The sequence below is a fragment of the Streptomyces clavifer genome, assembly GCF_036345975.1.
Taxonomy (GTDB): Bacteria; Actinomycetota; Actinomycetes; order Streptomycetales; family Streptomycetaceae; genus Streptomyces; species Streptomyces clavifer.
On the sequence record NZ_CP107793.1, the window covers coordinates 4,862,310 to 4,918,938 of the forward strand.

A 56,629-nucleotide genomic window follows, 5' to 3' on the forward strand; every position below is an offset into this window, starting at 1 on the left:
TCCGACACGGAGACGAAGGCGGACGCGGAGGGTGGGGCCGGGGCCGAGAAGGCGGACGGGACGCCCGAGGGCAAGCAGAAGGAGCAGACGGCGAAGGAGAAGGAGGAGAAGGCATCCAAGGAGGAGAAGTCCGATAAGGACGACAAGGCCGACAAGGACGACAAGGCGTCCCGCGAGGAGGGGCTGTACATCGTCGGCGACGAGAAGCCGGGCGACCGCCTCGCCCCCCGCGCGGGCGACGGCGACGCCAGGGTCGCCGCCCAGGACAAGCAGCCCGGTGGTGCCGCCGGCGCCTACGCCCCCGCGGGCACCGCGGCCCCGGCGCCCGCCTCGCTCAAGGGCCGCCTCGGCAAGGACGGCAAGCCGCTCACCCTGCGCTTCGTCCTGCCGTCGGGGCCCGGGTCGCAGTCGCTGCGCAGCGTCGGTGACAAGATCGTCGAGATGCTGGATGCGATCGGGGTGGGCACGGTGATCACCAAGGTCGCCGACGACAGCTACTTCAAGGACCACGTCGCCTCCGGCGACTACGACCTGGCGCTGTACTCCTGGCCCGCCACCGCCTATCCGGCGACCGACGGCCGTCCGATCTTCGCCAAGCCGGAGCCCGCCACCGACGGGTCGCTGCTCGTCGAGCAGAACTACACACGGGTCGGTTCCGACCACATCGACCAGCTCTTCGACCGTGCCGTCTCCGAGCTCGACGCGAACGCCTCCAGGGACCTGCTGAAGCAGGCCGACGCCCGGATCTGGGCCGCCGCCGGATCGATTCCGCTGTATCAGAGGCCACAGTTGGTCGCCGTCGACAAGAAGCTCGCCAACGTCGGTGCCTTCGGCTTCGCCGCACCCCGCTACGAGGACATCGGATTCACCGGAGGCCAGGCGGCGGGTTCCCCCGCGGATCCCAAGAAGTAGCAGGTCAGGAGTACAGGCAAAGCTCAGGATCAGCTCAATTCCCTTGCCCGCCGGTACCCCCGGCGGGCAGGCTCGTTCCTGCCCCGACCCGGGCTGCTCCCCCCACCCCACACCCCCACCGCCGGGTCTTCCGGCCGCCGGACGATGGCGTAATACCTGCTGAATTTCGGCTGAACAGTGGCTGGAGACCGGTCTCGCGGATCGGGCCGGGAAGCCTCGGGCGCGCAGGGCCCGTACCATTGGACTAGCCGTGGCGTGTCCGCCCGGCGGGGCGTACGAGTGCTTGAGACCGAGTGAGACGCCTGATCCCACGATCCGAGAGAAGCGCAAGCCACCCATGCCCACGCGCCACGACATCCGTAACGTAGCCATTGTCGCCCACGTCGACCACGGCAAGACCACGCTGGTCGACGCCATGCTCAAGCAGGCGGGCGCCTTCGCGGCCCACGCCGCGGAGAACCTCGACGAACGCATGATGGACTCGAACGACCTGGAGCGTGAGAAGGGCATCACGATCCTGGCCAAGAACACGGCCGTGAAGTACCACCCGAAGGATGGCGGCGACGTCATCACCATCAACATCATCGACACCCCCGGCCACGCCGACTTCGGCGGTGAGGTCGAGCGCGGCCTGTCGATGGTGGACGCGGTCGTCCTCCTCGTGGATGCCTCCGAGGGGCCCCTCCCCCAGACCCGTTTCGTGCTCCGCAAGGCGCTCACGGCCCGGCTGCCGGTCATCCTCTGCATCAACAAGACGGACCGCCCGGACTCCCGGATCGCCGAGGTCATCGACGAGACGTACGACCTCTTCCTGGACCTGGACGCCGACGAGGACCAGATCGAGTTCCCGATCGTCTACGCCTGCGCCCGTGACGGCATCGCCTCGCTGACCAAGCCCGAGGACGGCACCGTCCCCCCGGACAGCGACAGCCTGGAGCCGTTCTTCAGCACGATCCTCTCCGCGGTCCCGGCCCCGGAGTACGACGAGGACGCCCCCCTCCAGGCGCACGTCACCAACCTGGACGCCGACAACTTCCTCGGCCGTATCGCACTGTGCCGCGTCGAGCAGGGTGAGCTCCGCAAGGGCCAGACGGTCACCTGGATCAAGCGTGACGGCACGATGTCCAACGTGCGCATCACCGAGCTGCTGATGACCGAGGCGCTCACCCGCAAGCCCGCCGAGAAGGCGGGCCCGGGCGACATCTGCGCCATCGCCGGTATCCCGGACATCATGATCGGTGAGACCCTGGCCGACACCGAGAACCCGATCGCGCTTCCGCTGATCACGGTCGACGAGCCGGCCATCTCGATGACCATCGGTGCGAACACCTCGCCGCTCGTCGGCAAGGGCGGCAAGGGCCACAAGGTCACGGCCCGCCAGATCAAGGACCGTCTGGACCGCGAGCTGGTCGGTAACGTCTCGCTCCGCGTCCTGGAGACCGAGCGCCCCGACGCCTGGGAGGTCCAGGGCCGCGGTGAGCTCGCGCTCGCGATCCTCATCGAGACCATGCGCCGCGAGGGCTTCGAGCTCACCGTCGGCAAGCCGCAGGTGGTCACCAAGCAGGTCGACGGCAAGACGCACGAGCCGATCGAGCGCATGACCATCGACTCGCCCGAGGAGCACCTCGGCGCCATCACGCAGCTCATGGCGACCCGTAAGGGCCGCATGGAGACGATGACGAACCACGGTTCGGGCTGGGTCCGCATGGAGTGGATCGTCCCGTCGCGAGGCCTCATCGGCTTCCGTACGGAGTTCCTGACCCAGACCCGTGGCACGGGCATCGCGCACTCCCTGTTCGAGGGCCACGAGCCCTGGTTCGGCGAGCTGCGCACCCGTCACAACGGCTCGCTCGTGGCCGACCGCGCGGGCGTCGTGACGCCGTTCGCCATGGTCAACCTCCAGGAGCGCGGTGTCATCTTCACCGAGGCCACCACGGAGGTCTACGAGGGCATGATCATCGGTGAGAACTCGCGCGCCGACGACATGGACGTGAACATCACCAAGGAGAAGAAGCTCACCAACATGCGTGCGGCTTCCGCCGACACCACGGAGAACGTGGTGCCGGCCCGCAAGCTCTCGCTGGAGCAGTCCCTCGAGTTCTGCCGCGACGACGAGTGCATCGAGGTGACCCCGGAGACGGTCCGTATCCGCAAGGTCGTCCTGGACCAGAAGCAGCGCGGCCGTTCGGCCTCGCGCGCGAAGAACAACTGACGCCGTGGGGGACCCGGGCCCCAGGCCCGGGTTGACCTCGATGCGCCGGATCACGGCCCGTCGACCGCTCGTTGAGGCGGTCGGCGGGCCGTCGGCGCGCCCGGACGCATGCCCGCTGCGAATCTTCCTTTCTCAGGCCGCCGCCGCCCGATAGGTTGACCGCGTACGGCCGAAACGGCCGACGGGCACCTCACTGACCCGGGGTGCCCTCACGGGGACCTGGAGTTCATATGCGCATGAGACTCGTCGCGATGATGACCGTCTCGGGAGTCGCCGCGTCACTGCTGACGGCGTCCGCCGCGCAGGCGGCACCGATCGTCTGCGAGCCCGGCTACAAGCACGGGGCGTGGACGAGCGTCAAGCGGGGCTGGAAGATCACGCACGCCAAGGGGTACGTCGTGCCCACGGGCGGCACCCTGTCGCGGACCGTGTCCGTGACCAAGCGGGCCGTCGTCACGTCGAGCAGGGAGATCACGGCGGGAGTCGGCTACTCGGCCGCCTGGGTCGTCTCCAGCCTCGACGTCAACGTCAGTGGCACCCTCGCCAAGGCGGGCGAGAAGACGAAGGAGAAGACGGAGAGCGTCACGCTGAACCTGAACAAGTCGGGCACGTACGTGGCGTTCAGCGGGGCCTACACGGCCCAGGGCTACTACAAGGCCAAGACCTGCAACAGCAAGGGGACGGGCTTCACCAAGGTGGGCTACGGCAAGGCACGCAGCTGGAGCAAGACCGCGGAGGGCGCCATCAAGTGCTCCCAGTCGACCAAGGCCGGCTCGGTCCAGCGCGCCGCCAAGGCGTGGTGCCCGTAACCGCCGGGACGGTGAAGTGAACCGCGGCCCGGACCCCCTCGAGAGGAGGGGGTCCGGGCCGTCGGCGCGTGCGCGGCGGACGGTCGTGCGCTTCCCCCCGGCACCGGCTCGGACCGAAGGGTCGTGCGTACCATCGACAGGCGGCCCCGACCCCTCGGAAAGTGTGGAGATCCGGGCTCTCCGTCAAGCGTTTTTCCTGACCGACCTGTCCGGATATCGAGCCTCGCTCTCCGGAACATGTGTTAACGGTCCGTTTCGCGGGTGTCTGTCTGGGATCACTTTGTCCGGATTTCGGGCAACCAGGGGTTCCTGATGTTGTCAAACCGAGACCCTTTAAGTGTGGTTTACAGCCCGGTCGTACTTAATAGTTGCCCTATTGAGCTCGGGTCAATGGGTCATGCACTGTGGAGTGCCGACTCACGAGCACACGGGGTACCGCGCTTTCCGTCGTCAGGGGTGTCGACGGATGAGGTACCGACATTCGTTACGTGGACTCACGAGGAGGAACCCATGTGCGGTGCTCTGAGCACCAGTGGGGGCGCGCCGTCCTGGACGGCGCATCAGGCCGGTTTCGTTCATAGCGATGCACCTGGTCCTGTCGCCGGCAACGGCTGACGATTCCCAGACCCGTCAAACCGCTCAACTCGCGTTCCCGGGAGTGAAACCCACTTCTGTTGGCGCTCCCTGCCGCCCTGAGGCGATCTCCGTCAGGCGTCGGCATGTCACCGGTCCCCTCCCGGGGTGACGGCTGGCATCAGGGGACCGTCACACAGCAGGCATGACGCAATGAGTGCAGCCGACTCACCGCCGCAGCCTGCCGGGGCGCCGGTACCCGACATTTGTGAATGGACACACCATGACCAGTCCAATCGAGGCCGAGGACGCCACGGCCTCTGTCGCCTTGGACGAGAAGACCGCGACGAAGACCACCGCTGCGGACAGCGCCGAGACACCTGTCGGCCGCTCTCCCGGGCAGCTGATGTGGATGCGGTTCAAGCGTGACCGCACGGGCGTGGTCTCCGCCATCGTGGTGCTCTTCTTCTTCGCCGTCGCCGCGCTCGCACCGGTGATCTCGAGCCTCTACGGCAAGGACCCGTACACGCTCTACGCGCAGGAGCCGGACTATCCGTTCCTGCTGGACGACTTCGCCATGCCTTCGGGTTCCTTCGGCGGCGTCTCCTCGGAGTTCTGGTTCGGTGTCGAGCCGAACCTGGGCCGGGACGTGTTCACCATGCTGCTCTACGGCATGCGGACCTCGCTGTTCATGGCCCTGGTCCTGACGTTCTTCAGCGTCCTCACGGGCGTGATCGTCGGCATGGTGGGCGGCTACTTCGGCGGGAAGGTCGACTACTGGCTCGGCCGGGTCACCGACTTCTTCCTCTCCTTCCCGAGCCAGCTCTTCTTCATCGCCTTCATGCCCATCGTGACCGCGCTGTTCGTCTCCCCGACGGATGAGACGCCGACCTATCTGCGGGCCGTCGCGATCCTGCTGGTGATGTGGTTCCTCGGCTGGATGGGCATGGCCCGTCTGGTGCGCAGCTCGGTGCTCTCCCTGCGCGAGCGGGAGTTCGTGGAGGCCGCCAAGGTCTCGGGCGCCTCGCGGTGGCGGATCGTCCGCAAGGAGATCCTGCCGAACATCGTGACGCCGATCCTGGTGCAGGGCACGTACACCCTGCCCAGCTCCATCCTGAGCATCGCGTTCCTCTCCTTCGTCGGTGTCGGCTTCGTCGAGCCGACGCCCGACTGGGGCCGGATGTTCGCCATCGGCGCCGAGATCTACGAGCAGGACCCGGCCTTCATGTTCTTCCCGGGCATCGCCATGGTGGTTTTCGTTCTCTGCTTCAACCTCCTTGGTGACTCAGTCCGGGACGCGTTCGACCCCAAGACCGGACGCTGACGTCCATGGGTGGGGGTGGCTGCCGCCCCCCGCACCGGGCAACCGGACGGTCAGGCAGCACTTCTCTGGATAACAACCGACAGGTAGGTGCACAGAGCATCATGAATCCCATTCGATCGCGTTCCGCACGCGCCATAGTCATCGCGGCCGCTGCCGGCTCGCTGGCGCTCACAGGCTGCTCGTCCAACGACAGCGGCAAGGACGCCAAGGACCAGTCCAAGTCCAAGCAGGACGCCGCGTCCCAGTCGAAGCCTGTCGTGTACGGCGACGCCGGTGCCTCGACCGGCCCGGCGGCCGAGGTCCCGGGCGCCAAGCCCGGCGGCACCATCAACATCTACACGCAGTCCGACCTGTCCCACATGGACCCGGGTCAGATCTACGTCAGCGACGCGGGTCAGTTCGCCAACCTGGTCCACCGCAAGCTGACGAACTACCAGGAGGACGACAAGGGCAACCTGACGGTCGTCGGTGACATCGCCACCGACGCCGGCAAGTCCTCCAACGACGGCAAGACCTGGACGTACACGCTGAAGGACGGCATCAAGGACGAGGATGGCAACGCCATCACCTCGGCCGACGTCCGTCACACCATCGAGCGTCAGTACTCGAAGGTCATCTTCGACGGCCCGTCCTTCGTCCAGACCTGGCTCTCGGGCTCCGACTACCGTAAGGCGCTGCCGGACGGCCCGTACAAGGGCAAGCACCTGCCCGACAGCGTGCTCTCCACGCCGGACGCCAAGACGGTCGTCTTCAACTTCGACAAGCCGCGTCCGGACCTGCCGCAGGCACTGTCCATGGCCGGTTACGCCATCGTGCCCGAGAAGGCGGACACGAAGGAGAAGTACGACAAGGCTCCCAAGTCCCTCGGCCCGTACAAGATCGCCGAGCACAAGCCCGGCAAGTCCCTGAAGCTGGTCAAGAACACCAACTGGGACGCGAAGACGGACGCCGTCCGCCACCAGTACGTGGACGGTTACGACTTCACCACCACGATCGACCAGCCCAGCCAGACCAAGCGTCTGATCGCCGACCAGGGCGAAGCGAAGAACGCCATGCAGTTCACGGACTCCGTGGACCCGGCCCAGACGTCGACCGTGATCGGTGACGCGGCGGTCAACAAGCGCACGATCAAGGGTTACCAGCCCTACGTGTGGCAGATGAGCTTCAACCTGGACCGCCTCAAGGACAAGAAGGTCCGTGACGCGATCACCTACGCGATCCCGAACCAGTCCATGATCCAGGCTGACGGTGGCAAGTACGGCGGCGAGCTGGCCGGCGGTCTGTTCGCGCCGACCCTGCCGGGCTTCGACGCGACGTACGACCCGTTCGGCAAGCTGAAGAAGCCCAACGGTGACCCGGCGAAGGCCAAGGCGCTGCTGAAGGAGGCGGGTGTCGCCGAGGGCACGAAGCTCACCTACGCCTACTCCAACACCCCGCGTGGCCAGAAGCAGATGGTCATCATCAAGGACGCGCTGGCCAAGATCGGCTTCGATGTCCAGGCCAAGGAGATCGACCGCGCGACCTTCTACGAGCAGATCGGCAAGATCGACAACGGCTTCGACCTGTACATGACCGGTTGGGGCCAGGACTGGGCTTCCCAGTCCACGGTCGTCACCCCGGTCTACGACGGCACCCTGGTCGCCGACGGTCAGCCGAACTACTCCCACATCAACGACCCCCAGGTCAACAAGCTGATCGAGGAGGCCCTGGTCCTGGAGCCGGAGGCCGCGGCCAAGAAGTGGGAAGAGGCGCACAAGCGCATCGTCGAGGAGATCAACCCGGCTGCTCCGGTCTACTACTCGAAGCAGCTCCAGCTCTTCGGTTCGAACATCGGTGGCGCTCGCTACAGCACCAACTCGAGCTACATCGACATCAACCGTCTGTACCTGATCCAGCCGTAACCCTGATCAACGGCTGATCCACGGGGGTGCGCGCCAGGCGGAGCGCACCCCCGTGGACCCCCCACCCTTACAACCCGCCGCTTCCGAAGAGAGCAGCCTCCCGCGATGCTTCAGTTCCTCGTCCGCAGGTTGATCGGCGCAGTCGTCATCATGTTCCTGATCGGCGCCTTCACGTTCTTCCTGTTCTACACAGTCCCCCAGGACTTCGCCCAGCTCTCCTGCGGCAAGAACTGCTCGCCGGAGAACATCGCGGTCATCCGCGAGAACCTCGGCCTCGACAAGCCCATCACCACGCAGTTCTGGGAGTTCATGCGCGGTATCGTCGCCGGCCGTGACTTCGCCGTCGGCCACTGCTCGGCTCCTTGCCTCGGACAGTCCTTCGACACGGGCGACTTCGTGTGGGACTCGATCATGGACCGCTTCCCGCTGACGCTGTCGCTGACCGTCGGTTCCCTGGTGATCTTCCTCGTGATCGGCCTCGGCTCGGGCATGCTCGCCGCCTGGAAGCGCGGCACCGTCGTGGACAAGGCTGTCAGCGGCGCGTCGATGGTTCTCAGTTCTTTCCAGATCTACTTCCTCGGCCCGATCGTCCTCGGCATCTTCGTCTACAGCACGGGCTGGATGGACAATCCGAAGTACGTCCCCTTCCTCGAAAGCCCGATCGACTGGGCCGTCGCCCTGCTCATCCCGTGGGCCGTCATGGCGACGATCTTCACCGCCCAGTACACTCGAATGTCGCGCTCCACGATGATCGAGCAGCTCCAGGAAGAGCACGTCCGCACCGCACGCGCGAAGGGCATGCCCCAGAGGTACGTCTTCTTCCGCTACGCCTGGCGTGGCTCGCTCGCCCCCATCGTGACCATCCTCGGCATGGACCTCAGCGGGCTGCTCGCCGGTGGTGTCGTCACCGAGTTCACCTTCGACCTCGCGGGCATCGGGCGTCTCGCCGTCGATTCCTCGATGTCCAAGGACCTTCCGGTGACCATGGGCGTGATGCTGTTCGGAGCCTTCTTCATCCTGCTCCTGAACATCGTCGTGGACCTCGCTTACGCCTACATCGACCCGCGCGTGCGCCTCGCCTAGGAGAACGACCGTGACCACACTGACCAAGACCGAAGACACTCCGGCCCCGACCGGGCCCGAGGCCTTCCTCTCGGTACGCGACCTGCGGGTGCGGTTCTCCACCGAGGACGGCATCGTCAACGCGGTCGACGGACTCTCCTTCGACGTCGAGCGTGGCAAGACGCTCGGCATCGTGGGTGAGTCGGGCTCCGGGAAGTCCGTGACCAACCTGGCTGTTCTGGGTCTGCACAACCCCCAGAGCTCCAAGGTCGAGGGCGACATCATCCTCGACGGCCAGAACCTGACCGCGACCTCCGAGAAGCAGATGGAGAAGATCCGCGGGAACAAGGCCGCGATGATCTTCCAGGACGCCCTGACCGCGCTCTCGCCGTACTACACGGTGGGCCGCCAGCTCAGCGAGCCGTTCCGCAAGCACACCGGCGCCTCCCGCAAGGAGGCGAAGGCACGGGCCGTCGAGATGCTGACCAAGGTCGGCATTCCGCAGGCCAACATGCGCTTCGACGACTACCCGCACCAGTTCTCCGGCGGTATGCGTCAGCGCGTGATGATCGCCATGGCGCTGATGTGCGACCCCGAACTGCTGATCGCCGACGAGCCGACCACCGCGCTCGACGTGACCGTGCAGGCCCAGATCCTGGACCTGCTCAAGGACCTCCAGCAGGAGTTCGGGTCGGCGATCATCTTCATCACCCACGACCTGGGAGTCATCGCCAACATGGCGGACGACCTCCTGGTGATGTACGCCGGACGGGCGGTGGAGCGCGGCAGCGTGCGCGAGGTGCTCCGGGCTCCCGAGCACCCCTACACCTGGGGACTCCTCAGCTCGATGCCGCGCCTGGGGGGCGACATCAACGAGGCGCTCCTGCCGATCCCCGGCTCCCCGCCGAGTCTCCTCAACCCGCCCTCGGGCTGCGCCTTCCACCCGCGTTGTGCCTTCACCGACAAGGTGAGCGGCTCGCTGTGCAGTGGCGAGCGACCGTCGCTGGGCGACGGGCGGGCCTCGGCCTGCCACCTCACGCCGGAGCAGAAGCAGACCATCTTCATCGATCACATCAAGCCCCGGCTGGGCTAGGGAGACGCAGAGACAATGAGTGAGAACGTCACTCTGCCTGAACAGCAGGGTTCCACGGATGCGGTTCGTGAACGACGCGAGCTGCTGTCCGTCGAGGGCATGGCCATGCACTTCCCGATCTACGGAGGCTTCCCCTTCAAGCGCAAGGTCGGCGCCGTCAAGGCCGTCGACGGGATCGACCTGAAGGTCTACGAGGGCGAGAGCCTGGGTCTCGTCGGGGAGTCCGGCTGCGGAAAGTCGACCACCGGCCGGATGATGACCCGGCTGCTGGAGCCCACCGGCGGAAAGATCGTCTACGACGGCAAGGACATCACCCACGCCGGTCGCAAGCAGCTGGCGCCCATCAGGTCCGAGATCCAGATGATCTTCCAGGACCCGTACTCGTCGCTGAACCCGCGGCAGACCGTCGGCACCATCATCAAGAGCCCGATGGAGGTCAACGGCATCAAGCCCGCCGGGGGCCGGGAGAACCGGGTGCGGGAGCTGCTGGAACTCGTGGGTCTCAACCCCGAGCACTACAACCGCTTCCCGCACGAGTTCTCCGGCGGCCAGCGCCAGCGCATCGGCGTGGCCCGTGCCCTGGCGCTCCAGCCGAAGCTGATCATCGCCGACGAGCCGGTCTCGGCCCTCGACGTGTCGATCCAGGCCCAGGTGGTGAACCTGCTGCAGAAGGTGCAGAAGGAGATGGGCATCGCCTTCGTGTTCATCGCGCACGACCTGGCGATCGTGCGGCACTTCTCCGAGCGCGTGGCCGTGATGTACCTGGGCAAGATCGTGGAGGTCGCGGACCGCGACTCCCTCTACAACCGGCCCCGGCACCCCTACACCCACGCCCTGCTCTCGGCCGTTCCGGAGGCGAACCCCGACGGCGAGAACAGGGAGCGCATCCGGCTCGAGGGGGACGTGCCCTCGCCGATCTCGCCCCCGTCCGGTTGCCGGTTCCGTACCCGCTGCTGGAAGGCGCAGGACAAGTGCGCCACGGAGGAGCCGCCGCTCGTGCAGATCTCCGGCAGCAGGGAAGGCCACCTGACGGCCTGCCACTTCCCGGAGGACCCCACGATCGAGAAGCGTGGCGAGGACATCATCCTCGACCCGGCACTGGCACAGCTGGAGGACAGGGCGGTCGAGAAGTAGAGCAGCCGGGCTCCGGTGGAGCCCGGCCGTCGCGTGACCGCGAGACCGCGGCCTTCGCGCTGAACGTGTTTTCCCTCATGGGGACGCACGCTCAGGGCGAAGGCCGCTTCTTCGTGCCCGGCCCACCGAGCGGCCGTCAGTCCCGCCGCATGCGTTCAAAGGCGGTCGGACTCGGCCGGTGGGGGAGGAAGTCCCTGATCAGGTGTGCGCACTCCAGCGGGCTCGCCCGGCTGGTGTCGCACTCGACGTCGTAGACGCCGTGGGCGTGGACACGGTCGAACTGGCGGGCGGCCAGTCCCTCCGGGCGGTCGCCCCGTGCCCGCTCGCGGCGTTCCAGCTCCGGCAGGGGGCAGTGCACTCCGACGAGCACGACGTCCCGTGGAGCGAACAGGTCCCGGCAGTCGTGAAGCCGCCACGGCTCGCTCAGGACGTGATCCACGACGACGTTGTTGCCCGCCGCGGCCATGCCGGCCACGGCGCGGTGGAACCCCCTCCAGGTCTTCCCGAGGGTGACGTGGAGCTGGTCCGGGGTGAGCTCCGGCCGGGACCGCATGGCGTGGAACGCGTCCACGGACATGTGGAACCACGGTGCGTCCAGGACTGCCAGGAGCTCCCCGGCGAGGCTGGACTTGCCCGAGCTCGAGGTGCCGTTCAAGAAGACGATCAATCCGCCGGCGGCTTCTCCGGACTCCGGTGCGCTCGCCGAGCCCGGGCCGGGGAACGGCGGAGCCGGTATGTGCTGCCCCGTCATGGGTGCCCTCCGGACCGCTCGTCGACAGCAGGGGAGCCTACCGTCCGCCGCCTGCCACGTGCGGCGGAAGTAAACATGCGAGTGAGGTGCAAATGGGGTGATATAAGGCATTGAGTCACTCAACGGACCCCTAGGAGGCACTCCATGCGCGGAGCCACACACGCCAGGTGGGCCGCATGCGCGGTCGCCGTCGCCCTGGCGGCGACGGCCTGCGGCGGCGGGGACAGCGGCGGTGGCAGCGGTGGCGCCGACGGGATCGTGAGCTCTTCCTGGGGTGACCCGCAGAACCCGCTGGAGCCCGCCAACACCAACGAGGTGCAGGGCGGCAAGGTCCTCGACATGGTCTTCCGCGGGCTCGTGCGCTACGACTCCAAGACCGGTGAGGCGAAGAACGAGATCGCCGAGAAGATCGAGTCGCAGGACTCGCAGAACTTCACCATCACCATCAAGGACAACTGGACCTTCAGCAACGGCGAGAAGGTCACCGCGAAGTCGTTCGTGGACGCCTGGAACTACGGCGCGGCGCTGAAGAACAACCAGAAGAACGCCTACTTCTTCGCCTACATCGACGGTTACGACCAGACCCACCCCGAGACCGGCAAGGCCACCGCCGACACCCTCTCGGGCCTCGAGGTGGTCAACGACACGACCTTCAAGGTCAAGCTGTCGCAGAAGTTCTCGCTCTGGCCCGACACCCTCGGCTACGCGGCCTTCGTGCCGCTGCCCAAGACCTTCTACTCCGACCACGAGGCGTGGCTCGCCAAGCCCGTCGGCAACGGCCCGTACACCATCGACGAGTACGCCAAGGGCTCCTCGATGAACCTGCGCAGGTGGGACGACTACCCCGGCCCGGACAAGGCGCAGAACGGCGGGATCGACCTCAAGGTCTACACCGACAACAACACGGCCTACACCGACCTGACGGCGGGCAACCTCGACCTCGTCGACGACGTGCCCGCCTCCCAGCTCAAGAACGTCGCGGGGGACCTGGGCGACCGGTACATCAACACCCCGGCCGGCATCATCCAGACGCTCGCCTTCCCGTTCTTCGTGAAGGCGTGGGACACCCCCGACGCGGTCAAGGTCCGCCAGGGCCTGTCGATGGCGATCAACCGTCAGCAGATCACCGACCAGATCTTCCAGAAGACCCGCACCCCGGCATCCGACTGGACCTCCCCGGTCCTCGGTGCGGAGGGCGGCTTCAAGAAGGGCCTCTGCGGCTCCCCGTGCGAGTACGACAAGGCGCAGGCGAAGAAGCTGATCGACGAGGGCGGCGGCATCCCCGGCGGCCAGCTCAAGATCTCGTACAACGCGGACACCGGCTCCCACAAGGAGTGGGTCGACGCCGTCTGCAACAGCATCAACAGCGTCATGGGCAACAACAAGGCGTGCGTCGGAAGCCCCGTCGGAACCTTCGCCGACTTCCGCAACCAGGTCTCCACCCAGAAGCTGACCGGTGCCTGGCGTGCGGGCTGGCAGATGGACTACCCGCTCATCCAGAACTTCCTGCAGCCGCTGTACTACACCAACGCCCCGTCCAACGACGGCAAGTGGAGCAACGAGGAGTTCGACGCGCTGGTCAACAAGGCCAACGCCGAGACCGACAAGGCCACGGCCGTCAGCACCTTCCAGGACGCGGAGAAGGTCCTCGCCGAGCAGATGCCCGTCATCCCGCTCTGGTACCAGAACGGCAGCGCCGGCTACTCGGACCGGGTCGAGAACGTCGCGCTGAACGTGTTCAGCGTCCCGGTGTACGACCAGATCAAGGTCAAGTGACCCGCTGAGGCCGGGTGGCCGGTGCGGCGTGCCCGCACCGGCCACCTGGCTTTCCGGTCCCCGGACGGGGACCGCGCCGTCCGCCCGTTCGCCCCAACCCCCGGAGCCCCTCATGGGACGTTATGTGATCCGGCGGCTGCTGCAGATGATCCCCGTCTTCTTCGGCACCACGCTGCTGATCTTCCTCATGGTGAACGTGATGGGCGACCCCATCGCGGGCCTCTGCGGCGACCGCCAGTGCGACCCCGCGACCGCCGCCCAGCTGCGCACCGAATTCGGCCTCGACAAGCCCGTCTGGCAGCAGTACCTGACCTACATGGGCAACGTCTTCACCGGCGACTTCGGCACCGCGTTCAACGGGCAGAAGGTCACCGAGCTGATGGCCACCGCCTTCCCCATCACCATCCGGCTCACCCTCATCGCGATCGTGTTCGAGGTCGTCATCGGCATCACCCTCGGCGTCGTGACCGGCCTGCGCCGCGGCCGGCCCGTCGACACCGGCGTGCTCATCCTGACCCTCGTCGTGATCTCCGTACCGACGTTCGTCACCGGCCTGCTGCTCCAGCTCCTCCTCGGCGTGGAGTGGGGCATCATCAAGCCGTCCGTCTCCCCCCAGGCGCCGGTCGACGAGCTCATCGTCCCCGGACTCGTGCTGGCCTCCGTGTCGCTGGCCTACGTCACCCGGCTCACCCGGACCTCGATCGCGGAGAACGCCCGCGCCGACTACGTCCGTACCGCCGTGGCCAAAGGGCTCCCCAGGCGCCGGGTGGTCGTACGGCACCTGCTGCGCAACTCCCTCATCCCGGTCGTCACCTTCATCGGTACGGACGTGGGCGCCCTGATGGGCGGGGCCATCGTCACCGAGCGCATCTTCAACATCCACGGAGTCGGCTACCAGCTCTACCAGGGCATCCTGCGCCAGAACACCCAGACCGTCGTCGGGTTCGTCACCGTCCTGGTGCTGGTCTTCCTGGCGGCCAACCTGATCGTCGACCTCCTCTACGCCGTACTCGACCCGAGGATCCGCTATGCCTGAGCAGCAGCCGTGGGACGACGCGAGCGGGAGCGGGGCGATCTCGGGGGCCGGCGCGGGCGGGGCGATGGACCTCGCGATGGACGAGGGCACCACGCTGGAGAAGACACCCGGCGGTCCCGAGGGGACCGGGCCGGCCGGCAAGCCGCGCAGCCTGTGGTCCGACGCCTGGCGCGACCTGCGCCGCAACCCGGTCTTCATCATCTCGGGGCTGGTCATCCTGTTCCTGGTGATCATCTCGATCTGGCCGCAGCTGATCACCGACCTCGACCCGCTCGACTGCGACCTGGCCAAGGCCCAGGAGGGCTCCCAGCCCGGCCATCCCTTCGGCTTCGACGGACAGGGGTGCGACGTCTACACCCGTACCGTCTACGGGGCGCGCACCTCGGTCACGGTCGGCGTCTGCTCCACCCTCGGCGTCTCCCTGCTGGGCGGCGTACTCGGCGGCCTGGCCGGCTTCTTCGGGGGGACGTGGGACGCGATCCTCTCCCGCGTCACGGACGTCTTCTTCGGCATCCCGGTGGTCCTCGGCGGTCTGGTCTTCCTGTCGGTGGTCACCAGCTCCACCGTCTGGCCGGTGATCGGTTTCATCGTGCTGCTGGGCTGGCCCCAGATCGCCCGCATCGCCCGCGGATCCGTCATCACCGCCAAACAGAACGACTACGTCCAGGCCGCCCGGGCGCTGGGCGCCTCCAACGGCCGGATGATGCTCCGGCACATCGCGCCCAACGCCGTCGCCCCCGTCATCGTCGTCGCGACCATCGCCCTCGGCACGTACATCTCGCTGGAGGCGACCCTGTCGTACCTGGGCGTGGGACTGAAGCCGCCGACCGTCTCCTGGGGCATCGACATCTCCGCCGCCTCCCAGTACGTCCGCAACGCCCCGCATATGCTGCTGTGGCCCGCAGGTGCGCTGGCTGTCACGGTGCTCGCCTTCATCATGCTCGGCGACGCGGTGCGCGACGCCCTCGACCCCAAACTGCGCTGAGGAGCCCGCTGCCATGTTGCTCGAAGTGCGCGATCTGCACGTGGAGTTCCACACCCGGGACGGGGTGGCCAAGGCCGTCAACGGGGTCAACTACTCGGTGGCCGAGGGCGAGACGCTCGCCGTCCTCGGCGAGTCGGGTTCGGGCAAGTCGGTCACCGCCCAGGCGATCATGGGCATCCTCGACATGCCGCCCGGAAGGATCAGCGGGGGCCAGGTCCTCTTCAAGGACCGCGACCTGCTGACGCTCAAGAACGAGGAGCGGCGAAAGATCCGCGGCCAGGAGATGGCCATGATCTTCCAGGACGCGCTCTCCTCGCTGAACCCGGTGCTGAGCGTGGGGCAGCAGCTGGGCGAGATGTTCGTCGTCCATCGCGGGATGTCCCGCAAGGACGCGAAGACCCGCTCCATCGAGCTGATGGACCGGGTGCGCATCCCCGCGGCCAAGGAGCGGGTCGGGAACTTCCCGCACCAGTTCTCCGGCGGCATGCGCCAGCGCATCATGATCGCCATGGCGATGGCGCTGGAGCCCTCGCTGATCATCGCCGACGAACCGACCACCGCCCTCGACGTGACGGTCCAGGCCCAGGTCATGGAGTTGCTCGCGGAACTGCAGCGCGAGCTCGACATGGGCCTGATCCTGATCACGCACGACCTCGGCGTGGTGGCCGACGTCGCCGACAAGATCGCCGTGATGTACGCGGGCCGGATCGTCGAGACCTCACCCGTCCACGACATCTACCGGGCCCCCGCCCACCCGTACACCAAGGGCCTCCTCCGGTCGATCCCGCGCCTGGACCAGAAGGGCCAGGACCTCTACGCGATCAAGGGGCTGCCGCCCAACCTGCTGCACATCCCGCCCGGCTGCGCCTTCCACCCCCGCTGTCCGATGGCCCAGGCCGTGTGCCGCACGGACGTACCGCCGCTGTACACCGTGGACGAGAACCGCCGGAGCGCCTGCCACTTCTGGAAGGAGACGCTCGATGCCCGCTGAGGACCCGAGCCGTCGGGACGGCACCGCCGGGGGCTCCACCCTGGTCTCCGAGGCGCGCGAGAGCATCGCCGCGCGGCCGTACGCGGAGGGCGAACCGATCCTGGAGGTGCGCGGCCTGGTCAAGCACTACCCGCTGACCCGGGGCATCCTCTTCAAGAAGCAGATCGGCGCGGTCAAGGCCGTCGACGGGGTGGACTTCGACCTGGCGGCGGGCGAGACGCTCGGCATCGTGGGGGAGTCCGGCTGCGGCAAGTCGACCGTCGCGAAGATGCTGGTGCACCTGGAGCCGCCGACCGGAGGCGTGATCCGCTACAAGGGCGAGGACGTCACCAAGCTGTCCGGCCGGGCTCTGAAGGCCGTGCGCCGCAACATCCAGATGGTGTTCCAGGACCCGTACACCTCGCTGAACCCGCGCATGACGGTCGGCGACATCATCGGGGAGCCGTACGAGATCCACCCCGAGGTGGCGCCCAAGGGGAGCCGGCGGCAGAAGGTGCAGGACCTCCTCGACGTCGTGGGCCTGAACCCCGAGTACATCAACCGGTATCCGCACCAGTTCTCCGGCGGCCAGCGCCAGCGCATCGGCATCGCCCGCGGCCTCGCCCTCAACCCCGAGATCATCGTGGCCGACGAGCCCGTCTCCGCGCTCGACGTGTCGGTGCAGGCCCAGGTGGTCAACCTGCTGGACCGGCTGCAGGGCGAATTCAGTCTGAGCTTCGTGTTCATCGCGCACGACCTGTCGATCGTCCGGCACATCTCCGACCGGGTCGGCGTCATGTACCTCGGCCGCATCGTCGAGATCGGCACGGACGAGGAGATCTACGACCACCCCACGCACCCGTACACCCAGGCACTGCTGTCGGCCGTCCCGGTGCCGGACCCGACGGCCCGTGAGTACCGCGAGCGGATCATCCTGCACGGCGACGTGCCGTCCCCGGCGGCGGTCCCTTCCGGCTGCCGCTTCCGCACCCGCTGCTGGAAGGCGCAGGAGCGGTGCGAGCTGGAGGTGCCCCTGCTCGCCGTACCCGCGGTGTTCCGGGACACGGACACTCCGGCCAGGCACGACTCGGCCTGCCACTTCGCCGAGGAGAAGCGCGTGGTGCCGCCCGAGGGAACGCTGGAGACCCCGGAACCGCAGGACGCGCCGAAACCCCCTCGTGCCGCGCCGTCGCCGGATGCCGCGCCGTCCCCGGACACGCCCTCCCCGGACAGGAGGGAACCGGGGGAGGAGGACCGGTGAAGGGGCATCACCTTCGTTAACGCGCGGGCAACGTGTCCGTCGTCGCTCCGATATACGGACGCCCCACCATGATGAGCGTACGGCCGTGCGGGTGCCGTGAACCGGCCGGGGCGATTCATCACGTCGCCCCGGCCGGTTTCCCGTTCCCCCGTGCCCCCGGGGCCTCTTGTCCATCGGCACGGGGCGGTGGAGTATCGCTGGGGTGATACTCACACGGGGAGCCGGAATCACCGGAGCGGTGCTGTGCGCCGTGCTCGGAGCCGTCGTCGCGGGCTGGATCGTGCGTGACGTCCGGGCGGTCGGTGAACCGCTGGAGCTGCTGCGCTTCTGGGCCGGATACGCCGACGCGCGCCCGGAAGCACTGCCCGCGACCTCGCAGGGCGACCCGGTGCTGCTCGCCGTCTACGTCCTCACCGCCTTCGCCGCTCTGCGTTCCCCGGTGGCCGCGTCGGCACTGGTGGCCGCCGGTGTGGTCACGCTCGCCCTGCGGCTGCCCGGACTCTGGACGATCAGCGCCTCCTGGAGGGACGGCCAGTACGCCGACGAGCTGCGCACCCGCGCGCTGATCGGCACCTTCGTCGCCCTCGCCGCCGCCCTCGCACTGGTCATCACCGGCGCCGCGGGACGCAGGCAGCCCGTGGACCTCGACGAACCGCGGCCCACCCGGCCCGGGCGCGGGGCGTCGGTCGCCGTGTTCCTGGTGCTCGGTGCGGCGGGAGCGGTCCTGATCGCCTGGGAGATCCGCCAGTTCGTCACGCTCCCCTCCGCCTTCTACCCCGACTGGTTCACCGGCGGGGGAGCCGTCCGGTCGGGGCTGACCGACCCGCCACCGGGCTGGAGCAGCGTGGCACTCGCGGTGCTCTGCCTGGTGGTGGCGTTCACCGCGCTCTTCCGCGCCGTCCACGCCCGGCCGTTCGGCATGATCGCCGCCGGATTCGTACTGGTCTCGGGGTGCCTCGGGATCGCCCGCGCCGTCCACCACGGCATGCTCGACGACTTCGGCGGCCTGGGGACCGAGTACCAGCTCCTCGTCCTCACCTCGTTCTTCCTCGCCCTCGCCGGGGTGACCGGGCTCCTCGCGCTGTCCCGGAAGGGTCAGGAGGACACCGACGGAGGGAGTCAGGGGTACGGCGGCTACGGCTACCCGCCGAGCGCCGGATACGGCTACCCGCCGTCCGCCGGATACGGCTACCCGCCGGCCGGGACGCCCGGCTACGGCTACCCGCCCGCAGCTCCGCCCGGCCACGGCCACCCGCAGCAGGGCCCGCCCGGCGGCCCGGGGCAGTTCGGCCCTCCGCCGCCCTCGTCCCCGCCGCCGGGCTGGTGACGGCGCCTATGCCCGCGGCAGTCCCAGCGACCGCCTGAGGAAGTCCACCTGGAGCAGCAGCAGATTCTCGGCGACCTGCTCCTGCGGGGTCATGTGCGTCACCCCGCTCAGCGGCAGCACCTCGTGCGGCCGCCCCGCGGACAGCAGCGCCGACGACAGCCGCAGCGCGTGGGCGACGACCACGTTGTCGTCGGCGAGGCCATGGACGATCATCATCGGCCGCACCGTCCCGGCCGGCCGGGACAGCCCCTCGTCCGTCACCAGGGCGTTGTCCGCGTACACCTCGGGCCGTGCCGCCGGGTCGCCGAGATAGCGCTCCGTGTAGTGGGTGTCGTACAGGCGCCAGTCGGCCACCGGCGCGCCGACGACGGCCGCGTGGAAGACGTCGGGTCGACGCAGCACCGCGAGCGCGGAGAGGTAGCCGCCGTACGACCAGCCGCGCATCGCCACCTTCGAGAGGTCCAGCGGGAAGCGCTCCGCCAGTGCGTGCAGGGCGTCCACCTGGTCGTCGAGGGTCAGGACGAAGTCGTCCCTGATCGCCTTCTCCCAGCCGGGCGAGCGTCCGGGTGTGCCCCGGCCGTCCGCGACGACCACCGCGAAGCCCTGGTCGGCGAACCACTGCGAGGTCAGATGCGGGTTGTGGGCGGCGACGACCCGGCGGCCGTGCGGCCCGCCGTACGGATCCATCAGGACGGGGAGCGGACCGTCGGATTCCACATAGTTCGTGGGGAGCAGTACGGCGCACGGAATTCGCCGTGCGCCCCCCTCGGTCAGCCGCACCCGTGCCGTCAGGACGGGTTCCTGGGCGAGGTTCGCGACGGTGGCGATCCGCCTGCCGTCCCGCACCACGCGCACGACCGATCCGGGATGCTCCGGGGAGGCCGAGACCAGCACGGTCACGCCGCCCGCACGCACCGCGGAGTGCACTCCCACGCCCTCGGAAACGCGCTCCACGCCCAGCTCGTTGACCCGGTACACATGGGTCTGGCCGGTCTCCGGGTCCGGCGCCTTCCCGCCTGCCGTGGCCGACACCAGAATGTCCGAATCCCCGATGTCCAGCACCGACACGACGTGCAACCGGGGCCCGGTCAGGAGCCGGTCGCCGACCGAGAGCACCCGTGCACCGCCCTCGTCGGCGATCCGCACGAGACGCCCGTCCGGAGCCCACGCGGGCACCCCGGCGAAAAGATCGAGCCAGATCTCGTCCTCGTCGGCGTGCACGGTGCGGGTCGCCCCGCTCTCCGTGTCGACGGCGAGGTGCAGCTGGCTGCGCTGGTCGCGGGCCTGCACCAGGAGCAGCGGGGCGCCGTGCGCGGACCAGTGCACGCGGGCCAGGTACGGGAAGCGGTCCCGGTCCCAGACGACCTCGGTGCGGCCGCCGTCCAGGTCCGTCACGAACAGCCGCACCTCCGCGTTGGCCGTTCCCGCGGCCGGGTAGCCCACCTCGGCGGGCCTGCTGCCGGGGTGGGCCGGATCGGCGATCCACCACCGCTGTACGGCGCTGTCGTCGACGCGGGCGACCAGCAGGCGGTCCGACTCCGGCGACCACCAGAAACCGCGGTAGCGGCTCATCTCCTCGGCCGCCACGAACTCGGCGAGACCGTAGGAGGTGTTCGGGTCCTCCGGCTCGGCGACCGCGCGGTCCCCGTCGCCCTGGGCCCCCACGACCCGCAGGGCGCCCCGCGTGACGTAGGCGACGAGCCGCCCGTCGGGGGAGGGGCGCGGATCGATCACCGGGCCCGGCACCGGCAGGGCCCGTGCGGTGCCGGCCGACAGCTCGGCCACGTACACCTTGCCGGAGAGGGCGAACGCCGCCAGCTCCACCGCGTCGTCCACCGCGTAGCCCACGATGCCCGCCGAACCGTCCCGGACCCGCTCGCGCCGGGCCCGCTCCTGCGGCGACAGCTTCTCCGCCGAACCGCCCAGCAGCGCCTCGGGATCGGCGGCCACCCGCTCCTCGCCGGTCCGGGTGTCCAGCACCCGGAGCCGGTTCGTCCGGTCGGTGCCGGAGTCCGAACGCAGGAAGACCACCCGCGTCCCATCCGGTGAGACGGTGAACGCGCGGGGTGCGCCGAGAGTGAACCGCTGGGTCCGGGCGTGCTGACGGGGAAAAGACAGCTTCTGCGAGGTCATGGCACCGAACCTAGCCCGCGTCGTACCGGTCCGTGCGCCCCTCGTGCTGCTGTGCCCCGATCAATGCGTTGGCACGGATAGTTATGATCCGTAGCGCTCGGTGGGTATGAACCTGCTGGCTCCATGTGTGCTGCCCGTCCCGACCGTACTGATGGAGGTGAACCGCCGTGGCACTCTCGATTTCGGCGGTGGTGCTGCTGGCGATCGTCGTCTTCCTGCTGATCCGGAAATCCGGACTCAAGGGCGGACACGCGGTGGTCTGCATGTTGCTCGGCTTCTACATGGCGAGCTCGTCGATCGCCCCGACCATCTCGGAGGTGACGTCGAACGTGGCAGGCATGATCGGGGGCATCAAGTTCTGACCGGCACGCCGGGCACCCGGACCCGCGCGGGGTGCCCGGACCGGGTGTGCCGGACGCGCGCGGGGTGCCCGGGCGCCGCCCCTTCCGTGGGGCGGTCGGTCCGTGCGGTGTGGGGCTCGTAGGCTGGTCCCATGAAGGACCTTCCCGCCCGCCGTCTGCTGCTGGTGCACGCGCACCCCGACGACGAGTCGATCAACAACGGCGCCACCATGGCCAGGTACGCGGCCGAGGGCGCCCACGTCACCCTGGTGACGTGCACGCTCGGCGAGGAGGGCGAGGTCATCCCACCGGGCCTCGCACACCTCGCCGCGGACCGGGACGACACCCTGGGCGCCCACCGCGTCGGTGAACTCGCCGCCGCCATGCGGGAGCTCGGCGTCACCGACCACCGCTTCCTCGGCGGCCCCGGCCGGTACCGCGACTCCGGGATGACGGGCACCGAGCAGAACCACCGGCCCGGCGCCTTCTGGGCCGCGGACCCGGACGAAGCGGCCGGCCACCTCGTCCAGGTGATCCGGTCGGTCCGCCCGCAGGTCCTGATCACGTACGACCCCGACGGCGGCTACGGCCACCCCGACCACATCCAGGCGCACCGCGTCGCGATGCGCGCGGCCTCGCTGGCCGCCGATCCCGCGTACGGCGAAGGCTCCGGGGACCCGTACGCGATTGCGAAGATCTACTGGAACCGGGTGCCCCGCTCCGTGGTCGAACAGGCCTTCGCGCACCTGCGGGACACGGCCCCGGACGCCTTCCCGGGCATCGCCGCCATCGACGACGTGCCCGGTGTGGTGGACGACGCCCGGATCACGGCGGAGATCGACGGCGCGGCGTATGCGGCGGCGAAGACCGCCGCGATGCGGGCACACGCCACCCAGATCGCCGTGGACGGTCCGTTCTTCGCCCTTTCGAACGATCTCGGGCAGCCCGTCCTCACCACCGAGTACTACGAACTGGTGCGGGGGTCCGCGGGCGGGGACGATGGAGCCCGGGAGCACGACCTCTTCGCGGGCGTGCCGGACGCGGCGGGCGCACCGGGGGTACGGACATGAGCAGCAGGCAGGGACAGCGCGCCTCCTCGCGGGCGCCACGCACCAACGCCCCTCCCAGGGGCCCGGCGTCCACCGGCCTCGCCGCACCCCCGAACCCGCGGCGCATCGCCCTGTACATCGGTCTCGCCGTGCTGGGGGCGGTCGTGGGGATCGCGGGCACGCTGGTCCAAGGAGCCCTGTTCCCGGGAGGGTTGCTGCTCGCGCTCGCCGCGTCGGCCGGACTGTTCCTCGGGGGCCGGGTGCTCACGGGGACCCAGCTCGGCGCGCTGGCACCGGCGGTGGGCTGGTTCATCGCGCTCGTCGGCCTGCTCGGCGGGCGGCCCGAGGGGGACTACGTCTTCGGCGACGAGATCGGTCTGACCCTCTTCATGCTCGGGGGGATGGCCGTCGCTGTGATGTGTGCCACCCTGTCCCGACTGTCTTATCCGGCCACCGGCACCGGTCGATCCGGCACGTGATGTGCTATGACCCCTCCCGGATTGCGGTCCTGGGGAGGGGTGGGTGCATCCTTGTTCCCTGCGGGCGCGCAGAGTCGCGCGGCGGCGGCCAGTATGGTGGTGCGCGCGCCGAGCCGTCCCCTGGCCTGCGGCATGGGGGAAGTACGGGCGGCGGAGCCAATCGGGAGAACCTGCTTTGAGTCGTGAAACTGACAGTTCGTCCTCCGGGCCCCAGGGGCGCGGCGGAGCCGCGTACCCGTCGGGGACGCCGCCGTACGGATCACGCCAGTATCCGTCGCTGCATCCGTCCCAGGACGGACCGGAGGGAACTCCGGAGCCTGCGGATCCGCCTCAGCCCGAGGAGCCCAGAACCGAGACGACGCTGACGACGCGTATCCGGATCAACATCCCGGGTTCCCGTCCGATCCCCCCCGTCGTCATGCGTACGCCGATGAGTGACACCGACGCGGGCCGTCCGGACGCCGAGCGCACCGGCAGCACCCCGAGGCCCGGCGCGCCCGCGCTGCCCTCCGGTGCGGCACCCGGTGCCGGCGAGCGCGGCGGAGCCCGTCCTGAAGCGAGGGACGACGCCCCCGCGGCCGAGGCCTCTGCGGACAAGCCGGCCAGGGAGAAGAGCGGCAGCGACTGGTTCGCGCCGCGCAAGGCCCCGCCGGCCGGTGCCGCGGGTGCGGCAGCCCTTCCCGGCCCGCCCGCCGCGGGTGGCGGCCCGGCGCCGGTACCGGGCCGTGCCGATCCGCCGTACCACTCCGACGGCCCGCAGCAGCCGGGCGACCGGAGTGCCCTCGACGAGTTCGGGACGGACGGTCCCGGCGACCGGCGGAGCACGCCGAACCTCGGTGTGCGCACACCCGGCCCCTCCGGGCCCACCACGGGCCCGGTCACCGGGAGTTCGCCCCTGACGCCGAACCTCGACGTGCTGACCGGCAGGAGCAGGCCGGCCGGCCCCGGTGGTCCCGGCGGGCCCACGGGTCCCGGCAGTCACTCCGGTCCTGGCGGCCCCTCAGGTCCTGGCGGGCCGTCGTCCGGGCCCCGGCCCGGCGGCCCCGCGGGCGCCGGTGGCGTACCGCCGCGGTTGTCCGACGACACGGCGATCCTGACGCCGCAGACCGCCGTGCCCGGTGCCGGAGGCCACGTCTCCGGTGACACGCTCACCAGCGGCATCCCCGTCATCCCGCCGGAGTCCCGCTCGCCGTTCCCCGGTGGCCCCGGTGCCCCCGGCGGCCCGCGCGCCGACCTGGGCGGCCGGCCCGACGGTCCGATGGGCAGCGGCCCGATGGGCAGCGGCCCGGGCACCCCGGCGTCCGCTCCCGCTCCCCGTCCGGAGCCGAAGCCCGCGCCGCCCGCCAAGAAGGGCCGCTCCAAGCTGGTCCTGCTGGGCGTCGGTGTCTTCGTGGTGCTCGGCATCGCCTACGGCGCCGGACTGCTGATGAACCACTCCGAGATCCCCAAGGGCACCACCGTCCTCGGCGTCGACATCGGCGGCGGCACGAAGGAGGAGGCGGTCGGCAAGCTGGAGTCCGCCCTCGGCAAGCGCGCCCAGGCACCCCTCCAGCTGTCCGTGGACGGCAAGGAGGAGCAGCTCGTCCCGGACAAGGCCGGTCTCACCCTGGACAGCCAGGAGACCGTCCGCGGCGCCGCGGGCAGCGACTACAACCCGGTCTCGGTGATCGGTTCCCTGTTCGGCGGGGCACGCTCGGCCGACCCGGTGATCCCCGTGGACGAGGAGAAGCTCGGCGTCGCACTGACCGACCTGGCGGGCATCTCCGGATCGGCCAACGACGGCACGATCCGGTTCGAGCCCGACAAGGCCGTGCCCGTGCCCGGCAAGACGGGGAAGGCGCTGGACGTCAACCGCTCGATCATCTCCGTACGCGACGCCTACCGCGCGCAGGTCCAGACGGGCAAGGCGGCCGTGGTCGAACTGCCCGTCGCCGAGACCGAACCCACCATCGACCAGGCCGAACTGGACCGGGCGATGAAGGAGTTCGCCGAGCCGGCGATGTCCGGACTCGTCACGATCAAGGCCGGACCCAAGGCGATCGACTTCGGCCCGGCCAGGTCGCTGCCGCAGATCCTTTCCATGAAGCCGGTCGACGGCAGGCTGGTCGAGGTCTACGACAAGAAGGCGATCGAGACCCTGCTGGACGGCGTCTTCGACGGCGTCATGATCACCAAGGGCGACGGCAAGCAGCACCCGGTCAGCGCCGACGACGTGGCGCACGCGATGCAGACCGCGCTGCTCGGCAAGACCCCCGCCGAGCGCACCGTCGCGATCGACCTCGGCGGCACGGGCTGACCGGCAGCCCCTCCACCGCACGACCGCCCCTGTCCGGATCCTCCGGACGGGGGCGGCGTCGTTGTGGCCCGGATACTCCGCGGCCGTCGTGGCGCGGGGGCGCGCCTGGGCGGGAGGGGAGGGACTCCGTGCGTCAGGGGCCTCGGTCGTTCACCGGTGTGCGCGACAACCGGCAGCCGCAGCCCGGCGGTGACGGCCCGGGTGTCGGTCCGGGCGGCTCATGACGGCAGAGGGTGGCCGCTCGGGCCCGTTCTCAGTTGAGCAGCGCACGCGCGGCCCGGGCCCGGTGGCGGATGGCCTCGGCCGCCGTCGGCTCGATGCCGTCGACGACCTCCGCGTACTCCTCCATCTCCGCCGCCCCGCGCAGGAACTCCCCGCGCTGGACGAGGAGCTGGGCCCGCTCGTAGCGGAGCCTGGCCGGGTGCGAGGGGAGGAGCAGCGAGAGTTCGAGCGCCCAGAGCGCCACATCCGTGCGCTCGGGCCGGGCCGACGCCCAGGCCCTGATGTTGTTCAGAATCCGCAGCACCGTCTCCAGGGGCCTGGCAGGCACCGTCATCGACCGTTCCAGCGGCGCCCCGGTCGCTGACACGACCATCAGCTCCGCGTCCTCGCCGCTCAGGGGTGCGCCTCCGGCGAACGGGTCGGCCAGCACCCGTTCCGCCGGATCGCCGAAACCGACCACGAAGTGGCCGGGCAGCGCCACCCCGTACACCGGGGCCCCGGCCCGCCGTGCGACCTCGATCCAGACCACGGAGAGCAGGATCGGCAGCCCGCGGCGGCGCCGCAGCACCTGCTGGAGCAGGGAGGAGTCCAGTCGTTGGTAGTCGGTGGAGGAGCCCGCGAAACCGCAGCGCCCGCCGAGCAGTTCCGCGAGGGCGGAGGCCCACTCGCGGGCCCCGCGGGCCCCGTACGGAAGAAGCCCGGCCAGCCGGTCGAGCTCGATCTGCGCCGCGTCGATGCCGTAGGGGTCGGCGGCGGGGGCGGGCGCGGCCGGCCCCGCCTCGGCGCCCAGCAGGAGGCAGAGGAGCGCGAGGTCGGGCCGTTCGGCGCGCGCCTCGTCGGCGAACCTCCGCCGGCGTTCGGCCGTTCCGGAATCCTGAGCGCTCATCTGCGACACATACCCTCTGCTGCTGTTTCCGCTACGCGGACCGGAAGTGGTGGTACCGGTGGTGGGTGGCGAAGCCCATGCCGTCGTACAGCGCACGTGCCCCTTCATTGTCCGTCTCCACCTGGAGCCAGGCGGCCGACGCACCCTCGTCCAGGGCCTTGCGGGCCAGCGCCGCCATCACGGCCGTGGCGAGGCCGCGCCGCCGGTGCTCGGGGCCCACCTCGACGGCCATGAACCCCGCCCAGCGGCCGTCCACCACACAGCGCCCGATCGCGGCGGGCACCCCGCCGCCCGCGTCACCGCTGTCACCAGCCACGGAGGCGAACCAGACCGACGGGCCGCTGCCCAGCACCTCCAGGACATGGGGGCCCGGGGTGTCGAAGCGCTGGTAGCGGGAGAGCCAGGCATCGTCCGCCGTGCGCGACAGGCGCACCGCTGAGACGTCCGCGTCCAGGTCGCCGACCGGGGCGAGGGCCGCGATCCGCAGCTCCGCCGACACCTCGCGCAGCCACCCGTGCTGCTCCAGGTCCGCGCAGAGCCGCTCCTGCGCGCCGTCGGCGCCGGTGCCGGTCTGGACGTACGCGGGCAGGCCCCGCTCCTCGTACCACTGCCGTACGCGCCTCAGCGCCTCGCCGAGCGGGAGCCCCGGATCGCCGAGTGGGAGCACGGAGTTGGCGCGGCGGGTGAAACCGCCTGCGGCGCGCAGCCGCCAGTCGCCCAGCGGTTCGCTCTCCACGGGCTGCCACGCCCGCGCGGCGACCCGGGTGAGCTCCTCGAAGGAGGCCGCGGGGCCGCGGCGGCGAGCCGGAGCGGCGGGGACGACCTTGCCCGCCACCAGCGACGCTTCCGCGATGCGGACGCTGTCCCCGCTCTTCGGTGTGATCGAGAGCACGCCGTCGTCCCACGATGTGAGAACGCCTACCGTGTCGGTGAACTTCGCACCCGTGTCAGGGGCATCGGCGACGCGCCGCACGGATACGCGTTTGCCCACGTCAGCAGGTGTCATGCGAACCTCGAGTCGTCCGCCGACGGTGAATTCCACAGCTCTGTACGCCCCTACTGTTCGGATCGTGCCCCGGAACGGAGATACTAGGGGCGGGCATCGACGACGCCGCGCTCCCGCGCGAGAGCCAACGCCCTACCGAGGAGGAACGACAGCGTGACCTACGTCATCGCGCAGCCTTGTGTCGACGTGAAGGACAAGGCCTGCATCGAAGAGTGCCCCGTCGACTGCATCTACGAGGGCTCCCGGTCCTTGTACATCCACCCGGACGAGTGCGTCGACTGCGGAGCCTGTGAGCCGGTCTGTCCGGTGGAGGCCATCTTCTACGAGGACGACACCCCGGAGGAGTGGAAGGACTACTACAAGGCCAACGTCGAGTTCTTCGACGACCTCGGTTCGCCGGGCGGTGCCTCCAAGCTGGGTCTCATCGAGCGCGACCACGCGTTCATCGCCGCGCTGCCGCCGCAGAACCAGTAGAAGCGGCACCACGAGCGCCGCCCGGTCCCGTACGGCTCGCCACCGTGCGGGGCCGAGGTGTTTCCCGGCAGCCGCGTCCCCGTACGCAAGCCCGTACGGCGTGCGCGAAAGCCCGTACGAGAAAGCAGAGTTCCGTGTCCGCAGCAGTCCCCGTCTCCTCCCGTCTCCCGGTCTTCCCCTGGGACAAGCTCGCGCCGTACAAGTCGACGGCCGCCGCTCACCCGGACGGCATCGTGGACCTGTCCGTCGGCACGCCCGTCGACCCGGTGCCCGAGCTGATCCAGCAGGCGCTGATCGCCGCAGCCGACAGCCCCGGCTATCCGACGGTGTGGGGGACCGGGGCCCTGCGCGACGCCCTGACCGGCTGGGTGGAGCGCAGGCTCGGCGCGGTCGGAGTGGTGCACGAGAACGTCCTGCCGGTCGTCGGCTCCAAGGAGCTGGTGGCCTGGCTGCCGACCCAGCTGGGCCTCGGCGCGGGCGACAAGGTGGCCTACCCGCGGCTGGCCTACCCGACGTACGAGGTCGGCGCGCGGCTCTGCGGTGCCGAGCCCGTCGTCTACGACGACCCCACCGAGCTGGACCCGGCGGGGCTCAGGCTGCTCTGGCTCAACTCGCCGTCCAACCCGACCGGCCGCGTCCTGCCCAAGGACGAGCTGACCCGGATCGTGGCCTGGGCGCGCGAGCACGGCGTGCTGGTCTTCAGCGACGAGTGCTACCTGGAGCTGGGCTGGGAGGCCGAACCGGTCTCGGTGCTCCACCCGGACGTCTGCGGCGGCTCCTACGAGGGCGTCGTCGCCGTCCACTCGCTCTCCAAGCGCTCCAACCTCGCCGGCTACCGGGCGGCCTTCGTCGCGGGCGACGCGGCCGTGCTCGGCGAGCTGCTCCTGATCCGCAAGCACGGCGGGATGATGACCCCGGCACCGGTCCAGGCGGCGACGGTCGCGGCCCTGGGCGACGACACGCACGTGGCCGAGCAGCGGGCGCGGTACGCCCGGCGGCGCACGGTCCTGCGGGCCGCGCTGGAGGCGCACGGCTTCCGGATCGAGCACAGCGAGGCGAGCCTCTACCTGTGGGCCACACGCGACGAACCGTGCTGGCGGACCGTCGCGCGGCTGGCGGAGCTCGGCATCCTCGTCGCGCCGGGCGACTTCTACGGACCGGCGGGGGACCACTTCGTGCGGGTCGCGCTGACGGCCACGGACGAGCGGGTGGACGCGGCGGTCAAGCGGCTGTCCTAGTCCGGGCGGCGCGTGAAGGGGCCCGGGGAGTGCGCACTCCCCGGGCCCCTTCACGCGCGATCCCGCGGGTTGGGTCAGCCGATCGGCAGGCTGCCGGTGGGGAGGCCCTTGGTGGGCAGCCCGCCCGTGGGCAGCCCACCGGAGGCCAGCGAGCCGTCCGTGACGGAGCCGGCCGCCTTTCCGGCGACCGGGAGGGTCGTGCCGACGAGCTTGCCGCCGGTCTTGTTCGCGACCTCGGAACCCTGCTTCGCGGTGGAGTCGAGGGTGGTGCCGGCGCTGTCGAGCGAGGTCAGGCCGCCGAGGGCCGGGGTCTGCGGGAGCACAGCGGCACCCGCGACACCGGCGGCGCCGACCACGGGTGCCGCACCTGCGGCGATCAGCAGCGCGGCACGAGCGATCCGACGGGTCAGGGTGAGGGACATGATGCTCCTTCGACGGGACTTCAACGGGTCTCGGCAGGGGTGGAAACTGCCTGTCCGGTGATCGGACGCACTGAACAACCGGTCCGAGGGCCTGGAAGGTTGCGGGGCACCGAGGTAAAGAGTCGGCAACGCGTCAGATAATCCGCAGCGGGGATCCCCGGTCGGAGGATGTCTCCGGCGATGAAGTGCCGAATCGTCACTTCCCTGCGCCCGCAAGGGATCGAGGGCATGCTGCCGAGGCCGGCGAAACGGTGCTGCGGGCGAGGGGCGTGAGCGTGCCGGAAGGCCCGCAGGGGTGACTGGCCGTACTACTGAGCGAGCCGCATTCGGACCGCTGTCGTGCCCGATTCCTTACGTTCCGTCCGCCAGCCCGTGTCGGCGGTCCAGACCTGGCCGGCGTACGACACCTCGTCGATCCGCAGCGTGCCGGCCCGGGCGACCGCCCAGTGGGCGAGCTCCCAGCCACGCCGGGACGCGTCGCCGTCGGCCTTCGCGGCCGCCCCGACGGGCACCGACACCGTGCCCCCGGCGGAGGAGCCCGCCGTCCCGGTGGCCGGCAGCACGTCCTTCCCGAAGGCGCGCACCAGGTCCGCCCGCACCTCGGCCGCGTCGCCGGGGCCGGAAGCGGTCTCCGTCGGCAGCGAGCACGTCAGCGAGGCGGGCGCACGGCCGGTCAGCGCGGCGGAGAGCAGCGTGGCATCCGGCTCGTGCTTGGCGTACGCCTGCGGGAACCCGCTCTTCTGCACCCGCTGCGCCGCCTCGGTGAGCGGCAGCCGCGAGTAGCCCGGCACCTCCGCCAGATGCTTGTAGAACTCTCCGGAGGCGTAGACCGGGTCCATGATCTGCTCCGGCGTCCCCCAGTCCTGGGAGGGGCGCTGCTGGAAGAGTCCGAGCGAGTCCCGGTCGCCGTAGTCGATGTTGCGCAGCGCGGACTCCTGCAGCGCGGTCGCCAGCGCGATGGTCACCGCCCGCTCCGGCATCCCGCGGGTGGTGCCCACGGCGGAGACGGTCGCGGCGTTCGCGGCCATCTCGGGGCTCAGCTCGTAGGTACGCCCCTCCCCGCCGTCCGCGGGGCCCACGGTGCAGCGGGGCGAGCCCTTGTGGCCGGAGACGTACTGCACGGCCACATAGCCGGCCAGGGCGACGAGCACGGCGAAGGCGGCCGCGCAACGGAAGAGGCGGCTACGACGGGAGGGCGAGGCGGTCCGGGGCACGGGGCCCACCGTACTGGAGGGTACGAGCCGGGCCGCGACCGTAGTCCCTTAGGGTCGGGGGCATGGACGGACACACGCTCGACCTCGCCCTGGACGGACCGGAACTCACGGCTAGGCTCGTCGACTTCCCGTCGGTCAGCGGGCAGGAGAAGGACCTCGCCGACGCGATCGAGGCGGCCCTGCGCCCGCTTCCGCACCTGACCGTCGAGCGGTACGGCAACAACATCGTGGCCAGGACCCGGCTGGGCCGCGCCGAGCGTGTCGTGCTGGCCGGCCACATCGACACCGTGCCGATCGCTGACAACGTCCCGTCCCGTCTCGACGGGGACGGGGTGCTCTGGGGGTGCGGCACCTCCGACATGAAGTCGGGGGTCGCCGTCCAGCTGCGGATCGCGGCGACGGTACCGGAGCCCAACCGCGACCTCACGTTCCTCTTCTACGACAACGAGGAGGTCGCCGCCCACCTCAACGGACTCGGGCAGGTGGCCGAGGCGCACCCCGACTGGCTGGACGGGGACTTCGCGGTCCTCCTGGAGCCCTCCGACGCACAGGTCGAGGGCGGCTGCCAGGGCACGCTCCGGGTCCACCTCCGGCTGGCCGGGGAGCGCGCGCACTCCGCGCGCAGCTGGATGGGGTCCAACGCGATCCACGCGGCCGCCCCGGTGCTGGCCCGGCTGGCCGCGTACGAGCCGCGCCGGCCGGTCATCGACGGGCTCGAGTACCACGAGGGTCTCAACGCCGTGGGCATCGAGGGCGGCGTCGCCACCAACGTCATCCCCGACGCCTGCACCGTGGTGGTCAACTACCGGTACGCCCCCGACCGCACGGCCGAGGAGGCCGAGGCGCACGTCCGCGAGGTCTTCGCGGACTGCGGTGTGGCCGGTTTCACGATCGACGACCACTCCGGAGCGGCGATGCCCGGTCTCTCGCACCCCGCCGCCAAGGCGTTCATGGAGGCGGTCGGCGGCACGGCCCAGCCCAAGTTCGGCTGGACGGACGTGTCCCGCTTCGGCTCCCTCGGCATTCCCGCGGTGAATTACGGCCCCGGGGACGCACTGTTCGCCCACAAGCGGGACGAGCACGTGGCGGTCGACCGGATCACGCACTGCGAGGAGCGCCTCCGCTCCTGGCTCACCAGCTGACCCACGGCATTCCCCTGCGCGTAACCTCCGCCGATCTAGGCTGAAGCGAGACACGTACATCGCAGGTCGGCGGAGGGAGCAGGTCATGGGCAACCCGGAGGACGCACGGATCCCCGAGGGCGCGCAGGTTCCTGAGGGCGCGGTCAAGCCCGAGGAGCAGCGGATGGGCCCGGTGCTGCGTCGCAGGGAGCAGGTGCAGCCGGGCACGACCGACCAGCGGCTGCTGGACTCCGAGGGCGACTCCGAGTGGGTGCACACCGACCCCTGGCGGGTGATGCGGATCCAGTCGGAGTTCGTGGAGGGATTCGGGGCGCTCGCGGAACTGCCGAGCGCCATCAGCGTCTTCGGTTCGGCCCGCACACCGGCCGGAGGGCCGGAATACGAGGCGGGCGTGCAGATCGGCCGGGCGCTGGTCGAGGCGGGCTTCGCCGTCATCACGGGCGGCGGTCCGGGGGCGATGGAGGCGGCGAACAAGGGCGCCCGGGAGGCGAAGGGGGTCTCCGTCGGGCTCGGCATCGAGCTGCCGTTCGAGTCCGGGCTGAATCCACATGTCGACATCGGCGTGAACTTCCGCTACTTCTTCGTCCGGAAGACGATGTTCGTGAAGTACGCCCAGGGCTTCGTCGTCCTGCCCGGTGGCCTGGGCACGCTGGACGAGCTCTTCGAAGCGTTGACGCTGGTGCAGACGGGCAAGGTGACGCGCTTCCCGATCGTCCTGTTCGGCACGGCCTACTGGGGCGGCCTGGTGGACTGGCTGCGGGACACGGTGGTGGCCCAGGGCAAGGCGTCCGAGCACGACCTGATGCTGTTCCACGTCACGGACGACGTCGACGAGGCGGTCCGGCTGGTGACCAAGGAGGTCGGGCGGTAGGGGCCCGGCCGGTCAGCCCGGGCCCCGGCCATGAGCCCGGGCCCCTCGGGGCCCGGCCGTCTCCGGCACGCTCCGGGCCTCTCCGGCGATCGAGGAGGGAGGGCCGGGGCGGAGCCCGGCCCGGGGATCCGGGCCTAGGTCAGCCCCCGCCGGGCCACCGCGGGCGCGCGGTGGCCCGCGATGGACGCCACCATGTCCAGGACCTGCCGGGTCTCCGCCACCTCGTGCACCCGGTACACCTGCGCCCCGAGCCACGCGGACACCGCCGTCGTCGCGAGCGTGCCCAGCACCCGTTCCTTGACGGGCTTGTCGAGCGTCTCCCCGACGAAGTCCTTGTTGGACAGCGACACCAGCACCGGCCACCCCGTGTCCGTCATCTCGCCGAGCCTGCGCGTCGCCTCCAGCGAGTGCCGGGTGTTCTTGCCGAAGTCGTGACCCGGGTCGATCATGATCCCGTCCGGTCGGACCCCGAGCTCCACGGCCCGCTCGGCAAGGCCGACCGTCACCCGCAGGATGTCCGCCATCACGTCGTCGTACGCGATCCGGTGCGGCCGGGTCCGCGGCTCCGCGCCGCCCGCGTGCGTGCACACGAGCCCCGCGCCGTACCGTGCGGCCACCTCCGCGAGCTTCGGGTCGACGCCGCCCCACGCGTCGTTCAGGACGTCCGCCCCGGCCTCGCAGACGGCCTCGCCCACGTCGTGCCGCCAGGTGTCCACGCTGATCACCACGTCCGGGTGGCGGCGGCGCACCTCCGCCACGAAGCCGACCGTGCGGCGTGCCTCCTCCGCCGCGGACACCTCCTCGCCGGGGCCGGCCTTCACCCCGCCGATGTCGATGATCGCGGCGCCCTCCGCCACGGCCTGCTCCACCCGGGCCAGCGCGGGTTCGTCGGTGAACGTCGCACCCTGGTCGTAGAAGGAGTCGGGGGTCCGGTTCACGATCGCCATGATCACCGGTTCGTGCGGTCCGAACTCCCGCCGCCCCAGCCTGAGCGCATCGCTTCGCATCCCTGTGTTCCTCCTCGTCGGGTCGCCTGCGACCCTAACCGCCGGTGGCGCATGGCACGATCTGACCCGGACAGATTTCCGCTCCCGGGGAGATGCACGTGTTCTGGTTCTTGCTGCTCACGATGGCCGTGGTGGTGGCCGCCGTCACGATGGCGGTGGTAGGCGGAGGCGGGAGTGCGGTGCTGCAGGACGTGGAGTCCGAGCGGCTCACCGACCCGCTGCCGGCCGACCGCCCGGTCGGCCGCGCCGATGTCGAGGCCCTCCGGCTGCCCATGGCCGTGCGGGGCTACCGCATGTCGGACGTGGACGAGGCGCTGGGCCGGCTCGGCGCCGAGCTCGCCGAGCGCGACGCCCGCATCGCCGAGCTGGAGTCCGCGCTCGCCGGGGCCCAGGCGGCCACGGTGACCGGCCCCGACCTGTTCAAGCGGCCGGGAGAGCCCCTGACCGGGGAGAACGGCCGGCCGCCGGGCGAGGACGACCCGCGATGAGCGGGGCCGAACCCGCCGCCGACGGCGGGCTGCGCTGCCCGTGGGGCCTCTCCACGGAGGACTACCTCGCCTATCACGACACCGAGTGGGGCAAGCCCGTACACGGCGACGACGCCCTCTTCGAACGGCTCTGCCTGGAGGCGTTCCAGTCCGGCCTGTCCTGGCTGACGATCCTGCGCCGCCGTGAGGGGTTCCGCAGCGCCTTCGCGGGGTTCAGCATCCCCGCCGTCGCCGAGTTCACCGACGCCGACAAGGAGCGCCTCCTCGCCGACGCCGGCATCATCCGCAACCGCGCGAAGATCGACGCGACGCTCGCGAACGCCGAGGTGCTGGCCGGCTGGGGTGCCGGGGAGCTGGACGCACTCATCTGGTCCTACGCCCCCGACCCGGCCACCCGGCCCGCCCCGCGCACCCTCGGTGACGTACCGGCCGTCACCCCGGAGTCCACGGCGCTGGCCAAGGACCTCAAGAAGCGGTCGATCCGCTTCGTCGGCCCCACGACCGCCTACGCCCTCATGCAGGCCTGCGGTCTGGTCGACGACCACCTGGCCGACTGCGTGGCCCGCGGCCGCGGGGTGCGCTGACCCGCGGGGGCGCCCCGGGGGAGGAGTGACGCCCTCAGCGGCCGAGGTACTTCGGCCGCTGCTTGGCGAGGAACGCCTCGACCGCGATCGTGTGGTCCTGCGACGCGCCCGCCCTCGTCTGGAGTTCGTCCTCCTTCTCCAGCGACTCGGCGAGCGTGTGGCCGGCGCCGTACGCCACGGAGGCCTTCAGCGCCGCGTAGGCCACCGTCGGGCCGTCCGCCAGGGCGCGGGCCACCGCGAGGGCCTCCTTCGCCAGATCCGCTGCGGGCACCACCTTGTTCGCGATGCCCAGCTCGTACGCCTCCTGGGCGGAGATCGAACGCGGGAAGAACAGCAGGTCCGCGGCGCGGCTCGCACCGATCAGCCGGGGCAGCGTCCACGAGACGCCCGAGTCGGCGGTCAGCGCCACGCCCGCGAAGGACGTGTTGAAGGCTGCCGTGTCGGCGACCACCCGGTAGTCGGCGGCGAGCGCGAAACCGAAGCCGGCTCCCGCGGCGACCCCGTTCACCCCCGCGACCACGGGCTTCTCCATCTCGGTGAGGGTCCGCACGATCGGGTTGTAGTGCTCCCGGACGGTGCTCAGCGCGTTGCCGCCGTCCGTGTCGCGGGCCTCGGCGAGCTTGGCCACGTGCTCCTTGAGGTCCTGGCCCACGCAGAAGGCGCGCCCGGTCGCGGTGAGCAGAACCGCTCGTACGGCGGTGTCGTCCGCGACGGCCCGAAGGGCGTCACGGAGCGCGACCTTGGCCGCGGTGTTCATGGCGTTCATCGCGTCGGGGCGGTTGATCGTGATCGTCGCGAGCCCGTCGCTCACGTCCGTGAGCACGGTGTCAGCCATGGTGTCGGCCGTGTCGGCCATCGCAGGGTCTCCTTACGGATCCGGCATTGTGCCTGTCCAGGCAAGCATGGCCGACTCCGGGCGGGCGGGATATGTGACCTGCGTCTAACGATTGGCTCTCGGCTGAGGGCCGATGGCGGCGCAGTATCGCAGCTGGATCGCCGAATTGGGTGGTTATGAGAGAGCGCGTTGCGCAAGCGATGCCGACCGATGTTGGTCATCGGGGTCTCCCATGCGGGATAATGCGGAGGAAGCATTGTGTTCGACGCCGGTGAGGCAGCGCCTGTCATGGGGCCGCCGGTTGCGATGAGCTGGTTTCAGGAAGGGGAACGAGCATGGCGGCCATGAAGCCGCGGACGGGCGACGGCCCGCTCGAGGTGACAAAGGAGGGGCGGGGCATCGTCATGCGCGTTCCGCTCGAAGGCGGCGGTCGGCTTGTCGTCGAGCTGACTCCGGACGAGGCCGATGCACTCGGCGACGCGCTGAAGAAGGTCGTCGGCTGAGGCGGAGGCGCCCACACTTCGCGACTGCCCCGGCACGGACTCCGTGCCGGGGCAGTCGTGTGTCCGGGGGACCGGAGGATCAGCCGCGTCGCACCGCGCACAGCAGCCCGTCGCCGACCGGCAGCAGCGTCGCCATGAGTTCCTGGCTCTCCCGTACGGCCCGCAGCAGCTCGCGCAGGCGGAGCACCTCGGCCGGCTGGGCCGCCGAGTCGATCGTGCGGCCGTCGGCGAAGACGCCCTCGAAGCAGACGAGGCCGCCGGGCCGCAGCAGGCGCAACGATTCAGCGAGGCAGTCCATGCTCTCCAGCCGGTCGCCGTCGCAGAAGACGAGGTCGTACCCGCCGTCCGCGAGCCGGGGCAGCACGTCGAGAGCCCGCCCGGGGATGAACCGCGACCGGTTGGTGGCGAAGCCCGCCGCACGGAAGGCCTCGCGGGCGAACTGCTGGCGCTCCGGTTCCGGGTCGACGGTGGTCAGCACGCCGTCCGGACGCATTCCCTGCAGCAGATAGATGCCGGACACGCCCGTGCCGGTGCCGATCTCGGCCACCGCCTTGGCGTCCGCGGTGGCAGCGAGCAGGCGCAGCGCTGCGCCGGTGCCTGGTGACACCGAGCGGAGCCCCGTCTCGTGGGCCCGGTCCCGGGCCCAGAGCAGAGCTTCTTCCTCGGCGACAAAGGCGTCGGCGAACGCCCAGCTCGTCTGCCGGTTGGCGGTAATGACCCTCTCCTGTCCCCGTAGTTGGCGCAACGGTGACTGTATCCGCTGAACCCGGGAACCCGCAGATGGGACCGGGCGTTAGGAGGGGACAGGGGAAAACGCGCGGAACAGGGCCCGTCACCGGGCCCGGAATGCGCCCCTTGCTCCCGGGGACACCCGGGCACCAGCAGGGAAAAGTCTTATCCGGAGCTAACGGGCGAGGTGGCTATGGTAGGGGCTCCACTGGACACCACCAGAGCCGATAGGGGAGGTGCGGCTGCGCCTGTGGACCGGGGAGGAGTGCTGCGGCGCTTCCTCAGGCCGGCGGGTGAGCCGAACTCTGTGACCAACATTGCTGACCGTTCTTCCAACGATTCCGCACCGACCGCGACCTTCGCCTCAGATGCGGATTCACAGGCGTGGACCCCGCCCTCATGGGAAGAGATCGTCAGCACGCACAGCGGTCGTGTGTACCGCCTTGCCTACCGACTGACGGGTAATCAGCACGACGCCGAGGACCTCACGCAGGAAGTCTTCGTGCGCGTCTTCCGATCGTTGTCGACCTACACGCCCGGCACCTTCGAGGGCTGGCTGCACAGGATCACGACGAATCTCTTCCTGGACATGGTCCGCCGCAAGCAGCGGATCCGCTTCGACTCGCTCGGTGACGACGCCGCCGAGCGGCTGCCCAGCCGTGAGCCGTCCCCGCAGCAGGCCTTCAACGACACGCACTTCGACGCGGACGTGCAGCAGGCGCTGGACACCCTTGCGCCCGAGTTCCGTGCCGCCGTCGTGCTCTGTGACATCGAGGGCCTCTCGTACGAGGAGATCGCCGCCACGCTGGGCGTGAAGCTCGGCACCGTGCGCAGCCGCATCCACCGCGGCCGCTCGCACCTGCGCAAGGCCCTGCAGCACCGTTCGCCCGAGGCCCGCGCCGAGCAGCGCTCCCTGGCGGACGCGGTCCTGGCAGGGGAGGGCGGAGCGGCGTGAGCGGCACAGGTCCGACCCCCGCGGAACACCATCTGGGGGACCGTCTCGCCGCGCTCGTCGACGGTGAGCTGAAACACGACGCCAGGGAGCGCGTGCTCGCCCATCTGGCGACCTGTTCCAGGTGCAAGGCCGAGGCCGATGCGCAGCGGCGCCTGAAGAGCGCCTTCGCGACCGCGGCTCCTCCGTCGCCCTCCGAGGGCTTCCTGGCCCGCCTGCAGGGCCTTCCCGGGGGCCCGGGGAACGACGACAGCTCCTCCGGCGGCCCCTTCGGCGGCGGCCGGCGCTTCGGGGAGGGACTGTTTCCCGCACTGACACCGCCCGGCGCCGGCACGGAACCCGCCACCAAGCCCTCGCCGCTGGACGGCTTCGGCTACCTGCCCACCGCGCACGGCTCGAGCGCCGTACTGCCCGGCGGGCCTTCGTCCGCCTTCCGTATCCATGCCGTGAGCCGTGAGGCCGACCGTTCGCCCTGGCGGGCCCGGCGCTTCGCGTTCGCCGCGGCCAGTGCCGTCTCACTGGCGGCCATCGCGCTCGGCGGCGCCCTGCCCCTGGAGTACGGTCCCGAGGCGCCCCTCAGCGCCGGGGGCGCGGGCAGCAGCGGGAGACCGCTCGACACCGAGACACGGACCGGCGGTACGTCCGTCGCGGCCAGCCGCAGCGGCGGCGGTGCGCTGTCGGTCGACACGCGCCCCGGCGCTCCCACCGTGGCACCCACCGCGACGCCGTCATCGACCGCGCCGCAGGTCCTCGCCACGGCGCCCTCGCTGATCAGCACCACGGCACTCACCGGGCACACCTTCGCCTTCCCTGTGCTGAACGTGTCCGTTCCCCCACTGATACGTCCGACCGACGCGGGTCCGCTGCTCTCGGCGGCGCTCGGGGGCGACGAGAAGCCGAAGCAGGCGGCGCCCTCGGCGACGGCGTCCGCCTCACCGACGCTGCGTGACCGCGCGATGCCGCTTTCCCCACTGCGCTGACCGGGTCCCTGCGCGCAGATTCGCAAACCTGGTTGAATTCCGGGAGGGACGCCCCTGTGGGGGCGTGCAAAGGCCAGCGGCGGGGAGAGCATGGACGACGGGAAGCCCAGCGGGCCGAAGGCGAAGTGGTGGAGCCGTCCCTCGACGGAACGTACCGGTCCTGCCGGGCCGGAGGACGCGATGCCGGTCGCGGACGGCTCCCACGACGCGGCGGTCCTGAACGGGGCGCCGGCTGCGGAGCCCGCCCCCGGTGCGGGCGAGGCCGCACCCGTGCCGCCGCCGGCTGCGGAGCCCGGGACCGCTGCCGGTGAGGCCGTACCCGCTCCGTCGGGTGAGCCGTTCACGCCCGGCCCCCGGGCACGGCCGCTGCACGCGCCCGACGAGTACAGCACCCCGCCCTACGGCGGGCCGGGGCCGTGGGCGCCGGCACCGCCCGTCCAGCGCCCGCTGCCGACGCCGGCCCACGGCACCCCCGTGCCCCCGCCCCACGCCGGGCCGAGCGGCCACGGGACGATCGCCCCGGCGCCCCCGGTACACGCGGGCGCCTCGGTTCCCGCCCAGCCCTCCGCCCAGCCCTCCGCGCAGGGCGACGCCTACCCGCCCCCGCCGCTTCCGGCGCCGCTGCAGCACGGTGCGCCCCCGCAGCCGGGGTCCCTGCCCTCCGTACCGCAGCAGACCTCGCAGTGGCTGCGCTACGACCCGTGGGGCGCGCCCCAGCAGCCCCTGAGCCACCCCGGGCCCGCCCTCGGGAACGACGCGGTGCCGCGCAAGGGCCGCCGGGGATCCGTCCTCGTCGGAGCCATGCTGCTCGCCCTCGTCGCGGGAGGTATCGGAGGAGGCATCGGGGCCTATGTCGAGCGCAACGGCGGCCTGACCACGGTCGAGCTGCCCCAGGCGGGCCGGGACAGCGGGGGCCGCGCTCCCGACAGCGTCGCGGGCATCGCCGCCAGCGCACTGCCGGGTGTCGTCACCCTGCACGTCAGCGGCTCCGCCGAGTCCGGCACGGGCACCGGCTTCGTGCTCGACAACAAGGGCCACATCCTCACCAACAACCACGTCGTGGCCCCCGCGGGCTCCGCAGGGGACATCACCGTCACCTTCAGCGGCGGCGAGACCGCGCCCGCCGAGATCGTCGGCAAGGACAGCGGCTACGACCTGGCGGTCGTCAAGGTCACGGGCGTGACCAACCTCAAGCCCCTGCAGCTCGGCAATTCCGACAACGTGCAGGTCGGCGACCCGGTGGTGGCCATCGGCGCCCCCTTCGACCTGTCCAACACGGTCACCGCCGGCATCATCAGCGCCAAGGAGCGGCCCATCACCGCGGGCGGTGAGAAGGGGGACGGCACCGACGTCAGCTATGTCGACGCCCTGCAGACCGACGCACCGATCAACCCCGGCAACTCCGGTGGCCCGCTGGTCGACGCCGAGGCCCGGGTCATCGGCATCAACAGCGCCATCCGGGCCGCCGGCAGCGGATCCGCCGCCCCGGAGGGCGGGCAGTCCGGCTCCATCGGCCTGGGCTTCGCGATACCGATCAACCAGGGCAAGCGGGTCGCCGAGGAGCTGATCAACACGGGCAAGGCCACCCACCCGGTGATCGGCGTCACCCTCGACATGCAGTTCACCGGCGACGGGGCCAAGGTCGGCGGAAAGGGCGCCGGGGGAGGCTCGGCGGTCACGGCGGACGGTCCGGCGGACAAGGCGGGCATCGTGACGGGCGACATCATCACCGCGGTGGACGGCCGACGGGTGCACAGCGGTGAGGAGCTGATCGTCAAGATCCGCGCCCACCGGCCGGGCGACCGGCTCGACCTCCGGCTGACACGCGACGGCAAGGACCTGTCCGTGACGTTGACCCTGGGTTCGGCGAGCGGCACCTGACAGCCACCGGCAGGTACCGCCCGGACAGCTACGCCGGGTACCGTGGAGCCGGTCCGGCCGGCCTGGTGGCGGGAGAACCGCGGAGAACACGCAGAGGACACGAGGAGCAGCAAGGTGTTCAATGACATAGGTGCGCTCGAGCTGGTGACGCTCGTGGTTCTCGCCGTGCTCGTATTCGGCCCGGAGAAGCTGCCGAAGGTCATTCAGGACGTCACGCGCACCATCCGGAAGATCCGTGAGTTCTCGGACAGCGCCAAGGACGACATCCGTTCGGAGCTCGGCCCGCAGTTCAAGGACTTCGAGTTCGAGGACCTCAACCCCAAGACGTTCGTCCGCAAGCAGCTGATGGACGGCAACGACGACCTGGGGCTCAAGGAGATCCGCGAGAGCTTCGATCTGCGCAAGGAGATGGCCGACGTCACCGACGCGGTGAACGGCCGCGAGGCCGCGCCGTCCACCGGGACGGCAGCCGCGCCGTCCGCGGGCACGACAGCCGCACCGGCCGCGGCGGGTGCGCCCGACCTCCTCAAGAAGCCTGCTCAGCCCGCCAGGGACGAGCGACCGCCCTTCGACGCAGACGCCACCTGAGACACGTCAATCCCGACTCGTCCGGACGGTATGGCTATTCTCCATCTGTCCGGTTGCGAGGTTGCCCATGCCCGAGGGGGGAGGGCCGCTCCGGATCTGAGTGATCGAGGAGGCGGCCGGGCAGATGGAGACGACGAGTCGGGTAGGGGCGGACGGTGCGCCCAGGAAGGGCACCGCAGAGGGGGTGCCGACGGCCCGGCGTACTGTCGACGGCTATCTCAAGGCGCCGTTCCCCTGGTACGGGCTGGACGAGGCCTTCACGGGGCCGCGCTGGCTGATGCAGGTCGCCGCCGCCGCCGACGGCACGGTGCAGCACGGTTCTACCGGGCACGGTGAGGAACCGGTCCTGCGCGGTGACGCCGAAGCGGAGAAGGCGCGCTTCGCGGTGGTCGTGACCGTGGCCAGCAGCCCGGTGCGGCACACCGGGGACGGTACGGGCGTCCTGGACGCCACCACGGTCTCCTCGGCGGCCTGGCTGGCGGGTTCCGGTCTGCTGGCGTACACATGGCCCCCGCAGATGGACCACACGCTGCGCAGCGACTGGCTGGACCAGCAGACGGAGACCGCGTTCGAGCTGGCCGACGAGCTGGACCGGGCTCCCTGGTCGACGCTGTCGCTCCCGGTGGACGGCGTGCCGGTGGAATTCCACTACCGCGAGTCCGAGTTCGGCTGGATCCTCGCGGGGTCGGCGCCCGACGGCGTGCACATCGGCGCGTACGGGCGCGGGATGAGCGCCTACGGCCTGGGCTTCGCGGTGATCGGCGACATCAGGACGTACGAGGCCTGAGCGCGCATACGGAAGGGGCGGCCTGCGCGCAGGCCGCCCCTTCCGTATGCGCGCTCAGAACTTGTTGCGCGGGGTGAGACCCAACGACATGCCGGACAGGCCGCGCTGACGGCCTCCCAGCTTCTCCGCGATGGACCGCAGGGCGGCGCCGGCGGGGGAGTCCGGGTCGGACAGGACGACGGGCTTGCCCTCGTCGCCGCCCTCGCGCAGCCGTACGTCGATCGGGATGGACCCCAGGACCGGCACCTCGGCGCCGATCGTCTTCGTCAGGCCCTCGGCGACCCGCAGGCCGCCGCCCGAGCCGAACACGTCGACCATCTCGTCGCAGTGCGGGCACGGCATGCCCGACATGTTCTCGACGACACCGACGATCTTCTGGTGGGTCTGCACGGCGATGGAACCGGCCCGCTCGGCGACCTCGGCCGCAGCCTGCTGGGGGGTCGTGACGACCAGGATCTCGGCGTTCGGCACGAGCTGCGCCACGGAGATCGCGATGTCACCGGTGCCCGGCGGCAGGTCGAGCAGCAGGACGTCGAGGTCGCCCCAGTACACATCGGCGAGGAACTGCTGCAGGGCGCGGTGCAGCATCGGTCCGCGCCACACCACCGGGGCGTTGCCCGGGGTGAACATGCCGATGGAGATCACCTTCACGCCGTGCGCGGACGGCGGCATGATCATGTTCTCGACCTGGGTGGGCTTGCCGTCGGCCCCGAGCATCCGGGGCACGCTGTGCCCGTAGATGTCCGCGTCCACGACGCCCACCTTGAGCCCGTCGGCCGCCATCGCCGCCGCGAGGTTCACCGTCACCGAGGACTTGCCGACACCGCCCTTGCCGGACGCGACCGCGTAGACCCGGGTCAGCGAACCGGGCTTGGCGAACGGCACCTCGCGCTCCGCCGTGCCGCCGCGGAGCGAGGAGGCGAGCTCCTTGCGCTGTTCGTCGCTCATCACGTCGAGCGTGACCTCGACGCGCGACACGCCCTCGACGCGGGCCACCGCGTCGGTCACGTTCTTGGTGATCGTCTCGCGCATCGGGCAGCCGGAAACCGTGAGGTACACGGTGACAGCGACCACACCGTCAGGATCGATCGCCACCGATTTCACCATGCCCAGCTCGGTGATCGGTCGGTGGATCTCCGGGTCGTTCACTGTCGCCAGTGCTTCACGCACCGCGTCTTCCGTAGCCATACCTCGATAGTACGGGTGCGCGCAGCGCTCCTTGGAAGGGTGGTGGCGGGCGACGGGTGGGAGGTACGGCGCCGGTGCCTACGCGCGGGTAGCCCCTCAGCGGTCGCCTTCGTCACTCTCGACCTGAAGGAGTACCCGGCGCTCCTCCATGTCCTTGACCATGGCCTCCAGCTCCGAGCGGATCCAGTCCCGGGTGGCGACCTCGCCGAGGCCCATCCGCAGGGCGGCGATCTCCCGGGTGAGGTACTCGGTGTCCGCGATCGAGCGCTCGTTCTGCTTGCGGTCCTGCTCGTGGGTGACCCGGTCGCGGTCGTCCTGGCGGTTCTGCGCGAGCAGGATCAGCGGGGCCGCGTACGAGGCCTGGAGGGACAGCATCAGCGTCAGGAAGATGAAGGGGTACTGGTCGAACCGGAATTCCTCCGGCGCGAAGATGTTCCACACCACCCAGAGGATGATGATCAGCGTCATCCAGACGATGAACCGTCCCGTGCCCAGGAACCGGGCGATGCGCTCGGAGAACCGGCCGAACGCCTCGGGGTCGTACTCCGGCAGCAGCCGGCGGCGCGGGTCCTTCGGCTGGTCGAGCCGCGGGCGTGGGGGGCGCACGAGGCCCGAGGAGCCGGTCGACGCCGCCTTCGCACGGTCCTCACCGGCCATCGGCGATCCCCTCCTCGCCCTGGAAGTCGGTCTCGCGCCAGTCCTCCGGGAGCAGGTGGTCCAGCACGTCGTCCACCGTCACCGCACCGAGCAGCGAGCCGCTCTCGTCCACCACGGGCACCGAGACCATGTTGTACGCGGCCAGGTAGCTGGTCACGGCGGGCAGCGGGGTGTCCGGCGTCAGCGGTACCAGATCGCTGTCGACGAGCGAGCTGACCAGGGTGAACGGAGGATCGCGCAGCAGCCGCTGGAAGTGCACGGTGCCCAGGTACTTGCCGGTCGGGGTCTCGTCGGGCGACCGGCAGACGTACACCTGCGCGGCCAGCGCGGGCGAGAGGTCCTGCTGGCGGACCCGGGCCAGGGCGTCCGCGACCGTCGCGTCGGGCCGCAGGATGATCGGCTCGGTCGTCATCAGCCCGCCCGCGGTCCGCTCCTCGTACGACATCAGGCGCCGTACGTCGGCGGCGTCGTCGGGCCGCATCAGCGCCAGCAGCCGTTCCTTGTCCGCTTCCGGCAGCTCCGAGAGCAGGTCGGCCGCGTCGTCCGGGTCCATCGCCTCCAGGACGTCCGCCGCGCGGTCCTCCTTGAGCTTGCCGATGATCTCCACCTGGTCGTCCTCGGGCAGCTCCTCCAGGACGTCCGCGAGCCGGTCGTCGTCCAGGGCGGCGGCCACCTCGGCCCGGCGCTTGGGCGACAGGTGGTGCAGGGCGTTGGCGACGTCGGTGGGGCGCAACCGCTCGAACGTGGCGACCAGGCTCTCGGCTCCCTGCCCGTCCTCCTCCAGCGAGAAGCCGCTGACCGCCGACCACTCCACCGTCAGGGTCTCGCCCTTGCGCCGCAGTGCGCCGCCCCGCCCCTTGCGTACGAAGAACTTGTCGATCTCCCAGTCGCGCCGGGCCGGGAGCTGCTGGATCGCCACATCGAGGACGGTGACCTCCTCGTCGGTCTCCACGAGACGCACCCGCCGGTCGAGGATCTCGCCCAGGACGAGCCGCTCGGTCGGCCGTTGCTCGAAGCGCCGCATGTTGACGACGCCGGTCGTGATGACCTGACCCGACTCGACCCCGGTCACCCGGATCATCGGCAGGAAGATCCGCCGCCGGCTGACCACCTCGACGACCATGCCGAGCAGCCTCGGCGGCTTGCCGCCGACCCGGAGCATCGCGACGAAGTCGCGTACCCGGCCCACCTGGTCACCATTGGGGTCGAACACCGGTACGCCGGACAGGTGTGAGACGAAGATCCTGGGAGCGCCTGCTGCCATTCCGTGCGCCTCCTGAGTCCCCGACGTCCTCCTTTGCCGAGATCAGGCTAGCCCGTACCGCTCGGCGCCGCCCCGGCGGACCGTCCGTACGGCGCTCTGCCGAACGGCGTACGCGGCACGGGTACGCTGCCGTCTGCCACCCCCCGACACTCAGACGAGAGGCAGTGCGCCCGTGACCTCTTACGACCCGGCCGTCCGCGCCCGCCGCCGGACGGCTCTCGCCGTCGTGCTCTGCGCGGGGCTGACCGCCGCGCTCACCGCCTGCGCCGAGGAGGACCCGGACAAGGGGACCAACGGCGTCGGCAAGCTGACGGCGGCGCAGATCGACAAGAAGGCACGGGCCGCCGCGGACGCCTCCGACGCGGTGCGGCTGACGGGCAAGCTGGTCAGCAAGGGCGGCACGTACAGCCTGAACATGCAGCTCAGCGCCGAGGGCGGCACCGGATCGGTCACCTCGAAGCAGAGTACGTTCGCGCTGCTGCGCATCGGTGACGAGCTCTTCCTGAAGGCCGACGCCGGCTTCTGGAACCACGCCACGGACAACGCGGCCGAAGCCGACGAGGAGGGCGTCCGGGCCGCCGACAAGCTCAAGGGCAAGTACGTGAAGGTCCCCGAGGACGACCCCACCTACAAGCAGCTGCGCGGCTTCACCGAGAAGAAGGCGCTTCTCGACGGGATGCTCGCCCTGCACGGAAAGCTCAACAAGGGCGACCGGGACACGATCGGCGGGATCCGTACGGTGCAGATCATGGGCGGAAAGGGTGAGGGAGGCGCACTCGACGTCTCCCTCAAGGGCACGCCCTACCCCGTGCGCGTGGCCCGGGGCGGGGGAGGCGGCACGGTCACCCTCGCCGACTGGGGAGTGGAGTTCGCGCTGGAGCCGCCGCCCGAGGACGACACCGTCGACTACGGCGGCCAGCTGCCGAAGTCCTCCGGCTGACGGAAGGCACCCGTCACCGCTTCTTCCCGCGGCGCTTCAGCAGCAGCCGGGGCAGCGCGGCCGGTGCCGGGTGGTGCGTGGTCGCCCCGGTGGGCAGCGGCGCCGCGGCCAGCGAGGTCTCCGGCAGCTCCGTACGGGACGCTCCCGGCGTCAGCCGCAGGACCCGGCACTCGCGCGCCCAGCGCTCCGTCATCCGCTCGGCGTCCGGCGCGTTCAGCCGCTTGCCCCTGAGCTCGGCGACGGCGGCCTCCCACTCCTGCGAGTGGGGCTCCAGGACGGCGACGGCGGCGGTCCAGGCGACCAGCCGGCCGCCCTTGTCCTTGCTGCGCACCGTCACCTCGGCGGTGCCGCCCGCGTCCAGCCCGGCGGACAGCGGCTGCTCCCCGGGGCCGTCGCCGACGAGCAGGGCCGCACCCTCGTGCCACACGTGCCACAGCGCCCGGGCGGGGCCGGAGCCCCGCACCCAGATCAGACCGGACTTCTTCGTGGCCTCCTCGACGAGAGCCCGGCCCAGCGACACGTCAGCAGCAGTCATGCCCGCACTCTATTAGAGCCAGCCGTTGCGCTTCAGGGTGCGGTGGATGGAGAAACAGACGACGCCGATGACGCCCAGCACCATCGGATAGCCGTACGTCCACCGCAGTTCGGGCATGTGGTCGAAGTTCATGCCGTAGACGCCGCAGATCATCGTCGGTACGGCGATGATGGCCGCCCAGGACGTGATCTTGCGCATGTCCTCGTTCTGCGTGACGGTCGCCTGCGCGAGGTTCGCCTGGAGGATCGAGTTCAGCAACTCGTCGAATCCGATGACCTCTTCGTGCACCCGGGCCAGGTGGTCGGCCACGTCGCGGAAGTACTTCTGGATGTCGGGGTCGATGAGCCGCATGGGGCGCTCGCTCAGCAGCTGCATCGGCCGGAGCAGCGGCGACACGGCCCGCTTGAACTCCAGCACCTCGCGCTTCAGCTGGTAGATCCGCCCGGCGTCCGATCCGCGCGGACTGCCCTTCGCCGGTGTGGAGAACACATCGATCTCCACCTCGTCGATGTCGTCCTGCACGGAGGCCGCCACCGCGATGTAGCCGTCGACGACATGGTCGGCGATCGAGTGCAGCACGGCCGAGGGGCCCTTGGAGAGCAGCTCGGGGTCGTCCTGGAGGCGGTGGCGCAGGGCGCGGAGCGAACCCTGTCCGCCGTGACGGACGGTGATGACGAAGTCCCGTCCGGTGAAGCACATCACCTCGCCCGTCTCCACCACCTCGCTGGTGGCGGTCAGCTCGGCGTGCTCGACGTAGTGGATCGTCTTGAACACGGTGAAGAGCGTGTCGTCGTACCGCTCCAGCTTGGGCCGCTGGTGGGCGTGGACGGCGTCCTCGACGGCCAGCGGGTGGAGGCCGAACTCGCGCGCGATACCGGCGAACTCCTCCTCGGTCGGCTCGTGGAGGCCGATCCAGGCGAAGCCACCCTCCTCGCGCACGCGCAGCATCGCCTCGTGCGGGGTCTGGCAGGCGTCGGCCGCGAGCCGGCGCCCGTCCCGGTAGACCGCACAGTCGACGACCGCGCTGGAGACGGTCGGGTCACGGGTGGTGTCGTAGCTGTTGTACGGGGTGTTGCTCTTGCGCAGGGACGGGCGCACGGCAGCGCGCAGGTCGCGGATCATCGACATGGCTGGCTCCTTCACGGAGGGCCGTCGTCGGCGGGGCGTGGAACAGCCCGGAATGGGGACGTGCGCTCACGTCCGCAAAGCGGGCGGCACCGCGCGGGCGCGATGACGGCGTTCGCTACAGACAGGCAAAAACGAGGGGCTCTTCCGGTGCGCGGACTGCCGCGAACACGTCCTGGGAGGGCGTCAGATCACGGAAGGACGGCGCCGCGCGGAAGAGCGGCTGGTACTGCACGGTCGACTTGGATCCACCGCGGCCCCACCTCCTCCGGCCGGTCCCCCGTGGGGGATCACGTGTTGTCGGGACTGAGAGCGACGCTTGGCGTGCTGTCCCGACCGGCGGCCCACGCTATCAGCCGACTCGGGGTCAATCTCTTTCTTTGCCCGTTGGAGACGCGTTCTATGCTCGCGGCATGGGAGAAATTCTTGATCTGGTCGAGGCCGGGCTCCGTACGGCCCTGGGAGAACCGGACGCGCGCGCCGAGGTGACGTTCCTGGGCACGGACCGCATCGAGGTGCTCCGCTTCGTCGACGGCGATGTCGTGCGCTACGCCACGCTGGGCATGTCGGCCCAGCCGATGGCCGATCCCACCTCCCCGCTCGCCGACCCCGTGAAGGGTCCGCGGGCGGAACTGGTCCTGTCCGTACGGCTGGGACTCGCCGCCACCGACGAGGTGCTCAGGCCACTCGCCGTCCTGGCGGCCTCCCCGCAGGTCGAGGGGCTGATCGTCACTCCTGGGGCGTCGCTGGACCTCGGCAGCCCCCTCTGGTCCGGTGCGCCGTTCAGCTCCGTGCTGGTCGCCGAGCCGGGCGGTCTCGTCGAGGACCTGCAGCTGGACGCCCCGATGGATCCGGTGCGCTTCCTGCCGCTCCTGCCGATGACGCACAACGAGGCCGCCTGGAAGCGGGTCAGGGGAGCCCAGGAACTCCAGGAGCGCTGGCTGTCGCACGGGACGGATCTGCGGGACCCGCTGCGCTCCTCCGTCCCCCTCGACTGAGCCCGCCCGTCGGGCGCCGCCGCGCTGCGGACGGGTGATCGTCCTTGACGCCACGACGCCCGGAGAGGACCGTTGGGGGGTATGAGGGGCGAACCCAGTTGCCCGAAGTGCGGTGGCCGGGTCAGGGCGCCCGGTCTTTTCGCCGATGCCTGGCAGTGCTCCGTGCACGGAGCGGTGCACCCGATGCAGCCGGTGATCCCGCCCAGCGTCGAGGCGCTCGGCGTGGTGGTGCACCGGGCCGAAGTGCCGGTGTGGATGCCCTGGCCGCTGCCGGTGGGCTGGCTGTTCACCGGTGCGGCGTACGCGGGTGACGACCGCAGCGGCGGCCGGGCGACCGCCGTCGCCTGCTCCGGTCCCGGACCGCTCGGAGGAATGGGCGAACTGCTGCTCGTCGCCGAGGAGCTCGGCGTCGGGCTCGGCGCCCGCTACGCCGGTATCGACGGCCTGGATCCCGGTTCCGGCCTGTGCGCCCAGGGGGTGCCGGACGCCAAGGTGCTCGCCGCGGGGCGGCCCACCCCGCTCTGGCACGTCAAGGACGCCCCGGACGACCGGGCCGTCTTCGCCGGCGAGGCGCGCGGCCTGTGGCTCTGGGCGATCGTGTGGCCCGAGCAGTCGGGGCTCATGATGTACGACGAACTGGTGCTGACCGACCTGCGCGACGCCGGCGGAGAGGTGGACCTCCTGCCGTGCGGGGCGCTCACACCCCGGCTGCTCACCCAGCCCTGACCGGTGGCGGTGGCCGGGCGGCCGGTGCGGACAGCGGTAAGCGGTAAGCGGTCCGCGCGTGACCGGCGGGCGGGGTGACGGGAACGGAGCGGCGAGGGCCGGGAACCGGGCGAGGAGGTCAGCGGCCGGGCGGCGAGGGCCGGAGGCAGGGTGACCGCCGGTTATCCTTGGGCGTCCCCCTGTCCGTCCACGAGCCCCGGAGTACGCGTCGTGCGCATCGACCTGCACACCCACTCCACCGCCTCGGACGGTACGGACACCCCCGCCGAGCTGGTGGCCCAGGCCGCCGCGGCGGGCCTGGACGTCGTCGCCCTCACCGACCACGACACCGTGCGCGGCCACGCCGAAGCGGTCGCGGCCCTCCCCGAGGGCCTGACCCTCGTCACGGGTGCCGAGCTCTCCTGCCGCGTCGACGGCATCGGCCTGCACATGCTGGCCTACCTCTTCGATCCGTCCGAACCCGAGCTCGCCCGCGAGCGCGAGCTGGTCAGGGACGACCGGGTGCCGCGCGCGCAGACCATGGTGCGCAAGCTCCGGGAGCTCGGCGTTCCGGTCACCTGGGAGCAGGTGGCGCGGATCGCCGGTGAGGGCTCGGTCGGCCGCCCGCACATCGCCACCGCACTCGTGGAGCTCGGCGTCGTCGGTTCGGTCTCCGACGCCTTCACTCCGGCCTGGCTCGCGAACGGCGGGCGTGCGTACGCGGAGAAGCACGAACTCGACCCGTTCGAAGCGGTCCGGCTGGTCAAGGCCGCCGGCGGTGTCACCGTCTTCGCCCACCCGCTCGCCGTCAAGCGCGGCGACGTGGTCCCCGAAGCCGTGATCGCACGCCTGGCGGCCGCGGGCCTCGACGGCATCGAGATCGACCACATGGACCACGACGAGCCCACCAGGGCCCGGCTGCGTGGGATCGCGGCCGAGCTGGAGCTGCTGCCCACCGGGTCCAGCGACTACCACGGCACCCGCAAGACCGTCCGGCTCGGGGAGTACACCACCGACCCCGAGATCTACGGCGAGATCACCCGGCGCGCCACGGGGGCCTTCCCCGTGCCGGGCGCCGGCGGAGCGCTCCCCGCGTAACTCGCTCCCCGCGCTATCACCTCTTCCGCGCCACCCTCTCGGCGCGGCCCCGCACGCCGCCGTCCCGCGGCCCGCGCCCCTCCCTGTTCGACCCGCTCTTCTCTCGCAAGGCTCACTGTGTTCGACGTCGCTGTCTTCGGATCCCTCTTTCTCACCCTTTTTGTGATTATGGATCCGCCCGGAATCACCCCGATCTTCCTGGCCCTCACCGCGGGGCGCCCCGCCAAGGTGCAGCGCAGGATGGCCCTGCAGGCCGTCGCCGTCGCCTTCGGCGTCATCGCCGTCTTCGGTCTGCTCGGCCAGCAGATCCTGGACTACCTGCACGTCTCCGTACCCGCGCTGATGATCGCGGGAGGGCTCCTCCTGCTGCTGATCGCGCTGGACCTGCTCACCGGCAAGACGGACGAGCCGACGCAGACCAAGGACGTCAACGTTGCCCTCGTACCGCTGGGCATGCCGCTGCTCGCCGGGCCCGGTGCGATCGTCTCCGTGATCCTGGCGGTGCAGGACGCCGACGGTGCCGGCGGTCAGGTCGCCGTCTGGTCCGCGATCCTCGCCATGCACCTGGTGCTCTGGCTGGCCATGCGGTATTCGCTGCTGATCATCCGCGTGATCAAGGACGGCGGTGTGGTGCTGGTGACCCGCCTCGCCGGGATGATGCTCTCGGCCATCGCCGTCCAGCAGATCATCAACGGCGTCACCCAGGTCGTCCAGAACGCCTGAGGCCCGGACAGCACAACGCCCCCGCACGGACCTTCCGGGCGGGGGCGCATCGTCTTCAGCGGCGCACAGCGGTGTGAGGCGTTACGAAGCCGACGCGTCGGCCGGCCGGATGTAGATGCGCTGGCCCATGGAGGCGGCCTGCTGCACGATCCGGTTGACGGAGGCGGCGTCCACGACGGTGCTGTCCACGGCGGTACCGTCGACATCGTCGAGGCGCATGATCTCGAAGCGCATAAGGCTTCCCTTCGTCTGATCCTCCTGCTGGAGAACTACTGGAGGACGGGCTGGCCGTCCGACAAGGATGGGGAGCTCGAGGCGTTCACGCCTCGCGCTCCACAGGGGGTACAACGGCTTGCCCACGGCAAACATTCCCTACGCTAAGGAAATTTTTTGGATGTCTAAGTACCCGCCAGTAATGGAGCATGCGCAGACAATGAGGTCCGTATGAATCACGCGGACGCACAGCCGGACGAAGGGCCGGGCATCAGAGAGCAGCTGGACCGCACCAACGAGCTGCTCCAGCGCGTGCTCGCGGAGGTGTCGAAGACCCCTTCCACCCACGCGATCTTCGTGGACGCGGGCTACGTGTACGCCGCGGCCGGACTGCTCGTCACCGGCACCGAGGACCGCCGGTCCTTCGACCTCGACGCGGAAGGGCTGATCGATGCGTTCATCGACAAGGCCCGCACGATCTTCGCGGACAGCAGGCTGTTGCGCGTCTACTGGTACGACGGGGCCAGGCGCCGGATCCACACCGTCGAGCAGCAGTCCATCGCCGAGCTTCCCGACGTCAAGGTCAGGCTCGGCAACCTCAACGCCAACAACCAGCAGAAGGGCGTCGACTCACTCATCCGGACGGACCTGGAGTCGCTCGCCCGGCACCGGGCCATCAGCGACGCGGCACTCGTCGGCGGCGACGAGGACCTGGTGTCGGCCGTCGAGGCCGCACAGGGCTACGGAGCCCGCGTCCACCTCTGGGGCATCGAGGCCGGCGAGGGGCGCAACCAGGCCGAGCCGCTGCTCTGGGAGGTCGACAGCCAGCGCACCTTCGACCTGGACTTCTGCCGCCCCTACGTGACCCGGCGCCCGGTCACGATGTACGAGGACGACGGCCCCGTCCCGGCACGCGAGGACGTCCGCTTCGTCGGCGCCCAGATCGCCGCCACCTGGCTCTCCTCGCGCGGCCGTGAGTCCCTCGCCGACCTGCTGCCCGGACACCCCTACCTGCCGGGCTCGGTCGACCAGGACCTCCTCGTCGAGGCCGAGCGGCTGCTCCAGCACTCACTGCGCGGCCACGCCCCGCTGCGCCGGGCACTGCGTGACGGCTTCTGGCAGCACCTGCAGGCCCAGTTCTGAGCCGACGGGATCAGAGACCCCTCCAGAAGGAGGCGAGGGCGGCCGCCGTCTCCAGCGGGCGGGCCGTGTTGGGGGAGTGCTCCGCTCCCTCGATCACGGTGTGAGGGGCCCCCAGCCGGCGGGCCATGTCGTCCAGCAGGGGCACGGGCCACACGTCGTCGCTCTCGCCCGACACCACATGGACGGGGAGGGGCAGCGCGGCGAGCTCCGCCACCCGGTCCGGCTCGGCGGACAGCTGGGCTCCGGTGGCGATCAGCTGAGCCGGGTCGTGGCGCATCCAGCGACGGCGCAGGTCCTCGCCACCGCCGGTGTCCGCGTCCTCGGGCGGGTCCAGGGCGCGCATGGCCTCCCAGACCTCCGCCATGGTCCAGCGGGCGAGGGCGTCGCCGAGCAGCTGCGCCTTCTTCTGCTGGTCGGTCGTGATCTCGGCGGGGCCGGACGACATCAGGGTCAGTGAACGGAACGGCCCGGCGTCCAGCAGCACCGCGGCGCGGGCGATCTGGCCGCCCAGCGAGTGCCCGAGCAGATGGACGCCTCCGGGCCCCACGTCGTCTACCGCGGCTGCCTGAGCCAGCACATCACGAGCCAACTCGCCCTGAGAATAGGATTCCTGACGGCCCGTCCCCTCGCTCTCGTACTGCCCTCGGCCGTCGACGGACAGCACCCGGAACCCGGCGTCGGCCAGGGGTTCGAGCATCGCGATGAAGTCCTCCTTGCTGCCGGTGTATCCGGGCAGCAGGAGGGCGGTCGAGTGCGCCCCGGTGGGCGGTGCGGCGTCCAGCACGGCGAAGTCGCCGCGCTCGGTGTGCAGCACGCGGGTTCGGGCGCAGGGGGGCGGGGTGAACGTGGGCGGCCGGCTCATGGGGTGAGGTTATCGCCGGGAGCGCGACCGTGCCCGGGCAGACGTACGGCCCCGGTTCCCGCAGTGCGGGAACCGGGGCCGTACGTGGGTACTGCTACCGGATCAGGCCTCGGTCGCCTCGGCGGCCGCCGTCGTGGCACGAGCCCGGCGGCGGCGCGGCTTCGCGGGGGCCGCGTCCTCGGCCGTCACCGTCTCGGCCGCCTCCGCCTTGACGGCGGTGGCGCGCGGCCGGCGACGGCGCGGCTTGGCCTCCACGGCGTCCTCGGCAGCGGCCGGGGACACGGTCACCGACGCCACCGCTTCGGTCTTCGGCTTGGCGGCGGCGCGGGGCCTGCGGCGCTGCTTGGTCTCGACCGCGGGCTCGGAGGCCGGCGCGATCTGGAAGTCGACCTCGTCGGCCGGCTTGACCACCCGGGTGCGGCGGCGCGGCCGCGTGACCACGGGCTCCGCCACCGGTGCGGCGACGGCCACGGTCTGGAAGTCGACCACGGGCTCGGCGACCGGGGCCGGGGCCACCGTCTCGGCGACCGGCGTCGCAGCCGCGGCGCGGGTGCGACGCCGGCGCGGCTGCGCGTCCACCACCGGCTCGGCCTCGGTCACGGGAGCGGCCTCGGTCACGGGCGGGGCTGTGGCGGCGACGGGGGCCGGAGCCTCGGCCACGGCCACGGCTGCCTCCACGACACCCTCCGCGGTGGCGCGGGTACGGCGACGGCGACGCGGGGTGCGCGGCTCCGCCGGGTCCTCGCCGGCCGGCTCGGTGGACGGTGCCGGCACCGTGACGGCACCTTCCTCGGCGGTGCTGCCGCCCCGCGTGCGACGACGCTGACGCGGGGTGCGCGGCGGGCGCTCCTCACGGGGGGCCGAGGCGGGCGCGGCGGCCTTGCGGCCGCGGCCACCCGTCTCACCGAGATCCTCGATCTCCTCCGCGCGCAGACCCGCACGGGTCCGCTCGGTGCGCGGCAGGACACCCTTGGTCCCGGCCGGGATGCTGAGCTCCTCGTACAGGTGCGGGGACGTGGAGTACGTCTCGGGCGGGTCCGGGAACTTCAGGTCCAGGGCCTTGTTGATCAGCTGCCAGCGCGGGATGTCGTCCCAGTCGACCAGCGTGATCGCGATGCCCTTGGCCCCCGCGCGGCCGGTGCGGCCGATGCGGTGGAGGTACGTCTTCTCGTCCTCCGGCGACTGGTAGTTGATGACATGGGTCACACCCTCGACGTCGATGCCGCGCGCGGCGACATCGGTGCAGACGAGGACGTCCACCTTGCCGTTGCGGAAGGCGCGCAGCGCCTGCTCGCGGGCGCCCTGGCCCAGGTCGCCGTGGACGGCGCCGGAGGCGAAGCCGCGCTTCTCCAGCTGTTCGGCGATGTCGGCGGCCGTCCGCTTCGTACGACAGAAGATCATCGCGAGCCCGCGGCCGTCGGCCTGCAGGATGCGCGAGACCATCTCGGGCTTGTCCATCGAGTGGGCGCGGTAGACGAACTGCGCCGTGTTCTTGACGGTCGTGCCCTCGTCGTCGGGCGAGGTGGCGTTGATGTGGGTCGGCTGCGACATGTAGCGGCGCGCGAGACTGATGACGGCGCCCGGCATGGTGGCCGAGAACAGCATGGTCTGGCGCTTCGGCGGCAGCATGGTGATGATGCGCTCGACGTCGGGCAGGAAGCCCAGGTCCAGCATCTCGTCGGCCTCGTCGAGGACGAGGACGCGGATGTGCGACAGGTCGAGCTTGCGCTGGCCCGCCAGGTCGAGCAGACGGCCCGGGGTGCCGACGATCACGTCGACGCCCTTCTTGAGGGCCTCGACCTGGGGCTCGTACGCACGGCCGCCGTAGATCGCGAGAACGCGGACGTTACGGGCCTTGCCGGCGGTCAGCAGGTCGTTGGTGACCTGCTGGCACAGCTCGCGCGTGGGAACGACGATCAGGGCCTGCGGGGCGTCCGTCAGCTTGTCGGGCCCGGCCCGGCCCGCCTCGACGTCGGCGGGGACGGTCACGCGCTCCAGGAGCGGCAGACCGAAACCGAGCGTCTTGCCGGTGCCGGTCTTGGCCTGGCCGATGACGTCGGACCCGGAGAGCGCTACGGGGAGCGTCATCTCCTGGATGGGGAACGGGGACGTGATGCCGACCGCCTCGAGGGCTTCGGCCGTCTCGGGAAGGATTCCGAGGTCGCGGAACGTAGTCAGGGTGCTGCCTCTTCTGTGAAACGCGGCCCGAGGCGAACGCTGGGGGTCGTACCGTGCCGGGGTCGGTCGTCCGGCCGTGGATGGGCCGGGTGGCGCGGGACCACTGCCGTCGCTCGAGCGCTCGTGCCGCTGAGGGGGCCCCTCATCTGCGGGTAGTGCCTATCGCACACGCCGCGTGGAGGGCTGTCGGGTCGGAGCCGATCGGGCCACCGACCGGGCATCCTCATTCAAGGTCGCGCTGCTGGCACAAGAAAATGCTCAGTAAGCGCAATACCACTGTACCCCGGATTCGTGCATGTGTGTTGGGCGAATTCATCGGAACGGTGTGATGTCTCCGACCGGCCGGGCCCTTCCACCCTCCCACAAGCGGGCTATTCTGCGCTTCATGGAGACGCCTGACAACGCCAATGAAGCATCCGACGAAGCGCCCGCACCCACCGGAATCGCAGCCCAGGACTGGGTGACCGCTTCCGCCGAGCCGCAGTACCGCGCCGCGGTCGTGGATCTGCTCGGCGCACTCGCCTACGGGGAACTGGCGGCCTTCGAGCGGCTCGCCGAGGATGCGAAACTCGCACCGACGCTCGGTGACAAGGCGGCACTGGCAAAGATGGCGTCCGCCGAATTCCAGCATTTCGAGACGCTGACCGACCGGCTCACCGCGATCGGCGAGGACCCGACCAGGGCCATGGAGCCCTTCGCCAAGGCACTGGACGACTTCCACCGGCAGACCGCACCGTCGGACTGGCTGGAGGGCCTGGTCAAGGCGT

Annotated in this window: 54 protein-coding genes (2 of these 54 only partly in view); 37 read left to right on the forward strand and 17 right to left on the reverse strand. The window is 70.7% G+C overall.

All coding sequences use genetic code 11. The features are described 5' to 3' along the window. The 8 genes from OG927_RS21410 to OG927_RS21445 form a co-directional block, all read left to right on the forward strand. Window positions 1-912, forward strand: partial view of an ABC transporter family substrate-binding protein gene (locus OG927_RS21410; RefSeq protein WP_330320638.1) — the end only. Its footprint begins 1,473 nt before the window's first position; only the last 912 of its 2,385 coding nucleotides appear in the window; the start codon falls outside the window, past its left edge; the stop codon is at window positions 910-912. A 337-nt stretch (window positions 913-1,249) separates the two neighbouring features. Further along, entirely contained in the window at window positions 1,250-3,124 is a 1,875-nt protein-coding gene (gene typA / locus OG927_RS21415) for a translational GTPase TypA (RefSeq protein ID WP_056793897.1), read from the forward strand. Window positions 3,125-3,360: 236 nt separating this feature from the next. Beyond that, on the forward strand, window positions 3,361-3,933 hold the full coding sequence (locus OG927_RS21420; protein ID WP_330320639.1) for a hypothetical protein: 573 nt from the start codon (window positions 3,361-3,363) through the stop codon (window positions 3,931-3,933). A gap of 856 nt (window positions 3,934-4,789) precedes the next feature. Then, window positions 4,790-5,830, forward strand: a complete 1,041-nt coding sequence (locus OG927_RS21425) for an ABC transporter permease (RefSeq protein WP_056793901.1) — start codon at window positions 4,790-4,792, stop codon at window positions 5,828-5,830. 101 nt (window positions 5,831-5,931) lie between these two features. Beyond that, the gene (locus OG927_RS21430; RefSeq protein WP_056793903.1) at window positions 5,932-7,731 is read left to right on the forward strand and encodes an ABC transporter substrate-binding protein; all 1,800 of its coding nucleotides are present in this window, start codon (window positions 5,932-5,934) and stop codon (window positions 7,729-7,731) included. Window positions 7,732-7,836: 105 nt separating this feature from the next. Further along, the gene (locus OG927_RS21435) at window positions 7,837-8,814 is read left to right on the forward strand and encodes an ABC transporter permease (RefSeq protein WP_056793905.1); all 978 of its coding nucleotides are present in this window, start codon (window positions 7,837-7,839) and stop codon (window positions 8,812-8,814) included. 10 nt (window positions 8,815-8,824) lie between these two features. Next, a complete protein-coding gene (locus OG927_RS21440) occupies window positions 8,825-9,886 on the forward strand; it encodes an ABC transporter ATP-binding protein (RefSeq protein ID WP_056793907.1) in 1,062 nt (353 codons plus the stop codon). Window positions 9,887-9,901: 15 nt separating this feature from the next. After that, on the forward strand, window positions 9,902-11,020 hold the full coding sequence (locus OG927_RS21445) for an ABC transporter ATP-binding protein (RefSeq protein ID WP_056793909.1): 1,119 nt from the start codon (window positions 9,902-9,904) through the stop codon (window positions 11,018-11,020). Window positions 11,021-11,156: 136 nt separating this feature from the next. Here the strand turns inward: OG927_RS21445 and OG927_RS21450 are convergent, their stop codons facing one another. After that, window positions 11,157-11,771: a chloramphenicol phosphotransferase CPT family protein gene (locus OG927_RS21450; protein WP_330320640.1), complete on the reverse strand. Its 615-nt coding sequence runs from the start codon at window positions 11,769-11,771 to the stop codon at window positions 11,157-11,159. Window positions 11,772-11,915: 144 nt separating this feature from the next. On the opposite strand from OG927_RS21450, the gene OG927_RS21455 reads away from it, so the two are divergent. The 6 genes from OG927_RS21455 to OG927_RS21480 all read left to right on the forward strand — a co-directional run bounded on the left by OG927_RS21455 (window position 11,916) and on the right by OG927_RS21480 (window position 19,126). After that, window positions 11,916-13,547, forward strand: a complete 1,632-nt coding sequence (locus tag OG927_RS21455) for a peptide ABC transporter substrate-binding protein (RefSeq protein ID WP_124281255.1) — start codon at window positions 11,916-11,918, stop codon at window positions 13,545-13,547. A 112-nt stretch (window positions 13,548-13,659) separates the two neighbouring features. Continuing rightward, window positions 13,660-14,583: an ABC transporter permease gene (locus OG927_RS21460; protein WP_056793916.1), complete on the forward strand. Its 924-nt coding sequence runs from the start codon at window positions 13,660-13,662 to the stop codon at window positions 14,581-14,583. Then, window positions 14,576-15,568, forward strand: a complete 993-nt coding sequence (locus OG927_RS21465) for an ABC transporter permease (RefSeq protein ID WP_056793918.1) — start codon at window positions 14,576-14,578, stop codon at window positions 15,566-15,568. Before OG927_RS21460 ends, OG927_RS21465 begins: the two co-directional genes overlap by 8 nt. 13 nt (window positions 15,569-15,581) lie before the next feature. Continuing rightward, window positions 15,582-16,559, forward strand: a complete 978-nt coding sequence (locus OG927_RS21470; protein ID WP_056793920.1) for an ABC transporter ATP-binding protein — start codon at window positions 15,582-15,584, stop codon at window positions 16,557-16,559. Beyond that, the gene (locus tag OG927_RS21475) at window positions 16,549-17,799 is read left to right on the forward strand and encodes an ABC transporter ATP-binding protein (protein WP_330320641.1); all 1,251 of its coding nucleotides are present in this window, start codon (window positions 16,549-16,551) and stop codon (window positions 17,797-17,799) included. The genes OG927_RS21470 and OG927_RS21475 overlap by 11 nt, the downstream gene beginning before the upstream one ends. 202 nt (window positions 17,800-18,001) lie before the next feature. Then, window positions 18,002-19,126, forward strand: a complete 1,125-nt coding sequence (locus OG927_RS21480; RefSeq protein WP_330320642.1) for a hypothetical protein — start codon at window positions 18,002-18,004, stop codon at window positions 19,124-19,126. Window positions 19,127-19,132: 6 nt separating this feature from the next. On the opposite strand, the gene OG927_RS21485 is transcribed toward OG927_RS21480, so the two are convergent. Further along, window positions 19,133-21,259 (reverse strand): alpha/beta fold hydrolase, encoded by a 2,127-nt coding sequence (locus tag OG927_RS21485; RefSeq protein WP_056793923.1) that lies wholly within the window; start codon window positions 21,257-21,259, stop codon window positions 19,133-19,135. Window positions 21,260-21,426: 167 nt separating this feature from the next. Here OG927_RS21485 and OG927_RS21490 point away from each other — a divergent pair, with 167 nt between their 5' ends. The 4 genes from OG927_RS21490 (at window position 21,427) to OG927_RS21505 (ending at window position 25,424) form a co-directional block, all read left to right on the forward strand. Continuing rightward, window positions 21,427-21,621, forward strand: a complete 195-nt coding sequence (locus tag OG927_RS21490) for a DUF2304 family protein (protein WP_056793925.1) — start codon at window positions 21,427-21,429, stop codon at window positions 21,619-21,621. Between the two features lie 131 nt (window positions 21,622-21,752). Further along, window positions 21,753-22,670: an N-acetyl-1-D-myo-inositol-2-amino-2-deoxy-alpha-D-glucopyranoside deacetylase gene (gene mshB, locus OG927_RS21495; RefSeq protein WP_056793927.1), complete on the forward strand. Its 918-nt coding sequence runs from the start codon at window positions 21,753-21,755 to the stop codon at window positions 22,668-22,670. Beyond that, a complete protein-coding gene (locus OG927_RS21500) occupies window positions 22,667-23,128 on the forward strand; it encodes a DUF6113 family protein (RefSeq protein ID WP_056793930.1) in 462 nt (153 codons plus the stop codon). Before mshB ends, OG927_RS21500 begins: the two co-directional genes overlap by 4 nt. A gap of 175 nt (window positions 23,129-23,303) precedes the next feature. After that, a complete protein-coding gene (locus OG927_RS21505) occupies window positions 23,304-25,424 on the forward strand; it encodes a hypothetical protein (protein ID WP_330320643.1) in 2,121 nt (706 codons plus the stop codon). A gap of 253 nt (window positions 25,425-25,677) precedes the next feature. Here the strand turns inward: OG927_RS21505 and OG927_RS21510 are convergent, their stop codons facing one another. Both OG927_RS21510 and OG927_RS21515 read right to left on the reverse strand, forming a co-directional pair. Beyond that, on the reverse strand, window positions 25,678-26,532 hold the full coding sequence (locus OG927_RS21510; RefSeq protein ID WP_330320644.1) for a transglutaminase-like domain-containing protein: 855 nt from the start codon (window positions 26,530-26,532) through the stop codon (window positions 25,678-25,680). 31 nt (window positions 26,533-26,563) lie between these two features. Continuing rightward, window positions 26,564-27,574, reverse strand: coding sequence for a GNAT family N-acetyltransferase (locus OG927_RS21515; protein ID WP_056793936.1), 1,011 nt, complete (start codon window positions 27,572-27,574; stop codon window positions 26,564-26,566). A gap of 117 nt (window positions 27,575-27,691) precedes the next feature. Here OG927_RS21515 and fdxA point away from each other — a divergent pair, with 117 nt between their 5' ends. Then, window positions 27,692-28,012, forward strand: a complete 321-nt coding sequence (gene fdxA, locus OG927_RS21520; RefSeq protein WP_014154250.1) for a ferredoxin — start codon at window positions 27,692-27,694, stop codon at window positions 28,010-28,012. Window positions 28,013-28,146: 134 nt separating this feature from the next. Beyond that, window positions 28,147-29,250, forward strand: coding sequence for a succinyldiaminopimelate transaminase (gene dapC / locus OG927_RS21525; RefSeq protein ID WP_209469788.1), 1,104 nt, complete (start codon window positions 28,147-28,149; stop codon window positions 29,248-29,250). Between the two features lie 74 nt (window positions 29,251-29,324). On the opposite strand, the gene OG927_RS21530 is transcribed toward dapC, so the two are convergent. After that, window positions 29,325-29,672 carry a hypothetical protein gene (locus OG927_RS21530; RefSeq protein ID WP_057573624.1) on the reverse strand — a complete coding sequence of 116 codons (348 nt, stop codon included), beginning with the start codon at window positions 29,670-29,672 and terminating at the stop codon, window positions 29,325-29,327. Between the two features lie 308 nt (window positions 29,673-29,980). Next, a complete protein-coding gene (locus tag OG927_RS21535) occupies window positions 29,981-30,886 on the reverse strand; it encodes a hypothetical protein (protein WP_056793945.1) in 906 nt (301 codons plus the stop codon). Between the two features lie 62 nt (window positions 30,887-30,948). Between OG927_RS21535 and dapE the strand changes: the two genes are divergently transcribed. Together dapE and OG927_RS21545 are read left to right on the forward strand one after the other, a co-directional pair. Next, window positions 30,949-32,028: a succinyl-diaminopimelate desuccinylase gene (gene dapE, locus OG927_RS21540; protein WP_124281252.1), complete on the forward strand. Its 1,080-nt coding sequence runs from the start codon at window positions 30,949-30,951 to the stop codon at window positions 32,026-32,028. Between the two features lie 85 nt (window positions 32,029-32,113). Beyond that, window positions 32,114-32,899, forward strand: coding sequence for an LOG family protein (locus OG927_RS21545; RefSeq protein WP_056793949.1), 786 nt, complete (start codon window positions 32,114-32,116; stop codon window positions 32,897-32,899). A gap of 134 nt (window positions 32,900-33,033) precedes the next feature. Here OG927_RS21545 and folP read toward each other — a convergent pair whose 3' ends face one another. Then, on the reverse strand, window positions 33,034-33,906 hold the full coding sequence (gene folP, locus OG927_RS21550) for a dihydropteroate synthase (protein WP_330320645.1): 873 nt from the start codon (window positions 33,904-33,906) through the stop codon (window positions 33,034-33,036). Window positions 33,907-33,998: 92 nt separating this feature from the next. On the opposite strand from folP, the gene OG927_RS21555 reads away from it, so the two are divergent. Next, window positions 33,999-34,394 carry a DivIVA domain-containing protein gene (locus OG927_RS21555; protein ID WP_199862795.1) on the forward strand — a complete coding sequence of 132 codons (396 nt, stop codon included), beginning with the start codon at window positions 33,999-34,001 and terminating at the stop codon, window positions 34,392-34,394. After that, entirely contained in the window at window positions 34,391-34,978 is a 588-nt protein-coding gene (locus OG927_RS21560) for a DNA-3-methyladenine glycosylase I (RefSeq protein WP_056793954.1), read from the forward strand. The genes OG927_RS21555 and OG927_RS21560 overlap by 4 nt, the downstream gene beginning before the upstream one ends. 34 nt (window positions 34,979-35,012) lie before the next feature. On the opposite strand, the gene chcB is transcribed toward OG927_RS21560, so the two are convergent. Further along, window positions 35,013-35,813, reverse strand: coding sequence for a 2-cyclohexenylcarbonyl CoA isomerase (gene chcB, locus OG927_RS21565; RefSeq protein WP_056794729.1), 801 nt, complete (start codon window positions 35,811-35,813; stop codon window positions 35,013-35,015). 335 nt (window positions 35,814-36,148) lie between these two features. On the opposite strand from chcB, the gene OG927_RS21570 reads away from it, so the two are divergent. Then, window positions 36,149-36,316 carry a DUF3117 domain-containing protein gene (locus OG927_RS21570; protein WP_003966491.1) on the forward strand — a complete coding sequence of 56 codons (168 nt, stop codon included), beginning with the start codon at window positions 36,149-36,151 and terminating at the stop codon, window positions 36,314-36,316. A gap of 79 nt (window positions 36,317-36,395) precedes the next feature. Here the strand turns inward: OG927_RS21570 and OG927_RS21575 are convergent, their stop codons facing one another. Then, window positions 36,396-37,061 (reverse strand): O-methyltransferase, encoded by a 666-nt coding sequence (locus tag OG927_RS21575; RefSeq protein ID WP_056793956.1) that lies wholly within the window; start codon window positions 37,059-37,061, stop codon window positions 36,396-36,398. 177 nt (window positions 37,062-37,238) lie between these two features. On the opposite strand from OG927_RS21575, the gene sigE reads away from it, so the two are divergent. From sigE to OG927_RS21600, 5 genes are all read left to right on the forward strand, one after another. Further along, window positions 37,239-38,000 carry an RNA polymerase sigma factor SigE gene (gene sigE, locus OG927_RS21580; RefSeq protein ID WP_241191811.1) on the forward strand — a complete coding sequence of 254 codons (762 nt, stop codon included), beginning with the start codon at window positions 37,239-37,241 and terminating at the stop codon, window positions 37,998-38,000. Continuing rightward, complete coding sequence (locus tag OG927_RS21585) at window positions 37,997-38,977, forward strand: anti-sigma factor family protein (protein WP_056793958.1); 981 nt, start codon at window positions 37,997-37,999, stop codon at window positions 38,975-38,977. Before sigE ends, OG927_RS21585 begins: the two co-directional genes overlap by 4 nt. A 90-nt stretch (window positions 38,978-39,067) precedes the next feature. Then, window positions 39,068-40,858 (forward strand): S1C family serine protease, encoded by a 1,791-nt coding sequence (locus tag OG927_RS21590; RefSeq protein ID WP_330320646.1) that lies wholly within the window; start codon window positions 39,068-39,070, stop codon window positions 40,856-40,858. Between the two features lie 114 nt (window positions 40,859-40,972). Then, window positions 40,973-41,446 (forward strand): sec-independent translocase, encoded by a 474-nt coding sequence (locus OG927_RS21595; protein WP_056793964.1) that lies wholly within the window; start codon window positions 40,973-40,975, stop codon window positions 41,444-41,446. A 124-nt stretch (window positions 41,447-41,570) separates the two neighbouring features. After that, window positions 41,571-42,233 (forward strand): hypothetical protein, encoded by a 663-nt coding sequence (locus tag OG927_RS21600; RefSeq protein WP_056794738.1) that lies wholly within the window; start codon window positions 41,571-41,573, stop codon window positions 42,231-42,233. A 54-nt stretch (window positions 42,234-42,287) separates the two neighbouring features. On the opposite strand, the gene OG927_RS21605 is transcribed toward OG927_RS21600, so the two are convergent. From OG927_RS21605 to OG927_RS21615, 3 genes are all read right to left on the reverse strand, one after another. Further along, the gene (locus OG927_RS21605; protein WP_056793967.1) at window positions 42,288-43,421 is read right to left on the reverse strand and encodes an Mrp/NBP35 family ATP-binding protein; all 1,134 of its coding nucleotides are present in this window, start codon (window positions 43,419-43,421) and stop codon (window positions 42,288-42,290) included. A gap of 96 nt (window positions 43,422-43,517) precedes the next feature. Then, window positions 43,518-44,078 (reverse strand): DUF1003 domain-containing protein, encoded by a 561-nt coding sequence (locus tag OG927_RS21610; RefSeq protein ID WP_330320647.1) that lies wholly within the window; start codon window positions 44,076-44,078, stop codon window positions 43,518-43,520. After that, window positions 44,068-45,342 (reverse strand): magnesium transporter MgtE N-terminal domain-containing protein, encoded by a 1,275-nt coding sequence (locus tag OG927_RS21615; protein ID WP_056793971.1) that lies wholly within the window; start codon window positions 45,340-45,342, stop codon window positions 44,068-44,070. The genes OG927_RS21610 and OG927_RS21615 overlap by 11 nt, the downstream gene beginning before the upstream one ends. A 172-nt stretch (window positions 45,343-45,514) precedes the next feature. Between OG927_RS21615 and OG927_RS21620 the strand changes: the two genes are divergently transcribed. Then, window positions 45,515-46,282, forward strand: a complete 768-nt coding sequence (locus OG927_RS21620; protein WP_056793973.1) for a hypothetical protein — start codon at window positions 45,515-45,517, stop codon at window positions 46,280-46,282. Window positions 46,283-46,295: 13 nt separating this feature from the next. Here OG927_RS21620 and OG927_RS21625 read toward each other — a convergent pair whose 3' ends face one another. Then, window positions 46,296-46,817, reverse strand: a complete 522-nt coding sequence (locus OG927_RS21625; protein ID WP_330320648.1) for a hypothetical protein — start codon at window positions 46,815-46,817, stop codon at window positions 46,296-46,298. Window positions 46,818-46,829: 12 nt separating this feature from the next. Next, on the reverse strand, window positions 46,830-47,945 hold the full coding sequence (locus tag OG927_RS21630) for a magnesium and cobalt transport protein CorA (protein ID WP_056793977.1): 1,116 nt from the start codon (window positions 47,943-47,945) through the stop codon (window positions 46,830-46,832). Between the two features lie 410 nt (window positions 47,946-48,355). Between OG927_RS21630 and OG927_RS21635 the strand changes: the two genes are divergently transcribed. The 4 genes from OG927_RS21635 (at window position 48,356) to OG927_RS21650 (ending at window position 51,466) form a co-directional block, all read left to right on the forward strand. Next, on the forward strand, window positions 48,356-48,940 hold the full coding sequence (locus tag OG927_RS21635; RefSeq protein WP_056793979.1) for a suppressor of fused domain protein: 585 nt from the start codon (window positions 48,356-48,358) through the stop codon (window positions 48,938-48,940). A gap of 81 nt (window positions 48,941-49,021) precedes the next feature. Beyond that, entirely contained in the window at window positions 49,022-49,666 is a 645-nt protein-coding gene (locus OG927_RS21640) for a DUF6758 family protein (RefSeq protein ID WP_079099459.1), read from the forward strand. A gap of 210 nt (window positions 49,667-49,876) precedes the next feature. Further along, window positions 49,877-50,743 (forward strand): PHP domain-containing protein, encoded by an 867-nt coding sequence (locus OG927_RS21645; protein WP_330320649.1) that lies wholly within the window; start codon window positions 49,877-49,879, stop codon window positions 50,741-50,743. A 117-nt stretch (window positions 50,744-50,860) separates the two neighbouring features. Beyond that, window positions 50,861-51,466: a MarC family protein gene (locus OG927_RS21650; protein ID WP_056793986.1), complete on the forward strand. Its 606-nt coding sequence runs from the start codon at window positions 50,861-50,863 to the stop codon at window positions 51,464-51,466. Between the two features lie 81 nt (window positions 51,467-51,547). On the opposite strand, the gene OG927_RS21655 is transcribed toward OG927_RS21650, so the two are convergent. Continuing rightward, complete coding sequence (locus OG927_RS21655) at window positions 51,548-51,700, reverse strand: hypothetical protein (protein WP_164494125.1); 153 nt, start codon at window positions 51,698-51,700, stop codon at window positions 51,548-51,550. Window positions 51,701-51,910: 210 nt separating this feature from the next. Between OG927_RS21655 and OG927_RS21660 the strand changes: the two genes are divergently transcribed. Further along, entirely contained in the window at window positions 51,911-52,822 is a 912-nt protein-coding gene (locus OG927_RS21660) for an NYN domain-containing protein (RefSeq protein WP_330320650.1), read from the forward strand. 10 nt (window positions 52,823-52,832) lie between these two features. On the opposite strand, the gene OG927_RS21665 is transcribed toward OG927_RS21660, so the two are convergent. Together OG927_RS21665 and OG927_RS21670 are read right to left on the reverse strand one after the other, a co-directional pair. Further along, window positions 52,833-53,684, reverse strand: a complete 852-nt coding sequence (locus tag OG927_RS21665; RefSeq protein ID WP_319101192.1) for an alpha/beta fold hydrolase — start codon at window positions 53,682-53,684, stop codon at window positions 52,833-52,835. Window positions 53,685-53,786: 102 nt separating this feature from the next. After that, window positions 53,787-55,772, reverse strand: a complete 1,986-nt coding sequence (locus OG927_RS21670; protein WP_330320651.1) for a DEAD/DEAH box helicase — start codon at window positions 55,770-55,772, stop codon at window positions 53,787-53,789. Between the two features lie 466 nt (window positions 55,773-56,238). Here OG927_RS21670 and OG927_RS21675 point away from each other — a divergent pair, with 466 nt between their 5' ends. Next, on the forward strand, window positions 56,239-56,629 hold the 5' portion of the coding sequence (locus OG927_RS21675) for a ferritin-like fold-containing protein (protein ID WP_199862813.1). It continues 365 nt past the right edge of the window; only the first 391 of its 756 coding nucleotides appear in the window; it begins with the start codon at window positions 56,239-56,241; the stop codon falls past the right edge of the window.

Bases quoted from the DNA above. Each gene is read 5' to 3' on its own strand.
- OG927_RS21460 (WP_056793916.1), top strand. From the start codon at position 13,660: ATGGGACGTTATGTGATCCGGCGGCTGCTGCAGATGATCCCCGTCTTC.
- OG927_RS21485 (WP_056793923.1), bottom strand. From the start codon at position 21,259: ATGACCTCGCAGAAGCTGTCTTTTCCCCGTCAGCACGCCCGGACCCAG.
- OG927_RS21600 (WP_056794738.1), top strand. From the start codon at position 41,571: ATGGAGACGACGAGTCGGGTAGGGGCGGACGGTGCGCCCAGGAAGGGC.
- OG927_RS21610 (WP_330320647.1), bottom strand. From the start codon at position 44,078: ATGGCCGGTGAGGACCGTGCGAAGGCGGCGTCGACCGGCTCCTCGGGC.
- OG927_RS21475 (WP_330320641.1), top strand. From the start codon at position 16,549: ATGCCCGCTGAGGACCCGAGCCGTCGGGACGGCACCGCCGGGGGCTCC.
- OG927_RS21420 (WP_330320639.1), top strand. From the start codon at position 3,361: ATGAGACTCGTCGCGATGATGACCGTCTCGGGAGTCGCCGCGTCACTG.
- OG927_RS21445 (WP_056793909.1), top strand. From the start codon at position 9,902: ATGAGTGAGAACGTCACTCTGCCTGAACAGCAGGGTTCCACGGATGCG.
- OG927_RS21450 (WP_330320640.1), bottom strand. From the start codon at position 11,771: ATGACGGGGCAGCACATACCGGCTCCGCCGTTCCCCGGCCCGGGCTCG.
- OG927_RS21560 (WP_056793954.1), top strand. From the start codon at position 34,391: ATGAGCGGGGCCGAACCCGCCGCCGACGGCGGGCTGCGCTGCCCGTGG.
- OG927_RS21605 (WP_056793967.1), bottom strand. From the start codon at position 43,421: ATGGCTACGGAAGACGCGGTGCGTGAAGCACTGGCGACAGTGAACGAC.
- OG927_RS21545 (WP_056793949.1), top strand. From the start codon at position 32,114: ATGGGCAACCCGGAGGACGCACGGATCCCCGAGGGCGCGCAGGTTCCT.
- OG927_RS21530 (WP_057573624.1), bottom strand. From the start codon at position 29,672: ATGTCCCTCACCCTGACCCGTCGGATCGCTCGTGCCGCGCTGCTGATC.
- OG927_RS21590 (WP_330320646.1), top strand. From the start codon at position 39,068: ATGGACGACGGGAAGCCCAGCGGGCCGAAGGCGAAGTGGTGGAGCCGT.
- OG927_RS21665 (WP_319101192.1), bottom strand. From the start codon at position 53,684: ATGAGCCGGCCGCCCACGTTCACCCCGCCCCCCTGCGCCCGAACCCGC.
- OG927_RS21630 (WP_056793977.1), bottom strand. From the start codon at position 47,945: ATGTCGATGATCCGCGACCTGCGCGCTGCCGTGCGCCCGTCCCTGCGC.
- OG927_RS21640 (WP_079099459.1), top strand. From the start codon at position 49,022: ATGAGGGGCGAACCCAGTTGCCCGAAGTGCGGTGGCCGGGTCAGGGCG.
- typA (WP_056793897.1), top strand. From the start codon at position 1,250: ATGCCCACGCGCCACGACATCCGTAACGTAGCCATTGTCGCCCACGTC.
- chcB (WP_056794729.1), bottom strand. From the start codon at position 35,813: ATGGCTGACACCGTGCTCACGGACGTGAGCGACGGGCTCGCGACGATC.
- OG927_RS21570 (WP_003966491.1), top strand. From the start codon at position 36,149: ATGGCGGCCATGAAGCCGCGGACGGGCGACGGCCCGCTCGAGGTGACA.
- OG927_RS21510 (WP_330320644.1), bottom strand. From the start codon at position 26,532: ATGAGCGCTCAGGATTCCGGAACGGCCGAACGCCGGCGGAGGTTCGCC.
- OG927_RS21555 (WP_199862795.1), top strand. From the start codon at position 33,999: ATGCACGTGTTCTGGTTCTTGCTGCTCACGATGGCCGTGGTGGTGGCC.
- OG927_RS21430 (WP_056793903.1), top strand. From the start codon at position 5,932: ATGAATCCCATTCGATCGCGTTCCGCACGCGCCATAGTCATCGCGGCC.
- OG927_RS21500 (WP_056793930.1), top strand. From the start codon at position 22,667: ATGAGCAGCAGGCAGGGACAGCGCGCCTCCTCGCGGGCGCCACGCACC.
- OG927_RS21660 (WP_330320650.1), top strand. From the start codon at position 51,911: ATGAATCACGCGGACGCACAGCCGGACGAAGGGCCGGGCATCAGAGAG.
- OG927_RS21470 (WP_056793920.1), top strand. From the start codon at position 15,582: ATGTTGCTCGAAGTGCGCGATCTGCACGTGGAGTTCCACACCCGGGAC.
- OG927_RS21455 (WP_124281255.1), top strand. From the start codon at position 11,916: ATGCGCGGAGCCACACACGCCAGGTGGGCCGCATGCGCGGTCGCCGTC.
- mshB (WP_056793927.1), top strand. From the start codon at position 21,753: ATGAAGGACCTTCCCGCCCGCCGTCTGCTGCTGGTGCACGCGCACCCC.
- OG927_RS21615 (WP_056793971.1), bottom strand. From the start codon at position 45,342: ATGGCAGCAGGCGCTCCCAGGATCTTCGTCTCACACCTGTCCGGCGTA.
- dapE (WP_124281252.1), top strand. From the start codon at position 30,949: ATGGACGGACACACGCTCGACCTCGCCCTGGACGGACCGGAACTCACG.
- OG927_RS21670 (WP_330320651.1), bottom strand. From the start codon at position 55,772: ATGACGCTCCCCGTAGCGCTCTCCGGGTCCGACGTCATCGGCCAGGCC.
- folP (WP_330320645.1), bottom strand. From the start codon at position 33,906: ATGCGAAGCGATGCGCTCAGGCTGGGGCGGCGGGAGTTCGGACCGCAC.
- OG927_RS21435 (WP_056793905.1), top strand. From the start codon at position 7,837: ATGCTTCAGTTCCTCGTCCGCAGGTTGATCGGCGCAGTCGTCATCATG.
- OG927_RS21625 (WP_330320648.1), bottom strand. From the start codon at position 46,817: ATGACTGCTGCTGACGTGTCGCTGGGCCGGGCTCTCGTCGAGGAGGCC.
- OG927_RS21655 (WP_164494125.1), bottom strand. From the start codon at position 51,700: ATGCGCTTCGAGATCATGCGCCTCGACGATGTCGACGGTACCGCCGTG.
- sigE (WP_241191811.1), top strand. From the start codon at position 37,239: ATGGTAGGGGCTCCACTGGACACCACCAGAGCCGATAGGGGAGGTGCG.
- OG927_RS21635 (WP_056793979.1), top strand. From the start codon at position 48,356: ATGGGAGAAATTCTTGATCTGGTCGAGGCCGGGCTCCGTACGGCCCTG.
- OG927_RS21425 (WP_056793901.1), top strand. From the start codon at position 4,790: ATGACCAGTCCAATCGAGGCCGAGGACGCCACGGCCTCTGTCGCCTTG.
- OG927_RS21465 (WP_056793918.1), top strand. From the start codon at position 14,576: ATGCCTGAGCAGCAGCCGTGGGACGACGCGAGCGGGAGCGGGGCGATC.